The 57,671-nt window shown below is 32.9% G+C and carries 59 protein-coding genes (2 of these 59 cut by a window edge); 49 read left to right on the top strand and 10 right to left on the bottom strand.

What is annotated here, in order from left to right; translation table 11 throughout:
• The 7 genes in view from ERL59_RS01265 to ERL59_RS01295 are tightly spaced (at most 34 nt apart) and all read left to right on the top strand, a layout consistent with a single transcriptional unit that may run on beyond the window.
• A protein-coding gene (locus ERL59_RS01265) for a non-ribosomal peptide synthetase (protein ID WP_160643686.1) crosses the window boundary here: on the top strand, positions 1 to 2,080 show its 3' portion. The gene continues 1,688 nt to the left of window position 1, outside the view; the window shows 2,080 of its 3,768 coding nt (coding positions 1,689–3,768); the start codon falls outside the window, past its left edge; its stop codon occupies positions 2,078 to 2,080.
• A complete protein-coding gene (fabD, locus tag ERL59_RS01270) occupies positions 2,077 to 3,387 on the top strand; it encodes an ACP S-malonyltransferase (RefSeq protein ID WP_160643688.1) in 1,311 nt (436 codons plus the stop codon). The genes ERL59_RS01265 and fabD overlap by 4 nt, the downstream gene beginning before the upstream one ends.
• A complete protein-coding gene (locus ERL59_RS01275; protein WP_160643690.1) occupies positions 3,368 to 7,216 on the top strand; it encodes a type I polyketide synthase in 3,849 nt (1,282 codons plus the stop codon). Before fabD ends, ERL59_RS01275 begins: the two co-directional genes overlap by 20 nt.
• Positions 7,188 to 10,547 carry a beta-ketoacyl synthase N-terminal-like domain-containing protein gene (locus ERL59_RS01280; protein WP_160643692.1) on the top strand — a complete coding sequence of 1,120 codons (3,360 nt, stop codon included), beginning with the start codon at positions 7,188 to 7,190 and terminating at the stop codon, positions 10,545 to 10,547. Before ERL59_RS01275 ends, ERL59_RS01280 begins: the two co-directional genes overlap by 29 nt.
• Positions 10,537 to 10,806: an acyl carrier protein gene (locus tag ERL59_RS01285; RefSeq protein ID WP_160643694.1), complete on the top strand. Its 270-nt coding sequence runs from the start codon at positions 10,537 to 10,539 to the stop codon at positions 10,804 to 10,806. Before ERL59_RS01280 ends, ERL59_RS01285 begins: the two co-directional genes overlap by 11 nt.
• A gap of 34 nt (positions 10,807 to 10,840) precedes the next feature.
• Positions 10,841 to 11,983: a radical SAM/SPASM domain-containing protein gene (locus tag ERL59_RS01290; protein ID WP_160643696.1), complete on the top strand. Its 1,143-nt coding sequence runs from the start codon at positions 10,841 to 10,843 to the stop codon at positions 11,981 to 11,983.
• A 21-nt stretch (positions 11,984 to 12,004) separates the two neighbouring features.
• Positions 12,005 to 13,078, top strand: a complete 1,074-nt coding sequence (locus ERL59_RS01295) for a hypothetical protein (protein WP_160643698.1) — start codon at positions 12,005 to 12,007, stop codon at positions 13,076 to 13,078.
• Positions 13,079 to 13,162: 84 nt separating this feature from the next.
• Here the strand turns inward: ERL59_RS01295 and ERL59_RS01300 are convergent, their stop codons facing one another.
• Positions 13,163 to 13,618: a DinB family protein gene (locus ERL59_RS01300; protein ID WP_160643700.1), complete on the bottom strand. Its 456-nt coding sequence runs from the start codon at positions 13,616 to 13,618 to the stop codon at positions 13,163 to 13,165.
• Positions 13,619 to 13,815: 197 nt separating this feature from the next.
• On the opposite strand from ERL59_RS01300, the gene ERL59_RS01305 reads away from it, so the two are divergent.
• Positions 13,816 to 14,781, top strand: coding sequence for an NAD-dependent epimerase/dehydratase family protein (locus tag ERL59_RS01305; RefSeq protein WP_160643702.1), 966 nt, complete (start codon positions 13,816 to 13,818; stop codon positions 14,779 to 14,781).
• Between the two features lie 277 nt (positions 14,782 to 15,058).
• Here the strand turns inward: ERL59_RS01305 and ERL59_RS01310 are convergent, their stop codons facing one another.
• The gene (locus ERL59_RS01310; protein WP_160643704.1) at positions 15,059 to 15,643 is read right to left on the bottom strand and encodes an NAD(P)H-dependent oxidoreductase; all 585 of its coding nucleotides are present in this window, start codon (positions 15,641 to 15,643) and stop codon (positions 15,059 to 15,061) included.
• A 260-nt stretch (positions 15,644 to 15,903) separates the two neighbouring features.
• Here ERL59_RS01310 and ERL59_RS01315 point away from each other — a divergent pair, with 260 nt between their 5' ends.
• From ERL59_RS01315 to ERL59_RS01435, 25 genes are all read left to right on the top strand, one after another.
• Positions 15,904 to 16,233, top strand: a complete 330-nt coding sequence (locus ERL59_RS01315; protein WP_160643706.1) for a winged helix-turn-helix transcriptional regulator — start codon at positions 15,904 to 15,906, stop codon at positions 16,231 to 16,233.
• 357 nt (positions 16,234 to 16,590) lie between these two features.
• Positions 16,591 to 17,097, top strand: coding sequence for an acetyl-CoA carboxylase biotin carboxyl carrier protein (gene accB, locus ERL59_RS01320; protein WP_160643708.1), 507 nt, complete (start codon positions 16,591 to 16,593; stop codon positions 17,095 to 17,097).
• 52 nt (positions 17,098 to 17,149) lie between these two features.
• On the top strand, positions 17,150 to 18,493 hold the full coding sequence (gene accC, locus ERL59_RS01325; protein ID WP_160643711.1) for an acetyl-CoA carboxylase biotin carboxylase subunit: 1,344 nt from the start codon (positions 17,150 to 17,152) through the stop codon (positions 18,491 to 18,493).
• 131 nt (positions 18,494 to 18,624) lie between these two features.
• A complete protein-coding gene (locus ERL59_RS01330) occupies positions 18,625 to 19,041 on the top strand; it encodes an Asp23/Gls24 family envelope stress response protein (RefSeq protein ID WP_160643713.1) in 417 nt (138 codons plus the stop codon).
• A 121-nt stretch (positions 19,042 to 19,162) separates the two neighbouring features.
• The gene (amaP, locus tag ERL59_RS01335) at positions 19,163 to 19,696 is read left to right on the top strand and encodes an alkaline shock response membrane anchor protein AmaP (RefSeq protein ID WP_201763441.1); all 534 of its coding nucleotides are present in this window, start codon (positions 19,163 to 19,165) and stop codon (positions 19,694 to 19,696) included.
• Between the two features lie 14 nt (positions 19,697 to 19,710).
• Positions 19,711 to 19,938 (top strand): DUF2273 domain-containing protein, encoded by a 228-nt coding sequence (locus tag ERL59_RS01340; protein WP_160643715.1) that lies wholly within the window; start codon positions 19,711 to 19,713, stop codon positions 19,936 to 19,938.
• Between the two features lie 137 nt (positions 19,939 to 20,075).
• Positions 20,076 to 20,540 (top strand): transcription antitermination factor NusB, encoded by a 465-nt coding sequence (gene nusB, locus ERL59_RS01345; RefSeq protein WP_160643717.1) that lies wholly within the window; start codon positions 20,076 to 20,078, stop codon positions 20,538 to 20,540.
• Positions 20,541 to 20,572: 32 nt separating this feature from the next.
• Entirely contained in the window at positions 20,573 to 21,427 is an 855-nt protein-coding gene (gene folD / locus ERL59_RS01350) for a bifunctional methylenetetrahydrofolate dehydrogenase/methenyltetrahydrofolate cyclohydrolase FolD (protein WP_160643719.1), read from the top strand.
• A 21-nt stretch (positions 21,428 to 21,448) separates the two neighbouring features.
• The gene (xseA, locus tag ERL59_RS01355; RefSeq protein WP_160643721.1) at positions 21,449 to 22,798 is read left to right on the top strand and encodes an exodeoxyribonuclease VII large subunit; all 1,350 of its coding nucleotides are present in this window, start codon (positions 21,449 to 21,451) and stop codon (positions 22,796 to 22,798) included.
• Entirely contained in the window at positions 22,798 to 23,046 is a 249-nt protein-coding gene (gene xseB / locus ERL59_RS01360; protein WP_160643723.1) for an exodeoxyribonuclease VII small subunit, read from the top strand. The genes xseA and xseB overlap by 1 nt, the downstream gene beginning before the upstream one ends.
• A gap of 2 nt (positions 23,047 to 23,048) precedes the next feature.
• The gene (locus tag ERL59_RS01365) at positions 23,049 to 23,945 is read left to right on the top strand and encodes a polyprenyl synthetase family protein (RefSeq protein ID WP_160643815.1); all 897 of its coding nucleotides are present in this window, start codon (positions 23,049 to 23,051) and stop codon (positions 23,943 to 23,945) included.
• A gap of 880 nt (positions 23,946 to 24,825) precedes the next feature.
• Entirely contained in the window at positions 24,826 to 25,464 is a 639-nt protein-coding gene (locus ERL59_RS01370; protein ID WP_160643725.1) for a CNNM metal transporter family protein, read from the top strand.
• Entirely contained in the window at positions 25,433 to 27,331 is a 1,899-nt protein-coding gene (dxs, locus tag ERL59_RS01375; RefSeq protein ID WP_160643727.1) for a 1-deoxy-D-xylulose-5-phosphate synthase, read from the top strand. Before ERL59_RS01370 ends, dxs begins: the two co-directional genes overlap by 32 nt.
• A 76-nt stretch (positions 27,332 to 27,407) precedes the next feature.
• On the top strand, positions 27,408 to 28,241 hold the full coding sequence (locus tag ERL59_RS01380) for a TlyA family RNA methyltransferase (protein WP_160643729.1): 834 nt from the start codon (positions 27,408 to 27,410) through the stop codon (positions 28,239 to 28,241).
• Between the two features lie 155 nt (positions 28,242 to 28,396).
• Positions 28,397 to 28,879, top strand: coding sequence for a hypothetical protein (locus tag ERL59_RS01385; protein ID WP_160643731.1), 483 nt, complete (start codon positions 28,397 to 28,399; stop codon positions 28,877 to 28,879).
• Between the two features lie 45 nt (positions 28,880 to 28,924).
• A complete protein-coding gene (ahrC, locus tag ERL59_RS01390) occupies positions 28,925 to 29,374 on the top strand; it encodes a transcriptional regulator AhrC/ArgR (RefSeq protein WP_160643733.1) in 450 nt (149 codons plus the stop codon).
• 172 nt (positions 29,375 to 29,546) lie between these two features.
• On the top strand, positions 29,547 to 31,256 hold the full coding sequence (recN, locus tag ERL59_RS01395) for a DNA repair protein RecN (protein ID WP_160643817.1): 1,710 nt from the start codon (positions 29,547 to 29,549) through the stop codon (positions 31,254 to 31,256).
• Between the two features lie 83 nt (positions 31,257 to 31,339).
• On the top strand, positions 31,340 to 32,662 hold the full coding sequence (gene spoIVB, locus ERL59_RS01400) for a SpoIVB peptidase (RefSeq protein ID WP_201763443.1): 1,323 nt from the start codon (positions 31,340 to 31,342) through the stop codon (positions 32,660 to 32,662).
• Positions 32,663 to 32,861: 199 nt separating this feature from the next.
• Positions 32,862 to 33,668, top strand: a complete 807-nt coding sequence (spo0A, locus tag ERL59_RS01405) for a sporulation transcription factor Spo0A (RefSeq protein WP_328699881.1) — start codon at positions 32,862 to 32,864, stop codon at positions 33,666 to 33,668.
• Positions 33,669 to 33,867: 199 nt separating this feature from the next.
• Positions 33,868 to 34,554 (top strand): CsxC family protein, encoded by a 687-nt coding sequence (locus ERL59_RS01410; RefSeq protein ID WP_160643735.1) that lies wholly within the window; start codon positions 33,868 to 33,870, stop codon positions 34,552 to 34,554.
• 179 nt (positions 34,555 to 34,733) lie between these two features.
• On the top strand, positions 34,734 to 35,111 hold the full coding sequence (locus ERL59_RS01415) for a cupredoxin domain-containing protein (protein ID WP_160643737.1): 378 nt from the start codon (positions 34,734 to 34,736) through the stop codon (positions 35,109 to 35,111).
• Positions 35,112 to 35,300: 189 nt separating this feature from the next.
• Positions 35,301 to 36,449, top strand: coding sequence for a putative cytokinetic ring protein SteA (gene steA / locus ERL59_RS01420; protein ID WP_201763444.1), 1,149 nt, complete (start codon positions 35,301 to 35,303; stop codon positions 36,447 to 36,449).
• A gap of 13 nt (positions 36,450 to 36,462) precedes the next feature.
• Positions 36,463 to 37,035: a copper transporter gene (locus tag ERL59_RS01425; RefSeq protein WP_160643740.1), complete on the top strand. Its 573-nt coding sequence runs from the start codon at positions 36,463 to 36,465 to the stop codon at positions 37,033 to 37,035.
• Positions 36,995 to 37,690, top strand: coding sequence for a glycosyltransferase family 2 protein (locus ERL59_RS01430; protein ID WP_160643742.1), 696 nt, complete (start codon positions 36,995 to 36,997; stop codon positions 37,688 to 37,690). The genes ERL59_RS01425 and ERL59_RS01430 overlap by 41 nt, the downstream gene beginning before the upstream one ends.
• A complete protein-coding gene (locus ERL59_RS01435; protein WP_160643744.1) occupies positions 37,684 to 38,511 on the top strand; it encodes a hypothetical protein in 828 nt (275 codons plus the stop codon). The genes ERL59_RS01430 and ERL59_RS01435 overlap by 7 nt, the downstream gene beginning before the upstream one ends.
• Positions 38,512 to 38,633: 122 nt before the next feature.
• On the opposite strand, the gene ERL59_RS01440 is transcribed toward ERL59_RS01435, so the two are convergent.
• Entirely contained in the window at positions 38,634 to 38,906 is a 273-nt protein-coding gene (locus ERL59_RS01440) for a DUF2627 domain-containing protein (RefSeq protein WP_160643745.1), read from the bottom strand.
• A 198-nt stretch (positions 38,907 to 39,104) separates the two neighbouring features.
• Here ERL59_RS01440 and lpdA point away from each other — a divergent pair, with 198 nt between their 5' ends.
• The 4 genes from lpdA (at position 39,105) to ERL59_RS01460 (ending at position 43,947) form a co-directional block, all read left to right on the top strand.
• Entirely contained in the window at positions 39,105 to 40,532 is a 1,428-nt protein-coding gene (lpdA, locus tag ERL59_RS01445; protein ID WP_160643747.1) for a dihydrolipoyl dehydrogenase, read from the top strand.
• A gap of 86 nt (positions 40,533 to 40,618) precedes the next feature.
• A complete protein-coding gene (locus ERL59_RS01450; protein WP_328699882.1) occupies positions 40,619 to 41,644 on the top strand; it encodes a thiamine pyrophosphate-dependent dehydrogenase E1 component subunit alpha in 1,026 nt (341 codons plus the stop codon).
• Complete coding sequence (locus ERL59_RS01455) at positions 41,641 to 42,624, top strand: alpha-ketoacid dehydrogenase subunit beta (protein WP_160643749.1); 984 nt, start codon at positions 41,641 to 41,643, stop codon at positions 42,622 to 42,624. The genes ERL59_RS01450 and ERL59_RS01455 overlap by 4 nt, the downstream gene beginning before the upstream one ends.
• A gap of 21 nt (positions 42,625 to 42,645) precedes the next feature.
• A complete protein-coding gene (locus ERL59_RS01460) occupies positions 42,646 to 43,947 on the top strand; it encodes a dihydrolipoamide acetyltransferase family protein (RefSeq protein ID WP_160643751.1) in 1,302 nt (433 codons plus the stop codon).
• Positions 43,948 to 44,104: 157 nt separating this feature from the next.
• Here the strand turns inward: ERL59_RS01460 and prli42 are convergent, their stop codons facing one another.
• On the bottom strand, positions 44,105 to 44,206 hold the full coding sequence (gene prli42, locus ERL59_RS01465; protein ID WP_160643753.1) for a stressosome-associated protein Prli42: 102 nt from the start codon (positions 44,204 to 44,206) through the stop codon (positions 44,105 to 44,107).
• A 115-nt stretch (positions 44,207 to 44,321) separates the two neighbouring features.
• Between prli42 and ERL59_RS01470 the strand changes: the two genes are divergently transcribed.
• Entirely contained in the window at positions 44,322 to 45,452 is a 1,131-nt protein-coding gene (locus tag ERL59_RS01470) for a M20/M25/M40 family metallo-hydrolase (RefSeq protein WP_160643756.1), read from the top strand.
• 143 nt (positions 45,453 to 45,595) lie between these two features.
• Complete coding sequence (locus ERL59_RS21505; RefSeq protein WP_407925666.1) at positions 45,596 to 45,673, top strand: DUF2569 family protein; 78 nt, start codon at positions 45,596 to 45,598, stop codon at positions 45,671 to 45,673.
• Positions 45,674 to 45,762: 89 nt separating this feature from the next.
• Here ERL59_RS21505 and ERL59_RS01480 read toward each other — a convergent pair whose 3' ends face one another.
• Positions 45,763 to 46,341: a helix-turn-helix domain-containing protein gene (locus ERL59_RS01480; RefSeq protein ID WP_160643760.1), complete on the bottom strand. Its 579-nt coding sequence runs from the start codon at positions 46,339 to 46,341 to the stop codon at positions 45,763 to 45,765.
• A gap of 177 nt (positions 46,342 to 46,518) precedes the next feature.
• Here ERL59_RS01480 and ERL59_RS01485 point away from each other — a divergent pair, with 177 nt between their 5' ends.
• Together ERL59_RS01485 and ERL59_RS01490 are read left to right on the top strand one after the other, a co-directional pair.
• On the top strand, positions 46,519 to 47,211 hold the full coding sequence (locus tag ERL59_RS01485; RefSeq protein ID WP_160643762.1) for an AzlC family ABC transporter permease: 693 nt from the start codon (positions 46,519 to 46,521) through the stop codon (positions 47,209 to 47,211).
• The gene (locus ERL59_RS01490) at positions 47,204 to 47,512 is read left to right on the top strand and encodes an AzlD domain-containing protein (protein ID WP_160643764.1); all 309 of its coding nucleotides are present in this window, start codon (positions 47,204 to 47,206) and stop codon (positions 47,510 to 47,512) included. Before ERL59_RS01485 ends, ERL59_RS01490 begins: the two co-directional genes overlap by 8 nt.
• A 78-nt stretch (positions 47,513 to 47,590) precedes the next feature.
• Here ERL59_RS01490 and ERL59_RS01495 read toward each other — a convergent pair whose 3' ends face one another.
• Positions 47,591 to 49,042 (bottom strand): hypothetical protein, encoded by a 1,452-nt coding sequence (locus tag ERL59_RS01495; RefSeq protein WP_160643766.1) that lies wholly within the window; start codon positions 49,040 to 49,042, stop codon positions 47,591 to 47,593.
• A 222-nt stretch (positions 49,043 to 49,264) separates the two neighbouring features.
• Positions 49,265 to 49,510 carry a hypothetical protein gene (locus tag ERL59_RS01500; protein ID WP_160643768.1) on the bottom strand — a complete coding sequence of 82 codons (246 nt, stop codon included), beginning with the start codon at positions 49,508 to 49,510 and terminating at the stop codon, positions 49,265 to 49,267.
• 158 nt (positions 49,511 to 49,668) lie between these two features.
• On the opposite strand from ERL59_RS01500, the gene ERL59_RS01505 reads away from it, so the two are divergent.
• Positions 49,669 to 50,817, top strand: a complete 1,149-nt coding sequence (locus ERL59_RS01505; RefSeq protein WP_160643770.1) for a DUF3866 family protein — start codon at positions 49,669 to 49,671, stop codon at positions 50,815 to 50,817.
• Here the strand turns inward: ERL59_RS01505 and mciZ are convergent.
• Positions 50,720 to 50,947 (bottom strand): Z-ring formation inhibitor MciZ, encoded by a 228-nt coding sequence (gene mciZ / locus ERL59_RS21510; RefSeq protein ID WP_160643772.1) that lies wholly within the window; start codon positions 50,945 to 50,947, stop codon positions 50,720 to 50,722. The two genes, ERL59_RS01505 and mciZ, sit on opposite strands and share 98 nt — an antisense overlap.
• A gap of 93 nt (positions 50,948 to 51,040) precedes the next feature.
• Between mciZ and ERL59_RS01515 the strand changes: the two genes are divergently transcribed.
• The 6 genes from ERL59_RS01515 (at position 51,041) to ERL59_RS01540 (ending at position 56,282) form a co-directional block, all read left to right on the top strand.
• Entirely contained in the window at positions 51,041 to 51,616 is a 576-nt protein-coding gene (locus ERL59_RS01515) for an NUDIX hydrolase (protein WP_160643774.1), read from the top strand.
• 1 nt (position 51,617) lies between these two features.
• Positions 51,618 to 52,784, top strand: a complete 1,167-nt coding sequence (locus ERL59_RS01520; protein ID WP_160643776.1) for an endonuclease Q family protein — start codon at positions 51,618 to 51,620, stop codon at positions 52,782 to 52,784.
• A gap of 95 nt (positions 52,785 to 52,879) precedes the next feature.
• Positions 52,880 to 53,503, top strand: a complete 624-nt coding sequence (spoIIM, locus tag ERL59_RS01525; protein ID WP_160643778.1) for a stage II sporulation protein M — start codon at positions 52,880 to 52,882, stop codon at positions 53,501 to 53,503.
• A 113-nt stretch (positions 53,504 to 53,616) separates the two neighbouring features.
• Complete coding sequence (gene fur, locus ERL59_RS01530) at positions 53,617 to 54,060, top strand: ferric iron uptake transcriptional regulator (RefSeq protein ID WP_160643780.1); 444 nt, start codon at positions 53,617 to 53,619, stop codon at positions 54,058 to 54,060.
• Between the two features lie 151 nt (positions 54,061 to 54,211).
• A complete protein-coding gene (gene ald, locus ERL59_RS01535; RefSeq protein WP_160643782.1) occupies positions 54,212 to 55,327 on the top strand; it encodes an alanine dehydrogenase in 1,116 nt (371 codons plus the stop codon).
• Between the two features lie 178 nt (positions 55,328 to 55,505).
• Positions 55,506 to 56,282 carry a methyl-accepting chemotaxis protein gene (locus tag ERL59_RS01540; protein WP_160643784.1) on the top strand — a complete coding sequence of 259 codons (777 nt, stop codon included), beginning with the start codon at positions 55,506 to 55,508 and terminating at the stop codon, positions 56,280 to 56,282.
• Between the two features lie 31 nt (positions 56,283 to 56,313).
• On the opposite strand, the gene ERL59_RS01545 is transcribed toward ERL59_RS01540, so the two are convergent.
• A complete protein-coding gene (locus ERL59_RS01545; RefSeq protein ID WP_160643786.1) occupies positions 56,314 to 56,562 on the bottom strand; it encodes a hypothetical protein in 249 nt (82 codons plus the stop codon).
• Positions 56,563 to 56,670: 108 nt separating this feature from the next.
• Entirely contained in the window at positions 56,671 to 56,913 is a 243-nt protein-coding gene (locus tag ERL59_RS01550; RefSeq protein ID WP_160643788.1) for a hypothetical protein, read from the bottom strand.
• A 289-nt stretch (positions 56,914 to 57,202) separates the two neighbouring features.
• Between ERL59_RS01550 and ERL59_RS01555 the strand changes: the two genes are divergently transcribed.
• A protein-coding gene (locus ERL59_RS01555) for a LacI family DNA-binding transcriptional regulator (protein WP_160643790.1) crosses the window boundary here: on the top strand, positions 57,203 to 57,671 show its 5' end (the start). It continues 536 nt past the right edge of the window; 469 of the gene's 1,005 nt are visible here — the first part of the coding sequence; the start codon lies at positions 57,203 to 57,205; the stop codon falls past the right edge of the window.

Consider the following 57,671-nt stretch of genomic DNA (forward strand, 5'->3'; position numbering starts at 1 on the left):
GGATAGTCAAGCAGAGGTGTGGATTACTCAATCTGGAATGGAGGAAGAAATAAAATTTGATGGTTTAGTTTTTCATGTATATGATGAAGACATTTATAAGGGTAATGCTGCTAATCTACAAAACACTTATCATATGACAAATATTGCTTATATCATATACACTTCTGGTTCAACCGGAAATCCAAAAGGAGTAAAGGTGACACAAACAAATTTATCAAATTATGTGGAAGCTTTTCAGCGTGAATTTAATCTGACTAGAAATGACGTGATACTTCAGCAGTCTTCATTTTCATTTGATCAATTTGTTGAGGAAGTTTTCCCTATTTTATTAAATGGTGGCAGCATAGTAATGGCACGTAAATTAGAAGTTATGGACATGAGAACACTACTACAATTGATTCATGATCACCACATTAGCATTATTTCTTGTTCTCCATTGTTATTAAATGAGTTAAATAAACAACAAGGTTTGGAAAAAGTACATACATTTATTAGCGGTGGAGATATTCTGAAATATGAATTCTTTTCTAATTTAGTAATCAATTCTAAAGTGTACAACACTTATGGACCAACGGAAGCCACAGTTTGTGCAACATATTACCAATGTGGGATGGATAGTTTGAAAAATATACCGATTGGTCGTCCTATTCATAATTACAATGTGTATATTTTAGATGAGTTGAATCATCTAATGCCAATAGGTGTTAATGGTGAAATTTGTATTACGGGGCATGGTATTGCATCCGGTTATGTAAATCATGAACAATTAACTAACGAAAAATTTAGAATGGATCCGTTTCAATCTCACTTACGAATGTATAAAACAGGAGATATGGGAAAATGGCTGCCAGATGGAACTATTCAATATCTTGGTAGAAACGATGAGCAGATCAAAATAAGAGGTTTTAGAATTGAACTTGGAGAAATTGAATTTAACCTTCGTTCACATTATGCAGTGGAGGAAGCGTTCATTCTTGCTGTAGATGATGTCTATGGACAGAAACAAATCGCTGCGTATGTCAAATTAATCGAAGAAGTAGATTCAATTGAATTTAAAAATTTTTTAAGTGAGAAACTGCCTCATTATATGATTCCTTCTTCTTTTTATACAATCGATAAAATTCCAAAAACGAACAATGGTAAATTAGATAAAAAACAATTAATGCAATGTAAAGATCGTTTAAACGAAGAAATTTTGGATGATGAAAGTTTCATAAGTGAATCTGAACAGAAGATCAAACAGCTATGGAAGGAAGTATTGGAAGTTGAGAAGGTTGGCATTCATGATCAATTTTTTGATATAGGTGGGAATTCGATTTTGCTCATGCAAGTGCATTCCCAACTTGAAAAACGTTTTAACTGGGAATTAAACATCGTTGATTTATTTAATCACCCAACCATTGCAAAACTAGCAAAATTTATTGATCATAAACACCAAGAAATAGATGTAGTAGGTATATTAAACTTTCAAAAACTTCCTAGTAATTATTTTCATATGAATAATATGCAAGCTAGTGGGATGAATCGAGTTCATTATCGTATAGAATCTGACTTGGTTAAATCCATGCGCTTGATAGCGAGTGATCATCAAGTAAATCTATTGGATATTTTATTAGCCATGTATCTTTATATGTTCACAGAAGTATCTGTTGAAAAAATAGCTCAAGTGCAATATTTAAAAGAATATGGGGAGGAAGTAATCCCGCTAAAGATAGAATTACATAAACTAGGGGGTTTTAATCAATTATTTCAAGCAGTGAATAAGTTAAGACGTGGTGTTGGTGAAACCTATACTTTGAACGCCATCCATCATTTAACGTTAAAAAAGAAGAAGAATTTCATCTTACCATTTATTCACTTTAATACAGATATATCGATAGATGCGAAATTTTTAGAAATTTTTGAAATCTCATGTTGCGTGGAAGTAGATGAGAAAACAGACACGCTAACCTTAACCTTTACATTTAATGATAGAAAGCTCAAAAAAGATAAGATGAGTTTTTTGATAAAAGCTTACGTGAACCTTTTAAAGCAGCTGGTCAAAAACACGGTTTCATCTAAAAAGGAGCATTCGATATGAAAAATTTAGCACTGATATTTCCTGGACAAGGATCACAATACGTCGGTATGGGTAAAGAATTAGTGGAACATTATGATACTGCTAGAAGTGTATTTGAAGAAGCAAATGATGTATTAAAAATGGATATAAAAAAGCTTTGTGTTGAGGGAGATATGCAAGAGTTAACAAAAACAGAATATACACAACCTGCTTTGTTGACTTTAAGTGTAGCTGCTTATCGTGTGTTTGAGGAAGAAATGGGTATACAGCCTGCTTATGCTGCTGGTCATAGTTTAGGAGAGTTTTCAGCATTAACCTGTGCGGGAGTGATTTCATTTACTGATGCAATTCAGCTTGTTAGAAAAAGAGGGTTATTCATGAAAGAAGCCTCAGAAAAAGGCAGTGGTTTGATGTGTGCTGTAATAGGATTAGATAAAAAGGAAATAGAAGATGTGTGCAATCAAGTTTCCTCAACAGATTATTTTGCAGTTATCTCTAACTATAATGCGCCTGAGCAAATTGTGATTTCGGGTCACCGTCAAGAAGTGCAAAAAGCAGCTGATTTGTTGAAGAAAAAGGGAGCTCGAATATCTGTTTTAAAAGTTAGTGCACCTTTCCACAGCCCATTAATGAAAACAGCCGCAATCAAATTACAATTGGAATTGAATAAATATAACTATGGAACGTTTAAATGGCCTATCCTTTCGAATGTGACAGCACAGCCTTATTCTAATTCTAAAGATGTCATTGGAAATTTAACAACTCAAATGTTTTCACCTGTGAAATGGGATGAGTCGGTATTGTATCTTTCTCAACAAGGCATAAATACAGCCATAGAGGTTGGTCCTAAAAAAATATTAACAAATTTGATGCGTTACAATGACAGTCAATTCATAAGTTATCCATTTGAAAAATTAGTAGATATTCAAAAAGTGAAAGAAGAGTTAGAAGCGGATATAGAGAAGGAGAAAAGTAACACAATAGTAAAAAATGTTGTGACGAAATGTCTCGCAGCTGCTGTTTGTACAAGAAATCGGAATTGGGATCAAACATTATATGAAGAGGGAGTCATAAAACCTTATCAAAAAATCCAACAGATACAGGACGAGCTTGATGAAAGTGGAGAATTACCTAGTTTGAATCAGATGAGTGAAGCTTTACTTTTGTTAAAAACGATCTTTGATACGAAAGGAACATCGATGGAGGAACAACAAGAACGTTTTCATGAAATTTTACAAGATTCAGAAACCGAATCGTTATTAAATGAATTTGTTCAATCTTCCATACTTCGTCTTGGAGGTGAGAATGTTGGATTTCAGCTCAATTAAGTTAGATGAAATGTCCTACGATGAAGAGTTAGATATTCAATCAGAGGAAATGATTGAACAGGATATTGCAATTATTGGATTATCGTTTAAATTGCCTCAAGCAGATACGAAAGAAACGTTCTTGAACAATCTAAGACATGGCGTTGATTCTGTGAGAGAAATTCCTGTTGCAAGAAAAAAAGATACAGATTTATATTTCAAACATCGTAACCAGGATGTAAATAAGGTTCAATATGGGGAAGCAGCCTATTTAGATGAAGTTGATCAATTTGATTATTCATTTTTTAAACTATCACCAAAAGAAGCTAGCCTAATGGATCCCAATCAGAGAATTTTTTTGCAAACCGCATGGAATGCCCTAGAAGATGCTGGTTATACAGAAGAACAATTAAATGGAAGTCGCACGGCCGTTTATTTAGGATATGGTTCTGATTCAGATTATAAAAACATGATCCATCAAATGGAACCAGATGCAGTTTCATTATCTATGCCTGGAAATGTAAAACCGATTATTGCGAGTAGACTTTCCTATATTTTAAATTTAAAAGGTTCCAGCTTAACTGTAGATACGACGTGCTCCTCATCTTTAGTTGCAGTACATCTAGCATGTCAAGCAATTCTAAACGGCGAATGTGATATGGCGGTTACAGGAGGTATTCAATTGCATTTAGTACCTGTTAGAGATTTTGAGGTTGGTGTAGAATCTTCAACATCAAGAACAAGAGCATTTGATGATAGTTCGGATGGTACAGGGACTGGTGAAGGTACAGTGGTTATGGTTTTAAAAAAATTGAATCAAGCCTTGGAAGATAGAGACCATATTTATGCCGTTATTAAATCAAGTGCGATGAATCAGGATGGTAGTTCAGTAGGGATTACGGCACCCAATGCAGAGGCACAAACAAACGTGATTATGGAAGCATGGGAAAAAGGGGGAATTGATCCAGAATCCATTTCTTATATCGAAGCACATGGAACTGGGACAAAACTAGGAGACCCTATTGAAATCCAAGGCATTCAAAGCGCTTTTAGACAATATACAGACAAAAAGCAGTTTTGTGCGATAAGTTCAATAAAGAGCAACATAGGGCACTTAGATAGTACGGCAGGAATCACAGGTTTGTTAAAAGCTGTTTTATCTTTAAAGATGAAGGAGTTGTTTCCAACGTTACATTTTAATCGTCCTAATCGGCAAATCTCCTTTGAATCATCCCCTGTTTACATCCTAGATCGATGGAGTAAATGGGAAGTAGGCAATAATGAGGTACGAAGATGTGGAGTAAGCTCTTTTGGAATTAGTGGAACAAATTGTCATGTTGTATTAGAGGAAGCTCCTGAAATGGGGACTGAAATACAAAGTGATTTAGATGATAAAACAGAAATTTTTGTACTCTCAGCAAAAACAAAATATTCATTGAATCTTTTAATAACCAATTATATACAATTTTTAAAAAACAACAAACAAATTTATATCAGAGACGTGAGTTATACGTTGTGTATGGCTAGAAATCACTATAGTGAACGGATTGCATTAATAGTACGTGATATAGAGGATTTAATAGAGCAGTTGTCAGCATTAGATTTAGGGTTATCAAAGGCACCATTTGATTCTAGTCTTAATAAAAGTGAATTGCATCAATTATTAGAACATACATTAGATTATCAACCCACTAAAAAGGAAGAATTTAGTTTAAGAGAAATTGCAAAAATGTATATCGATGGTAAGGATATCCCATGGAGTAAGTTATTTTATGAAAAAAGAAATAAAATAAGTTTGCCCACATACCCATTTGAATTACAGAGATGTTGGTTTAATTTTCCCAAAGAGGATGAATATCATCATGAAAATGTTTATTATCAAACAATTTGGGAGAAAGCACCACTTATTATTAAAAAAGAGGTAAGCCCAATAAATCGAACTTATTTAGTTTTAAAAGATAAAATGGGGCTTGGAGATCAAATTTGTGAAAAACTGAAGAATAAAGGACATCAAGTCATTGAAGTAGACATAGGAGCACAATTTAATTGTGAAAATGGGTCAAGTTACACGATAAAAGCTACATTGGAAGAAGATTATGTTAAGTTATTGCAACAATTGAAAACTGTGAATATCACACATATCCTCCATATGGTTTCGATTTCAGAAACAAAGAAAAATTCAAACTTGTGCCAATTAGAAACAAAGTTAAACAATGGGGTTTATAGTTTGTTTTATTTAACTAAAGCGCTGGTGAAAAATCAGATGTTTAATCCGATTGAGATCTTAACGATATCCAAATTTGCAAATGATGTTAACAAGGAACAACAGACGGTGATCCCAGAGAATACTGCTCTTTTTGGATTAGGCAAGATCATTGGTTGGGAATATAAAAATGTAAAAGTAAGATGCATTGATATTGATCAACATACAAAGGTTAAATCACTTGTAAATGAGTTGCTTACACATTCAAATGAATATAAAGTAGCGTATCGTAGTCAGGAAAGATATGTTGAACGATTGGATGTTTTAAAACTACCAAAAGAAGTTGAAAAGTCAATAACATTGAAAACAACAGGTGTATATATCATTTCAGGTGGTTTAGGTGGAATTGGTCTCAACATAGCAAAACATTTAGCTATAAAAGAGAATGTAAATATTGCGATGCTCCAACGTTCCAGACTGCCTGAACGTGATTTGTGGGAAGCTATATTAAAAGAAAATACTAATAAAAAGTTATGTGCCAAATTGAGAGGGATACAGGAAATAGAAAGTACAGGTTCCAAAGTAATTTGTTTTGATGTAGATGTATCTAATGAACGAGCGTTAAAAAATACAATTGAAAATCTAAAACAACAATTTAACAACATTAATGGGGTTATTCATGCTGCTGGAATCGGAGAAGGAAACTTATTAGGTGAATTAACAAAACAACAATTTACAAGGGTGATAGAATCTAAAGTTCATGGAACGGTTTTATTAGATCAATTATTAGTAGAAGAACAGTTAGACTTTTTTATCCTTTTTTCCTCTGCTATTACATTAGTTGGTGGTGTTGGTTCAGGTCCTTATAATGTTGCAAACACATATTTAGATGGTTATGCATCTTATAGAAACCTTAATAATCTAGGACATACAATGGTGATTAACTGGCCTTCGTGGCAAAATACAGGACTTGCTGAAGGAGACGATATTGAAGAAGATAAGGAATTATTTAAAGTGTTGTCAGTAAATCAAGGACTTAGCATTTTTGATCGTCTTTTAAATGAAAAAATAAAGCAGGTTTATATTGGAGATTTAAACGTAGGTAGTAAGTTGTACCAACTTGGGGATGTGCTCCCTTTTAAATGTACACCAGAGTTGCTAGAAAAACTAAACATAGAAGACAAAATAAACGTTATTGAAATAGAGAGTAAGTTACAGCCTTGCCACCCATCACTCAAATTAAAAGGGAAAGAAGAAAACCATTACACTGAAATAGAAAAAAAGATCGCTGGAATCTGGGTACAAATATTAGGATATGAGGAACTTGATGTGAACGATAACTTTTTTGAAATTGGAGGGGACTCCATATTGATTACAAAAGTACATGCACTGGTGGAACAATCGTTTCAAATACAAGTTACGGTAGCAGATCTATTTTCTTATCCTACTATAGCAAAGTTGTCCGAATATATGATGAGTTTAAAGGGACAATCATGTGAGGTTTCAGGTGCTGAATTTAGTTTGGACGAAGATATTTTATCGTTGTTTTCTCAAATTGAAACAGGAAAGTTAACGATTGAAGATGCAGTATCCGAATTTCGTACTTTGGAGGTATATAATGGAAAATTTATCTCGAAAAATATTTGAAAAAGTTTCTAAAGGAAGAATGGACAAAGAAACCGCTTTGGAACTGCTGAAGTCTATTAAATTAGAAGGGATGAATGAAAAAGTAAACGACGATATAGCCATTATTGGATGTTCCGTTCAAATGCCTCAAGCTAAAAATTTAGAACAATTCTGGGATTTGATTACACATAAAAAAGAAGTTATTAAAAAATTTCCGAGAGAGAGACAGAAGGACTGTTTAGGTTTTATCAAAGAGTTTACTAGTTTAGAAAAACAGGACATTCAATTTAGCCATGGCGGGTACTTGGATGATGTGGATCAGTTCGATTATTCCTTTTTTAACTTGTCACCCAAAGAAGCAGCCTTAATGGATCCTAATCAAAGGTTGTTCTTAGAGAGTGCATGGCAATGTATTGAAGATGCAGGTTATGGAGGTAAGAGAATTACAGGAAGTAAAACAGGCGTATATCTTGGATATGCGGATTGGCCTGTTTATGGTCAATATATATCTAAAAAGCAACCTTCAAACATAAGCATTGCTAGTGCTGGAAATACTCCATCTTTAATTGCTAGTCGAATTGCATATATGTTGGATTTAAAAGGGCCTGCATTTCTAGTAGATACAGCATGTTCTTCTTCATTAGTAGCTGTTCATTTAGCTTGTATGGCATTGAAAAACAACGAGTGTGATATGGCGATAACTGGCGGAGTAAAGGTGTGTCTCATGCCATTAGATGGAGTTTATGAAATTGGTATTGAATCTTCCAGATATAATACGAGTACTTTTGATGACCGAGCAGACGGTACAGTGTGGGGCGAAGGTACAGTATCCTTGTTGTTGAAACCTTTGCAAAAGGCTGTGAAGGACCGGGATCATATTTATGCTGTCATCAAGGGAAGTGCTTCTAACCAAGATGGTTCCTCTGTAGGTATTACGGCTCCAAATGCTGCTGCACAGGAACAAGTTTTATTGGAAGCTTGGAAGAATGCAGGGATTCACCCTGAAACGATCGGTTATATAGAAGCTCATGGTACTGGAACGAAATTAGGTGATCCAATTGAAATGGATGGGATTCAGAGAGCTTTTAGACATTCCACAAATAAAAAGCAGTTTTGTGCAATTGGCTCAGTGAAAACAAATATTGGGCACTTGGATAGTGCTTCGGGTATAGCAGGATTAGTGAAAGGAATTGCGGCATTAAAATACAAACAATTGCCCCCTACTCTTAATTTTGATAGACCAAACCGAAATATTGCTTTTGAAGTTTCTCCCATTTATGTGAATGATAGATTAACAGAATGGGAGAAAGAAGATTTTCCAAGAAGATGTGGAGTAAGTTCTTTTGGTTTTAGCGGTACAAATTGCCATGTAGTCTTAGAAGAGGCTCCCTTCATAACTAAACAGAATATAACAAAAACACAATTTAATGAAATGAATAAATTTCATTTGCTTGTTTTATCCGCAAAAAGTCAGTCTGCTTTAAAGGAATTAATCTTTAAGTATCTAGATGAGGTAGCTCTTAGTGAAAACGATATTAAAGATATTTGTTATACGTCAAATACAGGTAGAGCACATTATCAATATAGATTGGCATTGATAGCTAGTAACAAAAAGGATTTACTGCAAAAGTTAGATTTCTTATCTAGTATTGAATTACAAGAATTGCAAAATGAAGAGATTTATTTTGGTAGTTTCCGAATTGTTGCTAGTCAAAAGCAACAGACCAATGGAGATCATACTTCTATTTCTGAAAAAAGGAAGCTTGATGAGCAAGCTGTAGAGTTGTTAAATCATGATTTTCAAAATGATGATATAAAAATACTTCGGCACTTATGTTTTTTGTATGTCAAGGGAGCGGACATTGATTGGTCATTATTATACAGGACTCAACAAAGAAGGAAAGTGCCTGTACCACTTTATCCTTTTCAAAAAAAAAGGTGTTGGATAAGTACTAATATACTTGATGATGCCAGTGATGATCAACGAATTTCATTGGATTGTCATGATCACCCTGATGATCAAGTAGAGATAGAAGAGATAAGTATAAAAGATATCGTTTTAATAGGATTGCAAGATGGAACTTATACTTCTTTACAGAAAAAGATAGCGCATGTTTGGGCAAACATTTTAGGAATGAAAGAAATAAATATCAACGATGATTTCTTTGAAATTGGTGGAAATTCCATATTGTCTATCAAAATGGAGGTAGATTTAGAAAAGAAATACGATCTTCAGCTAACTTCAGATGAAATATATGAATATAGAAGTATTAAGGAGATTGCTAGCTATCTTAATGGTGCTGAAATCTCAATAGAACCGATGGAACCTTTTAATGATTTATATTATAGAAGTTGTTTTTATAATTCAATGTTTCCAATTGTAAATCATGTAGGCGGAGATATGATGTTCTTCTTATTAAACGATATGATTATTTACGAGTATGAAAAAGATAAAAGGGTCGAAAAGTTTAGTATTCAATACGCTGAAGCAAAGCCATTGAATCAAATTTTTGATGAGGTAGGGTTACATGTGAAATATAGATTCCACAACAACAATATTGTGGAAGAACTAAAGCAGTGTATTTCTGATGGGAAACCTGCAGTGATATGGGTAGATGCCTTTTATGAATCGATAAGAAAAGATACTTACCAAAAACAGCACTTAGATCACACGATTCTTGTTTACGGATTTAATGAAAAAGAACAACTGTTTCATATTATTGAACATGATCGCAGAGAAAATTTAACCTATCAAAAGTGTAAAATTCCATTTTCTGATATAGAAGAAGGTTGTAAAGCATTTTCTGAACATTTTGCAAAGGAAAATGGAATTACACCTACTCATTATATTTTTGAGCGAAAATCCGATAATGACTATACTCAACAAAACAGTAGCAAAAAGCTTTATCAAACCATATTTTTAAATAATTTATTAACCTATAAAGATAAAATCTATGAAAGTTTAGAAGTCATCAATCTGTTTAGCCACAGTTTTAAACATAAAACTTCTTCAGAAGCACATTTAAGGAGAAATTTGGATGAACTAATAGAGTTTTTAAATGATATTCTCAATGCAAAACAGGTTGAAAAATATAGATTTACAAAGTTATTTCATGAAGGCAGTGAGGTTATATACCGATTGGAGCAAATAATTAGAAAGTGGGATTTTATTCGTAAAGGAGTTGTAAGGTTTATGTATTTACCTGTATATAAATCGGAAAGTTTTACTTTGTGTTACGAGAAGCTCACTGAACTAGCAACGGATGAAAAGCAATTATTTGAATTATTACGTGTTGAATTAGAACAAACCATAATACAAAGACAAATGAGGGGGAAAAAAGATGTCTATTGATATAAAAGAAAAAGTATTAAACATGTTGAAGGAAAATCTTGAAGTAAGTGAAGAGGTAGATATAGATCAATTAGGTTTTGATGATGATTTATCTGTGTTAGGAGTTAATTCTATGACATTTATAAAACTGGTTATTGCTGCGGAGATGGAGTTTGGTATGACATGGGATGATGAAGAATTGGATTTTAGTAATTTTTCAACGATAAACAATATTATTAACTATATTTCAAGTTCAACAGAAAACCAGACTTTAGGATAAAAAATTCTAAAAAGTGAAAGAAGGGAATGGAATTATGTTAACAAAAGCAGGGGATTTAGGTGATAAAAAACTACTAGAACACGTACAGAATTTAACTCCAAAATTGAAACAAATTACGATTTTTGCATCGGATTTATGTAATTATAGATGTTCATTTTGTCATATATGGGGTGAGACAGGTTGGGCATTAAAAGAACCACAAAGGGTAATCAAAGAGCAATTAGATATTGATGTCATTAAAAAATTTATGGATCAAGTGTTGGAAGCAAATCCCAAAATAGGTGTTATAATTACGGGTGGTGAACCTATGTTGTATAAAAGTTTTACAGAATTAGTCGAGTATTTAAGAAGTAAAAAGGTAACGATTTACTTGCTTACTAACGGTTCATTGATCAAGAACAAAATCGATTTAATTTTAAATAATGTGGTGGCTTTAAATATCTCTATTGATGGACCCGAGGAATATCATGATTCTATTAGAGGCAAGGGCAGTTTCCAGCAAATATGTGAAAATATTGAGCTCCTCATTAAAGAGAAAAAGAAAAGGAAAAGAATGTTTCCTTTTATTAATATCAATATGACACTTTCTAAATACAATTATCAAAGTGCCAAACCGTTTTTATCATCGCTTAGAGATCGGTTTAGTAATGAAAAAATCATCCTTCATGATACCATGAATCCATGGGTAAAACCTAGAGATCTTTCTGTAAATTTTTGGCCCCTATTATTTACAACACGTGAGAAAGGTAAGCAGTATGCGATAGAGATGAAGGAATTGCTAGATTGTGACGTTTCCCCTGCATGGGAAGGATTTGTCGAGGAACCTATTGGTATTGATACAATACGTTTAAAAAATGACCTAGAAGAGATTTGGGAGACTGAAGGAGTAGACAGTTCAAATTTTGTAGATGTAGAAGAGTATTTTAATAATATAGAGAATGTTTTTGGTAGATCTAAGTGTCTCGCTCCATGGCATGAGCTCATCATTCGCAGAACAGGGGATGTATATCCTTGTGTTGATTTTCCAGACTATAAACTTGGAAATATTCACGAATCATCATTTGAAGAAATCTGGACTGGGGACAAGGTTACGAAATTTAGAGAGGTATTAAAAACCCAAAATTTAAATGTATGCAATCGTTGTACTCGTTTATTTGCTGATAAAGAGTCCTATTGATTACATGATGAGGTGAGAGGAATGAATCGTTATATGAAAAAAAGTTTGGAAGTTAAATATCCTGTAATCACTGCTTATCCTAGGCATGCTTACAATTTAGCTATTATTGGTACAATGGAAAATTCTTCTCCTTGGATATTTTCTAATTATTTGCAGCTAAGATGCCATACAAAATCTTTGCATGATAAATTTATATATGCAGATTGGTTTGAATTTGATTCGTATAACCCAATGTTAGATGACAATCCATTATTATATTATCAAATTATTTATAGAGATCTTATACTAAAATATAGAGAAAATATTGTTGATTTTACGATAGAGTGGATAAACGAAGGGTATTATTTTTGTACACATTTAAATGAACTCCACGTTCCAAATACGAGAGCTTATCAATTTAGAGATTTTCCACATAGCAATCTAATTTTTGGTTACGACAAAGATCAGTCTAATTTTGATATTGCTTACTTTGATAAGGATGGCAAGCTTGCTTTTGGTAAGATCGGTTTTGAGGATTATTCAAATGCGTTTCATACGCTTGAAGTCTCGCAAGATTATTTAAAATATAACTATTTAGTGAAACCAAGAGATATATTTGAATTTAAGTATGACATTAAAATGAATTTGCAATCATTCAAAGATTATATTAATGGATCGAGGCCAGTAGATTTACATTATGATAGATATCGAATGTTTGGAATGGATGTGAAGGAATTTGATTTTGGGATGGATGTGTATGCAAATTTAATTACCTATACAACCTATTTAGAGACATCGGATATTGTTTATGATATACGTCCCTTTCATATTTTATTTGAGCATAAAAGTTGTTTGAAAAATCATTTATTGTATATGAAAAAATTGAATTTATTAGAGAATTACGAATTATTGGAAAACATGATGGGTGAAGTTGAAGATAAAACGAAGAAATTAAGGAATCTTTTTTTAAAAATTGCTTTTTTTCATTTGCAAACGGAAATTACAGATCTAAAAGGAATTGAAAAGATTAGAGAGAGACTCATTAATTTAAAAGATGTAGAGGTTGCATTTTTTGAAAGTTTAATAGAGCAGTTATCAAAGAGTGTGAGAGTTTAATTACGAGCACTGTAAAGTGCTCTTTTTTTGACATAACGGATAGCCCTGTGACACCTCTAAATTTCACGAGTTTCTCTCTTATTATTAACTATTTAGAAAGTTGTCAATTTGTTTCATATGGTGTCTATCATGTACTACTGTTCCGTTAAAATAACTAATTAAATCAAGCTCTGTATCATTTATTTTAAAATTTGAATATAGCTCTTTTTCAGTTTTTTGTTCAAGTATAGAAACAATTTTTTGTCTGAAGTCTATTAAGTTATCAATAATTTCATCAAAAGGATTGGAGTGTGAATACTCTGAGGCTTTACTATTCATCTCATTTACATTTATATTGCTTTTCAAGCTAACATTTGGAACCATGAAAGGCATTCTTTCCTCTAGTATATAACGATCCCAGAACATTAAGTGGCTTATGATTTCTGCTATTGACCATTTGTCTTTGGCAGTGGGTTGATAGATTGTTTCTTTTTCGAGTCTGTTTAAATTTAATACCCAATCATTTAACTGTAGTAATTCATTTACTAGATCTTTTTTCATTTTTAATTGTTCCCCCCTTAACTAACAATATTACGTTCATTTAGTACTTCAATTTTTATAGACGGAACAGATATGGCTATTTTAGATGACTTATTTAAATAGTAAAACCTTACAAAGGATAGAGTTTTCAAAGTATTAGATATTGGTTCATTTATATTATAATAAAAGTGTATTCAAAAAGGTAGGGAGTGATGTCATTGAATAGAGTACTAGTTATGGGAGGTACAGAGTTTGTAGGTAAATCCTTGGTAAAAGGTTTGATTTCAAAAGGTTATATAGTAGATTTCTTAACTAGGGGTAATAAAAAGGTGAATTTCAGAGGTTTCCATAAACATATTATTTGTGATCGAAAAAATCAGAACACATTAAAAGGTACTTTAGAAAATTATATATATGATTATATATTTGATGTATCTGCCTATACACGCGAAGATGTACATTTTTTATTACAATCTATAAACAAGTCAAAGTTAAAAAGATACGTTTTTATTAGTTCAGCTGCAGTATATTCACCATCTAACGAATATCTATATGAGAATAGTGAGCGAGGGAATAATCCTCACTGGGGAATCTATGGAGAAGATAAAAAGAAAGCAGAAGACTATCTATTTGAGAAGCATCAAAAAGATGAACTACCTATTGTCATTTTTAGACCTTCGTATATTTATGGTAAAGGAAATAATTTATACCGAGAATCATACTTTTTTCACAGATTGATGAGTGAACAGCCATTGCCTGTTCCTAATACAGATCAATCTAAGGTGCAATTTATTCATATTAATGACATAGTAGATATTACCATTCAGTCAATTACAAATGATAAAACAATCGGGGAAGCATTCAATTTAACTCACCCTAGACAATTAAACTGGATGGAGTTAGGATCTATAATTCAAAACATAATTTCAAAGGGAAGAGTGATGAGTATTAATCGGGAAGTTATAGACTTGTTGAATGTAAAAGATAGAGATTTCTTCCCATTTAGAGATGTCCCTCTGCTGTTAAATACCGCTAAATTAAAAGAGGATTTATTACTACCTCGTATTGATATAGAAGAAGGATTAAAATTAAGTTACGAATGGTTTTTAAAGCAAGATTTAAAGCCGAGGTTTCATGAGTTTGAACAGTTAGAAAGGGTTACGAGATATTGTTTAGAAAGATAAAGGATAGTCTCTATTAAATTGTCATCAATTTTAAAAAAACTCACTATAATTTTTAAAAAACTTTATAGAGAGGGAGGAAAAGTGGTCTTATATAAAGAAAATAAACTTCCATGAAGTAAATAGAGGTATCTAATGGTCTTATTAAGACTACTAAATACCTCAAAAAAATGTTAAGACTCCTTAATGTTAAGCTTACCTACTACACAGACTTTTTTTAAGAATCCCATAGGGTGTGATTAGGTATAGGATGTGACTATCGGAAGTTGGCAAAGGTAAATTAAAACTTTTCGTTAATCAATTTTTCCACTTCAACAAGCATTTCTTTTCTAGTTGCATCATCTACAGTTGGAACTGCACCGAAAAATTGGTGATGTAGTGGTTCTATTCCAACGAAATCTAAAATTCCTGTATCAGTAGTTTGTTTCAAAGAATTAGTCATACCTACTTGATCATAAAATTCAGTTGGAGCACCTGTTGTATTAATAATTAATCCTTTTTTCCCTGTTAAATGTTTCACGTATCCACCTTGTTCATCAACTGAATAAGCAAATCCGTAAGCGAATACTCTGTCGATGTAACCTTTTAATATTGCTGGCAAACCAGTCCACCAAATTGGATATATGAAAGTAATAACATCAGCATTTTTTATGTGTTCTTGTTCAGCTTGAATATCACTCGGCATATTTCCTGATTGGAATGTTTCAAAGTCACTCCCACTTAGAACAGGTTCAAACCCTAAAGCGTAAAGATCCCTAACTTCCACTTCATGTCCTTTATTTTTTAATGTATTTACTATTGTTTCCTTTATAGCATTGTTAAAACTTCGAGGATTTGGATGAGCATAAACAATTAAATGTTTCATGATAAAATCTTCTCTCCTTCATTTTTAATTTTGAATTTAATGCTTCCAATTAAAGTAACTTATGGTTTAAAATAATAATATACTTAATTACTAATAGCAAGTATGTACTTTAATGTTATATACTATCATTAAAGTTAGTATGAGGTGAATTTTTGGTGTGATATCTGAGTATGGTAGTATTAATTAAGGTAATTTTTTATTGAAATCATTTAAACTATTGAATTCTAAAGATTATATTTACTAGTTATATGAGGTGACCGATGGGTAATTTTAAGATCAATGATAAAACTTTTGGGTGTCCTGTGGACTTAACTCTAAATACAATTATGGGAAAGTGGAAAGCAGTTATACTATACAATCTTATGAGTGGCAAAAAAAGATTTGGAGAGCTTCAAAAGTTAATGCCGGATGTCACAGATCGAGTATTAACAAAACAATTAAGAGAATTAGAAATGGATGGAATCATAACACGTAAAGTGTATCCTGTTGTACCTCCTAAGGTAGAATATAGTTTAACTGAAAGAGGAAAATCGATTAAACCTATATTAGATGCTATGTCAGAGTGGGGATCAAAATTCAAAGTAAATTAAATATAACCAGAAATCAATTCATAGATGTTCTAATTATTGGTTTGTGCTATAATACTATCATTGTTATACATGTACATCCTTTTAAGAGGCAGTTCAAAAAGTACACTTTTGATCACAAAGTGGAACTAAGTAGTAATTTTGACATCGAACTTTGTGTCACATTTTGAAGTCTGATACTCATGTAACCATTCACTATACTTGCTACACCCCAAAAAGTGAAGTATTACTTTGAAGTGTAGTCCAAATACTTTTCGGGGACCCCGAAAAACATTGGCTTCTGCATGTTCACACAAATTTCTCGCTGTTGAAAACTGAACTTTTTGAAAACGTACTTTTAGAATTTTAAGGAGTGAAAAAATGTTTAAATTAAATGAAATTAAAGAATTAGTTAGACTTGTAGATAAATCTACACTTCAAGAACTTGAAATTGAAAATGAAGGTGCTCGATTGTTAATACGCAAACCAGCAACAAACACAGAAGTTATCCCACAAATCGTACATCAAACCCCTGTAGTATCTCAACCAGTTATCCAAGAAGTCCCTCAAAACATACAAACATCAGCTGTTGAAGAGCAGACTGTTGAAGTAAATCAATCAAATCAAATTGAAGAACAAGATGCAAATTTACATAAAATCACTTCTCCAATGGTAGGAACATTTTACATTGCTCCCTCCCCAGGTGCAGATCCTTTTATAAAAAAAGGTGATAAAGTGACAAACGATACCGTAGTATGTATTGTTGAAGCAATGAAACTTATGAATGAGATAGAAGCTGAAATTAAAGGTGAAATCGTAGAAGTATTAGTAGAAGATGGTCATTTGGTTGAATTTGGTCAGCCGTTATTTTTAGTAAAATCAGAATAATGGCATTGTTATTATTTATTTCTATGAAGACATCGTTTGGGAGGATATAGTAATGAAGTTTCAAAAGGTTCTAATAGCTAACCGTGGTGAAATAGCCGTTCGGATTATTCGTGCATGTCATGAGATGGGGATTCAAACCGTTGCAATATATTCTGAAGCCGATAAAGATTCTTTACATGTTCGGTTGTCCGATGAGGCTTATTGTATTGGTCCCACTTTATCAAAGGACAGTTATTTGAATTTAACAAATATTATGAGTATTGCAACTTTAACTGGAGCAGATGCAATTCATCCAGGGTATGGTTTTTTAGCAGAAAACGCTGATTTTGCTGAAATTTGTGAATCATGTAATATCACTTTTATTGGTCCGTCACCCGAAGCTATCACAAAGATGGGGGATAAAGCAGTAGCAAAAGAAACAATGAAAAATGCGTCTGTTCCAGTTATTCCTGGAACAGACGGGCTCATTGAAGATATTGATGATGCTGTTATGATCAGTAGAGATATAGGATATCCTGTACTTATAAAAGCAACTGCAGGTGGTGGTGGTAAGGGTATCCGAATTGCCGAAGATGAAGAGATGCTTATTCATCAGATTAAAGCAGCCCAACTAGAAGCTGAAAAAGCCTTTGGTAATGCAGGTGTATATTTAGAGAAATTTTTAACAGGTATGAAACATGTAGAAATTCAAGTCATTGCAGATAAACATGGGAACGTAGTTCATCTTGGCGAAAGGGATTGTTCTATACAACGAAGAAGGCAAAAATTGATAGAAGAAGCACCTTGTCCTGTTTTGACACCTGAAATTCGTAAAGAAATGGGAGAAGCTGCTGTGCGTGCTGCAAAAGCAGTTCAGTATTCAGGAGCAGGTACACTCGAGTTTTTACTAGGACCAGATGGGAAATTTTATTTCATGGAAATGAATACAAGAATTCAAGTGGAACATCCTGTTACTGAGATGGTCACAAGTATTGATTTGATTAAAGAAATGATCTCTGTAGCAGAGGGAAAACATTTATCTTTTACTCAAGAAGATGTAGAAATTCAAGGGTGGTCTATTGAATGTCGTATTAATGCAGAAAACCCTGATAAAAACTTTATGCCTTCGGCAGGGCAAATCCAATTCTATTTACCTCCAGGTGGTTTAGGTGTAAGAGTAGATAGTGCAGCATATCCTGGATATATTATATCTCCACACTATGATTCAATGATTGCAAAATTGATTGTTTGGGGAAAAACTAGGGAAGAAGCAATTGAAAGAATGAAGAGAGCACTATCGGAATTTACGATAGAAGGTATTCATACTACAATTCCATTCCATTTAAAACTACTTTCCAATGATAAATTTCTTCAAGGGGATTTCGATATTAAGTTTTTAGAGGAAAACGAAGTATAGAATATACTTAAGCTCCCAGTTTGTCATAATATTTGTATGGTGTTATATTATAGTAGTAAGTGTAAAGTCTTGGGAGAAAATATAATTTTAATTTGAAAATTTACGCGTGAAAATAAGAGGAGGTAATGTTGATGAATACAGTCGCTCTTGATTATGAGAAGACTGAAATGGGTCATATTCAAATTGCACCTGAAGTTGTTGAAGTCATTGCTGGTTTGGCAACGGTTGAGATTGAAGGTGTGGCAGGAATGAGCGGTGGTTTCGCAGGTGGAATCGCAGAGCTTCTTGGAAGGAAAAATCTATCAAAGGGTGTAAAGGTTGAGGTTGGTGAGAAAGAAGCAGCGGTTGATGTATCTATTATTGTTGAATATGGATACAGAATACCAGATGTTTCTCATGAAATTCAACAAAATGTAAAGAATGGTATAGAATCTATGACTGGTCTTCAGGTTGTAGAAGTAAATGTACATATTCATGATGTGCATATTACTCAGGAAGAAAAAGTTAAAAATGAGATTGAAGAAATGAAACCACAACGCGTAAAATAATTTCAATGATTATAAATGACAATAGACCCCCTCACATTAGCAGGGGGTTTAATTTTAAAGAGAATACATAGTAGTTCATGTCCAAAAAGTTCAGTTAAATGAGAAAGGAGTATGATCTATCTTGAAAATCTTAGATCGATTATTATTGTTTCTATATAGTATTTTTGTTACTATAGTTTCTTTATCTGTTGTAATACAAATGATCCAAACAGGTGATATTAATATTCCTTATTTAAATGATACGGAAGAAATTATATTATATGCATCAGTTGCTGTTGTAGTACTTATTAGTATTCGTTTTTTATATATTACTTTACGTTCCAATCGTTCTACAAAACCTAGCATAGATCAACGAAACGATTATGGAGATATAAAAATTTCAATGGAGACGATTGAGCAGATTGCATTAAAGGCTGCTGCTAGAGTTAAAGGAACAAAGGATACAAAAGCAAAAATTAACGCAAGCCAATCCGGAATTGAAGTGAAAATAAAAACTTATGTTGATGGTGAAACTCCTATTCCAAAGCTAACTGAAGAAATCCAACAAAATGTGAATGATTACATTGAAGATGTAACAGGAATCCCTGTTTCTAATGTCTCTGTTTTAGTAGTTAATATCTTTCAATCTAATACTTTTAAAAGTAGAGTAGAGTAAAGGGGGAGCTCCCGATGTGGAAAGATTTATGGGAACGGCACCCAGGAAAATTGATTGGGCCAATGATTGGAGTTTTTTTTGGTATCATATATTTATTTGTAGGTTTTTGGGATACATTCATTTTTTCACTTATTGTTTTTATTGGATTTTATATCGGTAGAAAAGTGGATTCAAAAGAAAAATGGGAATTTTTTATAAATATAAAATTACGATTATCAAAATTTTTAGATCGTTATCGATAAATGCAGCCCTTAGATTTAAATCCCTATAAGTAATTATGGGGCTTTTTGTTTGTTGTTTGAATAAAAAACGTATACTATAGTATAGAGATCTACAAATACATACATCAATAGTTTGAGCTTTCGAATGGAGGAACAAAATGAAAAGAAGACAGGCAAGGGAAATCATTATACAATGTTTGTACCAAATGGAACTTAATGAGGTGACATCAACTTCTGCAATAGATTCCATCATCACAGAACAGGATGATGTGGAAAATGAGGGTATTTCTAATATAAAACATGAAGACTTAAAATTCATCAAAGAGTTAATAGATGGTACATTTCTTAAAAAAGCAAAGATTGATTCCCTCATTAATGATTATTTAAAGGGTTGGAAAATAGAACGACTTTCTAGAGTAGACATACAAATTCTTCGATTGGCTATTTATGAAATGTTTTATTTAAATGATACTCCACCAAAAGTGATTGTAAATGAAGCGATTGAATTATCAAAGTATTTCGGAACCGAAGATTCGGGTAAATTTATAAATGGTGTATTAGGTAAAATGATCAAAGAACATGAAGTGATAAAAGCAAAAATACACTCTATAAATGAAGATTAAAATATAAAAAGTATATAAAAGGGAGTAAAATCATGACTGCAAAATTGATTAGTGGAACAGATTTATCCAAAACCATTCGTAAAGAATTGAAAAGTGAAGTTGAGTTGTTGAAATCAAAAAATATACAACCTGGATTAGCTGTAGTTTTAGTTGGAGATGATCCTGCTTCTGAAGTTTATGTGGGTCGAAAAGCAAAAGCATGTGATGAATTAGGCATTTATTCTGAAGTCCATAAGTTACCTGAAAAAACCACAGAGAAAGAGTTATTATTGCTTATTCGCAAATTAAATGTACATACAGATATTCATGGCATATTAGTTCAGCTGCCTCTACCAAAACAAATTTCAGAAAAAGCAGTGATTGATGCTATTGCTGTAGAAAAAGATGTGGATGGTTTTCATCCTATCAACGTAGGGAATTTAATGATAGGTGATGAAAGTTTATTACCTTGTACTCCAGCAGGTGTAATAGAAATGATAAAAAGAGAAGGTATTGAAATTGCAGGTAAACATGCAGTAGTCATAGGAAGGAGTAATATAGTAGGAAAACCAGTTTCTATGTTACTTCTTAGGGAAAATGCAACTGTGAGTATATGTCATTCAAAAACAGGGGACATTGCATCTATAGCTAAGCAAGCAGATATTTTGGTTGTAGCAACGGGTATACCAAAAATGATTGGTACTGATTGTATTAAACAAGGTGCTATAGTGATCGATGTTGGCATTAATCGAATGGACAATGGAAAACTTTGTGGTGATGTTGATTTTGATAAGGTGAAGGACGTTGCAGGATACATTACACCTGTTCCAGGTGGTGTAGGACCTATGACAATTACCATGTTAATTAAAAATACATTAGAAGCAGCATCTAACTTATCAAAAAAGTAATATATAAAAGATGGTGTGATTATGAAAGATAATCAAGTGGTATACTCAGTAAAAGAATTAACAAGAGTTATTAAAAACAGATTAGAGTTTGAACCAGCATTGCAAAACATTTGGGTGCGTGGAGAGATTTCTAACTATATACATCATTCAAGTGGTCACATGTACTTTACTTTAAAGGATAAAAACAGCAGAGTAAAATGTGTTATGTTCGCCTCTCATAATCAAAGAATTCCTTTTATTCCACGAAATGGAACGAAAGTATTAGCTAAGGGTAATATATCTTTGTATGAGAGAGATGGACAGTATCAATTGTATGTAAATCAAATGCAACCTGATGGAATAGGTAGCTTATATCTTGCTTTTGAGCAATTAAAACAAAAGTTAGAAAAGGAAGGTTTGTTCTTAACTGATAAGAAAAAAACACTCCCTCGTTATGTAAACACAGTAGGTATAGTAACGTCTGCTACTGGTGCTGCAGTAAGAGATATTGTAACCACAATTCAACGTAGAAATCCTATGGTATCTATTCTTCTATATCCTGTTTTTGTACAAGGTAAACATGCAGTTTCTTCCATTAAAAAAGGGATTGAAGTTTTAAATACGTATGAAGAAGTAGAAGTTATTATTGTAGGTCGAGGTGGAGGGTCCCTTGAAGAGCTGTGGGCTTTTAATGAAGAAGTTGTAGCAAGAACCATTTCTGAATCACAAATTCCTATCATTTCTGCAGTAGGACATGAAACCGATTATACAATCTCTGATTTTGTAGCAGATGTACGTGCTGCTACGCCTACAGCTGCTGCTGAACTTGCAGTTCCTCATCATATAGAAATTAAAAAAAATTTAGAACATTTAAAACAAAGGTTACATAAAGGGATATATTATCATCTTCAAAAAAAGGCAGAAAAGTTAGAACAACTGAAACGTTCTCCATATTTACGCTCTCCAAAAAGACAATTAGTACAACCAACAGAACGTTTAGATCGTTTAAAAGATCAATTGATTTTTAATATGGCTAATCAAATGCGATACACAAGGGAAAAGTTTTATAAATTTGAATCAGGGCTTTCCACATTGAATTTAAAAAATAAAATTGATTACTCTAATCGACGATTGAATAATATTCAACATCGTTTGAATCATGAAATTAAGAATTATATAAGAAATCAAAAACTAATGCTTTCTTCAAATATCCGTCAATTAGATGCTTTAAGTCCCTTAAAGGTTATGCATAGGGGTTATAGCCTAGTATATAATGAGGATGGAATAATCGTTAAATCTATTAAACAAATTCAAACAAAACAAATGATTAAAGTGAATTTATCGGATGGAAGATTAGATTGTCAGGTTAAAATGGTGGAGGAGGAGACATAATGGATAATAAGAAAATAACTTTTGAGGAAGCAATGGAAAATCTTGAAAAAGTTGTAAGCGAGTTAGAGAGTGAAGATGTCCCATTGGAAAAAGCGATTGATTTATTTCAAGAGGGAGTAAAACTCTCTGGTTATTGTAGTCAAAAGTTAGACCAAGTGGAGCAAAAAATTGAAATGTTAATTAGTGAGGATGGACAGAAAAAAGCGTTTCATCCTTTGAATGATGATAATCAAGGTGATATGGATTGAAATTGAATACAATTACAGATTTCATTAGTTATTATGGACAAGAAGTTGAAAAAGAATTAAAACATATTTTCCCAAAAGATTGGGTCATTCCTGAACGTTTAGAAGAGGCGATGAGTTATTCTTTGTTTGCTGGGGGTAAAAGAATGCGTCCGATATTAACCATTGCGGCTCTAGAATCACTAAATGGACCTATATCCTCAATTCTACCTGCTGCTGCTGCCATTGAAATGATTCATACTTATTCGCTTATTCATGATGATTTACCTGCCATGGACGATGATGATTATAGACGTGGGAAATTAACGAATCATAAAGTTTATGGGGAAGCTATAGCAATATTAGCAGGAGACGCTTTGTTAACTCATGCTTTTTATGTTATTTCCAATTCACTAAGGATGAAAGAGGTACCTGCTGAACAAATTTTAAATCTTGTTGAAGAATTATCAGCATACGCAGGACCAAAAGGTATGGTGGGTGGTCAAGTAGATGATATGGATGGAGAACAGGGAATTACAAATATCCACCAATTAGAAAAAATTCACATTCATAAAACAGGTGATTTAATCGTATTTTCACTGCGTGCAGGAGGTCATATTGCTGGAGCCAATGCTGAACAGCTTAAAGCTTTAGCTAGTTTTGGTTATAAAATCGGCCTAGCTTTTCAGATTCAAGATGATATTTTAGATATTATTGGAGATGAACAAAAATTAGGTAAACCTGTTTTAAGTGATGAGAATTCCAAAAAAGTAACTTACCCATATTTAATTGGATTAGATGCGTGCATTGAAAAAGTGAAACAATTAACTGAAGAAGCTAAACAAGATATCACAAAAGCCAATTTCCCCAATCCAAGTCGATTACTTGAGATAGCAGATTTTCTAATGCACCGAGAACATTAATAATAAGTATTTTCATTCATTATTAATCAAAAATGAAAATATAATTAGCATTGAAATGGTAAATTTGGAATGACATTTCATTGAGCTATACTTTTTACATATGTTATAATATAAATTGTAAATAACTGAGTGGTGCAGTATTCTAGTCAGCCAGGCATTTCTGAAGGCGGGCCTAAAAATTCGCCAAAGGGCACATCAATGAAGTTTCTGGTGTTGGCTTCAGAAGCCCAGTCTGGGGTTGATGCTGGAAGTTAAGGTTGTTGGGCGATCCACAATGGCATGTGGGCGTTGACCCGGCTTCCGCGGAGGCCCAAGTTCGTGGTTAGGCGACACCGTGCGAATAGCTACGGCTTGGGGTATGAACCTGTACTTGCGAGTCTAATTTGTTCTTATAGTCTTATTTTGATTATAAATACAGAATGACTTGTATGCAGCGTAGCCTGCCTTGAGTGAACTAGTGGAATTGTAGATGGTAGGGATTTATTTTTCTGGCCAAAAAAATAAATGCTGGATGCTATATGAAATCTACTTTGCAAAAGAGGCTAAGAAATGAATTATGGTTGTTGAGGAAAACTCCTAGACTGTTCAGTTGTAAGAGACTTCTTGAGGATTATAGTGTGGACTAAGTGGTAATCTAGTCAGATGTTCGGTGACGACATCAATGTAAGCATAAAGGGAAACCGCCTTTTACGGCAACGAAAAGGTGTTTTACATGGGAAAACCAACTGGACCTAAGCCGCAGCGTTTACTCTCGAAGTTACCACTCTTTTTAATTAATTTTATTTATTTTAAGAGAAACTATATATAAAGAAGAATTCGATTATATCTTCGAAAGGTCACCAATAGGTGATTTTCTTTCTTTAGGGAGCTTTAATAATTAATGAAAAAATTTTCATATAGAAGTTCAATTAGATGGAGTATAGCAATTTCCATCGTAACATTTATATTTGCTTGCATTTTTTCAATTGCTGCGACTGCGATATTAGAAGGAGTTTCATGGGCATTAGGGATACTCACTGTTTTTATTATTATTCTCATTGGTATATTTTTTGATATGATTGGATTAGCCTCGGCTGCTGCAATCGAAACACCGTTTCATGCTATGGCATCAGAAAAAGTAAAGGGCGCTAAACAAGGAATTAGAATTGTAAGAAATGCAGATCGGTTTTCAAGTTTTTGTAACGATGTGATTGGTGATATGTCAGGAGTTATCAGTGGAGTAGCCAGTGCTCTGGTTATTATAAAACTTATAGGCAATGCAGATGCAAATCCACTTTTACATACAATGGTAACCGTAGTTTTTGCTGGAGTTGTTTCAGCTTTAACAGTCGGTGGAAAAGCAATGGGAAAATCAATTGCAATTCATTTTTCAACACAACTTATTCTTTATGTAGGAAAAATATTTTATTTCCTAGAGCATCAGTTAGGCATTATTATTTTTAATGGGAAAAAGAATAAGTCGAATCACGGAAAGAGAGGAAAACAACGTGGAACTCGATCAAATAAATCATCCCAGTGATATAAAAAATTTCTCTATAAAAGAATTAGAGGAATTAGCCCAGCAAATTAGGGGATTTTTAATTCAAAAACTTTCTGTTACAGGCGGTCATCTTGCACCAAATTTAGGTGTTGTGGAATTGACGCTTGTATTACACTACTTGTTTGAAAGTCCTAAAGATAAACTTATCTTTGATGTAGGCCACCAATCTTATGTGCATAAAATTTTAACTGGTAGGAAAGATGAGTTTGATACACTTAGACAATATAAAGGCCTATGTGGGTATATTAAACGTTCTGAAAGTGAGCATGATGTTTGGGAAGCAGGACATAGCAGTACTTCATTATCTGCAGCGATGGGTATGGCCTTAGCACGTGATTTGAAGGGTGAAAATAATCATGTGATTGCTTTAATTGGTGATGGTGCAATGACTGGAGGAATGGCTCTTGAGGCTTTAAATCACATAGGACATGAGAAGAAAAAGATGATCGTTGTTTTGAATGATAACGAGATGTCCATTGCTCCTAATGTAGGAGCCATTCATAATTACTTAAGTAAAATTCGAGCAGATAAACATTATTTGAAAGCGAAAGAAGAAGCTCAGCAATTGCTTAAAAAAATCCCAAAAGTAGGCGGAACATTAGCTAAGTCTGTGGAACGTCTCAAGGACAGCATGAAATATTTGATTGTTTCAGGTGTCTTATTTGAGGAATTAGGTTTTAATTATATAGGACCTATAGATGGCCATAATATTGAATTGCTCTTGCAAGCTTTTAAACAAGCAGATAAAATTGATGGTCCTGTCCTTGTCCATGTTGTGACTGTTAAAGGAAAGGGGTATTCCCCTGCGGAAATTGATTCCCATAAATGGCATGGTGTAGGTCCATATAAATTAGAATCTGATCAGGATGAAAAACAAAAAAAATCAAAAGCCGTACCTAGTTATTCAAACGTATTCTCTAATTCATTAATTGATTTAGCTAAAGAAGATGAAAGAATTATAGGAATAACAGCTGCAATGCCTAGCGGAACCGCATTAAATAAATTTGCCCATCACTTTCCTGAACGAATGATTGATGTAGGTATTGCAGAACAGCATGCAACAACCATGTGTGCAGGTTTAGCCGATTTAGGTATGAAACCTGTATTTGCAGTATACTCTACATTTTTACAAAGAGCTTATGATCAGCTTGTTCATGATGTATGCAGGCAAAATTTAAATGTTGTTTTTGCCATTGATCGTGCTGGTTTAGTTGGTGATGATGGAGAAACACACCAGGGTGTTTATGACTTAGCTTATTTGAATCATATTCCTAATATAGTGATTATGGTGCCAAAGGATGAGAATGAACTACAACACATGGTGAAAACTGCAATAGATTATAATGAAGGACCTATTGCTTTTCGTTACCCACGTGGAGCTGGTATTGGTGTTGATATGGATAGACAGAAAAAAACCTTATCCATTGGTTCATGGGAAGTAGTTAGAGAAGGGAATCAAGTTGCTGTTTTAGCTGTTGGTCCTATGGTAAAATTAGCTCAAGAAGCAGCCGAAGAATTAGCAAAAGAAAATATCCAATTAGAAGTCATCAATGCCCGATTTGTAAAGCCATTAGATCATTCAATGCTTCAAGATTTGGCTAATGAAAAAAAAGCACTGATTACTTTGGAGGAAGCTTCTATCAAGGGTGGTCTTGGAAGTGCTATTCTTGAGTTTTATGCAGAAGAAGAAATTTATTATATGAGAATAAAACAAATGGGTTATCCAGATTATTTTGTTGAACACGGTAGTGTGAAATATCAACGTGAAGAAATTGGATTAACTGTAGAAAAGATCATTGAAAATGTAAAACATCTTTGTAATCAAAAAAGTGAAGTAAACACATAGGTTGATCTTATAATCGAAAATCCAGAGAAACATTTAAATGAGTTTTTATATTCTACTTTAAGAATCTAGGTGTGGTATGCAAGCAGATAAAGAACGAATCGATATATTATTAACTGAATTAGGACATTTCGATAGTAGAGAAAAGGCTAAAGCAGCAATAATGGCAGGTCTTGTTTTCGTAAATGATGAACGAGTTGAAAAAGCAGGTACTAAGATAACAAGGAATACTTCTCAAATTAGAATAAAAGGAAGTGTACACCCCTATGTTAGCAGAGGGGGATTAAAACTTGAAAAAGCAATACATGCTTTTAATCTCAATTTAAAAGATAGTGTAGCTCTAGATATTGGGGCATCAACAGGAGGATTTACTGATTGTGCTTTAAAAAACGGGGCATCTTACGTATATGCGATTGATGTAGGTTATAATCAGCTAGATTGGTCTTTGCGAAAATCTCCTCAGGTAAAAGTAATGGAACGTACTAATTTTCGTTATGTTAAAAAAGAGGACTTACTTGGTCCAACACCTACCTTTGCTTCTATTGATGTTAGTTTTATTTCATTACGATTGATTTTACCGACATTAAAGGAAATATTAGATGATAAGGGAACAATCGTTGCACTTGTGAAACCTCAGTTTGAAGCCGGTCGTGATAAAGTCGGCAAATCCGGGGTTATTAGAGACCCTCAAATTCATCGAGAGGTATTACAAACTGTTTTGGAAATGGCTTTACAATTAGGTTTGTATTTACAAGGACTAACCTATTCACCCATTAAAGGTGGAGAAGGAAACATAGAGTTTTTAGCATGTTGGAATACTTCAAATGAGTCAAAAAAAACCACCATACAATCTGATAATTACTCAAAACTAATTGATGAAGTTCTTCATGAAGCTAAACAATTATCCAAATAAAAATCACCATTAGGTGGTTTTTATTTCATAATAACAATTTTATAAATTTTTCAAAATGATGCACTTTGTTCAAATCATATGTAAAGGCTTACCTGTAGTGATTTACCTTTTAGTTCATTTTAGAATGAATTTCTTTTTTGTATGGCAGGAAATTGATGTCTTATCTCGAATATTATTTTCGAGGTGATATGATGCCGTATGAAAAAGATTTATTGGTATTATTGCTCATTGTTGTTAGTGTATTCGTTTGGTTCTTTTTTCTGATTAGAAGATGGCTGAGAACAACCATGAGATCTAATATCCCTCTTCATGAGGCTAGTGAGCCAAAAGGAAAGGCAATTTCCATCTTAGAAAAACATGGTTATGATGTCATTGCCGGAAAACTTATCGTACCTATTCAAATTCATATCGATGGATCAAATCTTTCAAGTCGATATTATATTGATTATATTGCTACAAAAGATAATGAAGATTATATTGTATTACTAGCAAAACATAGACAAGATGTCAATTGGAAAGCTGGGAGCTCAGTTAGAGATCATTTTTTTAATTATGCGATCTTGTATGATAAGATTAAGGGTATTATCTACGTAGACTTATCAAACAATACGATTAAAAAGATTGTTTTTCAGTTGTAACCAAAATCAAGAGACACAAATTTACTTAATTTTTAGGAGGAAGTTATGAAAGGACAAAGGTTGATAAAAATTAGAGAATTAATAACAAATCATGATATTGAAACACAGGAGGAATTAGTATCCTCTTTAAAAGAAGCAGGATTTAACGTAACTCAAGCCACAGTTTCAAGAGATATTAAAGAGCTTCATCTCATTAAAGTCCCTTTAAACGATGGTAGATATAAATATGCAATCCCTGTGGAGAAAAAATTTAATCCCATTCATAAATTAAAAAGATCATTAGTTGATAATTTTCTTCATATTGATGCTGCAGATAATTTATTAGTCATGAAATGTCTACCAGGAACTGCGAATGCAATAGGTTCTTTATTAGACAATTTAGAATGGAACGAGATACTTGGCTGCATTTGTGGAGATGACACGATTCTTATTATTTGTAGAACAAAAGAGCAAAGTATAGAGGTTAAGGACAAACTTATTGCTATGTTACCTTAAACATTAAAACTTAAATTCCATAACTTAATTATTTCTCATCTGTTCTTTTAAAGGGAACATATGTATGGTACAATGTTATTCAAACAAACGTTCGTATTAAGTAAACAGAACAAGATGGGAGGTTTAAGCTTATCAAAACAGAACTGTTTCGTTTTGACTAAGTTAAATGATTATGCTTATTGAATGCTCTATTCGTAACTTGGCTGTAATAGAAGAAGCAAATATCCAATTTCAAAATGGATTCCATGTTTTTACAGGAGAAACGGGTGCTGGAAAATCAATGATCATTGATGCATTAAGTTTGATCATTGGCGGTAGAGGATCTTCTGAGTTTGTTAGACATGGCTCACAAAAAACAGAGATTGAATGTTTATTCCAATTGGAGAAAAATCATCCAGTAATAAATGTACTCACAAAATTTGGTATTGAGATTGATGAAACTGAGAACTTAATCATTCGTAGAGAAATTACAGTTCAAGGGAAAAGTTCATCCAGAGTAAATGGTATTTTAGTTAATTTATCTATGCTTCGTCAAATAGGGGAATGCTTAATTAATATTCATGGACAGCATGAACACCAATCACTTTTGAATGTTGACCAACATTTATTGTGGTTGGATTTATTTGGTGATGGAACAATTAAGAATTTAAAAATGAATTACCAATCCATTTATAAGAGATATACTATGATTCAGGCTGAATTGCGACAACTGCAAGAATCAGATAAACAACTGCTACAAATGAAAGATCTATATTCTTTTCAAATTGAGGAAATTGAAAAAGCTCAATTAAAAATAGGTGAAGATGAATTTTTAAATAAAGAAAAGCACAAGCTAGCTAATGCAGAGAAAATGTATGATGGAATTAATAAGGCTTATCAACTGTTATATGGCACAGAACAAACATTAGATTCAATAGGAAAAGCTGTTTCAAATGTTGAACAGATATCTCACTATAATCAGAAAGTGTTGCAGCCTTTATTAGAGCAAATACAGTCTGCATATTTTCAAATAGAAGATGCATCCTTTGGTTTGAGGGAATATCGGGAGAAAATAGACTTTAATCCTTCTCGCCTTGATGAAATTGAACAAAGACTTGCTTTGATAGCATCATTAAAAAGGAAATATGGAGAAACTTTAGAAGAAATTTTGAATTACTTGGAAAAAATTAAAATTGAACTTGAGCAAATGGAAAATAAAGATGTTAAAACTCAGATGTTAGAAGAGGAAAAAGAAATTGTCTTACACAAGTTAAAGAAAGCAGCTAAACAATTATCTGACAAAAGAAGAATAGTATCCAAACTATTGTCAAAAAAAATTGAATCAGAATTACGTGATTTACAAATGGAAAAAACTAGGTTTGATGTACATATTTCTAATGATCCGAATCATTTTACTAAAGAAGGTTGGGATCATATTGAATTTATGATTTCTCCAAATCCAGGAGAACCTTTAAGACCATTACATAAAATAGCTTCTGGTGGAGAAATGTCACGAATCATGCTTGCTCTAAAAACCATTTTCTCAAAAATGGATAGAATACCAGTATTAATATTTGATGAAGTAGATACAGGTGTTAGTGGACGGGCTGCTCAAGCAATAGCAGAAAAAATGTCGATGTTGTCAACAGAATGTCAAGTGTTTTCCATTACCCATTTACCACAAGTTGCATGTATGGCAGATGCTCATTATCTAATTCGTAAATCCATTGAAAATGATAGAACCTTTACCCATGTAAGTTATTTAAATGAAGGAAATCGAATGAATGAAATGGCAAGAATGCTTGGTGGTGTTGAAGTGACAAAAACAACGGAACATCATGCCAAAGAAATGCTTGTCATGGCCGATAAGAAAAAGGAACAGAGGAATCATTTACAATTATAAAAGAACTGTGCGGAGGATAACTTATAGGTACGCAATTGACGACCCTACTCGTCAAGCGAAGGAGGATAAGGGAGCGTGATTTTTTGTTCGTAAAAAGATTGATTGGACTTCTGCTCGTTTTCTTCATTTGTATCTTTGGATTATCTTCTCCATTTCAAAGTTATGCATCATTTCCGACTGAATTAAGGCTTTTTTCAGGTCAAGGAAAACAGTTGGATTATACAATGCCTGTTCATGCTCAGCTTACTGTTAAGAACCCCAATGTTTTAAAAGTTAATGGGCAATCTAAGCCATCTTTTCAGTTGGATTTAAATGAACCCATTTCTATACAGTCAAATGAGATTGGGCAAACTGAAATGCAGTTGAAATTATTTGGAAAGATACCTTTTAAAAAAGTTAGTGTAAATATTATGCCTGATCTAAAGGTAATTCCAGGTGGACAAACAATTGGTGTAAAGTTGAAATCTGATGGTGTTTTAGTTGTAGGACACCACCTCGTATCAGCCTCAGAGGAAAATAAAATTTCTCCAGGGGAAAAAGCAAAAGTAAAATTAGGGGATTTAATTACTGAAATCAATCAACAAAAAATTACTAAAGTTAGTAAAGTATCTGATTTTGTGAATGATGCAGGAAAAAAAGGAAAAGCAATAAACTTAACTTTATTAAGAAATGGAAAAGAACTTAATGTAAAGTTAAAACCTGTTTTTGATGTAGAGGATCATAAATATCGATTAGGATTATACATTAGAGACTCAGCTGCTGGTGTAGGTACACTCACATTTTATTCTTCTGATTTAAAAAAATATGGGGCTTTAGGACATACGATTACAGATATGGATACAAATACGCCAATCGTAGTAGGTGAGGGTGAGATAGTTCACTCAAAAGTCACGTCCATTTCTAAAAGTAAAAACGGGTTACCAGGTGAAAAAAGAGCGATATTACCAAGTCAAGGTAAAATATTAGGAGATATTACTAAAAACACTCCATTTGGTATTTTTGGAAATATGGGTGAGTTTCCTGATCATGGTAAAATTAATAAAGCATTGCCTGTAGCATTTGCTGAAGAAATTAAAAAAGGACCTGCTCAAATTTTAACGGTTGTAGATGGTCAAAAAGTTGAAGCATTTGATATTGAAATCAAACATATTGCTGAACAAAATGCACCCGCTACAAAAGGAATGATTATTAAAGTTACCGATTCACGTTTAATCGAAAAAACAGGCGGGATTGTACAAGGAATGAGTGGCAGCCCAATTATTCAAGATGGTAAAATTGTAGGTGCTGTTACACATGTTTTTGTAAATGATCCAACCTCTGGATATGGATGCTTTATTGAATGGATGTTAAAAGATGCAGATATTATGGAAAATATAAATAAAAATAACGAAGAAACTGCCGCTTAATACAAATGAATTGAATTTCAAAATTAAATAATAAACATGTAGTATTTTCCAAAAAAAGCGCCCTTTAAGGGCGCTATTTTATATATGAGACTTTTTGTTGTGTAATTTCAACAAAAAAATTTTTTTCGACAGAAGGAATTTGATTTGAGATGTCGAAATGATAGCTATGGCAAATATTTCTTTTGAGGAGGATCTTTTCGTGCAACAAAAAATTCAAGTGTTATTAGCAGATGACAACAGAGAATTTACAAATTTACTTTCAGAGTATATTTCTGAACAGGAAGATATGGAAGTGATGGGGGTAGCGTTTCATGGTGAAGAAGTTATCGACTTGATTGAACAAGGGAAAACACCGGATGTTCTTATCGTTGATATCATAATGCCTCATTTAGACGGATTAGGGGTATTAGAGAAGCTTAGAGAATTAAATTTATCACCTCAACCCAAAATCATAATGCTAACTGCTTTCGGGCAAGAGAACATAACACAAAAAGCAGTTCAACTTGGTGCCTCTTACTACATATTAAAGCCATTTGATTTTGATGTTTTATCTAATCGAATAAGACAATTAGTCAATCATTCATCTGTTGTTTCATCTCGAAGTTCACAATCACCTTCTTCAAAACAAAATATTGTTCCTATAGCAAAAACGAAAAATCTGGATGCCAATATTACATCTATTATTCATGAAATTGGTGTGCCAGCTCACATTAAAGGGTATCAATATTTACGTGAAGCAATCACAATGGTGTATAAAAACATAGAAATATTAGGTTCAATTACTAAAACATTATATCCCGCTATAGCTGAAAAATATAAAACAACACCAAGCCGTGTAGAACGAGCTATAAGACACGCAATTGAAGTAGCATGGACAAGAGGTAACATAGACTCTATAAGCCTTCTGTTCGGTTACACAGTGAATATCAGCAAATCTAAACCTACGAATAGTGAATTTATTGCAATGGTCGCTGATAAATTGAGAATTGAACATAAAGTTTCTTGAAAACAGTAAAGGAAAAAAATTACCGTTATTTATTAGTTTAAATTAATAAATAACGGTTTTTTATGTGCATGTATATAAACTTTATACACATTTTTAAATAGCCCAATTTTTTATTTCTATGACAAACAACCAATCAATTTTGAATGTTCAGAATACAATATCTTAGTATCACTATTCAATTATGGAAGGAGAAGAAGCTATGGGTGCTAAAGTAACTCCGATATTTTGTGATTGTACTTCCCAAAATCAATCTTTATGCCCTGATAAAATAATGATGGATGTTGTTGTAGGAGAATTGAGCTTGCAGGTTGATTTAGAAGCAGATATAGAGCTGGATACTCCAGCAATTGATATAAAGGATATCGATAAAAAAGTTGTTCTTGAACAATGTGAATTTATCTCTGTAGATAACAGTTCGTCAAAATGTGATTGTGGTGTAGTGAATGGGAAAGTTTTTTTAGGCGGCTATGTTAGAAAAAACATTAGATATTCTGCTGTAGACTATGCACATGATGATGGAATTTGTGGCGGGATTAAGCACTGTACAGTAAATGTTCCATTTAATTGTGTAGTTCCAGTTGAGGATTCAAAGGTTAGTGTTTCTCATACTGAAAAAGGCACTATGGATTTTCATGGTCGTAAATTACAAGAATTTAACCAGTTAATTTCTGAATCTTATAATGAACCTGTTGAATGTTGTATAAATAATGTTACTTTTAAAGAAAGGGATTTGTTTAGAAATCAAGTTCCTTTAACTTATGGTCCTAAAACTGAAAAATCCTTTTGTGTTATTAGGGAGAAAATGGTTATTATAATGGATTTAACTTTAATACAAAAACGAAAAGTAGATTCATGTCTAATTATTTCTTCTAATACAGGCTGTTAGTTTATAAAGGAAAATAATGATGGAAAAATAAATCGTCCGTTAAAAATAATGAGATGGTTTATTTTTTGTTCAAAGAAAATTCATATTTATGTCACAGTGTTGACATATAGGGGTTTTGTTTAAGATAATACAGTATGTAAAATAATAATTATAGATCATAAATTTAGGGGGCAAATGAAATGCACAAGTGGATCATGGTTTCACTGTTTGTCATTGCTAGTGTTTTAGGGATCGTTGTTACATTCGATGCAATCGGACAACATGAAGCTGTTGAAGAAGTTGAAGATGAAAATGCATTAGTTTTTAAAGCAGTGAACTGGAATTTTGACCAAGAAGAATACATCATTGAAAAAGGTCAAACATTAAAGCTATCAATGCGTAACTTACCAGGTGAAGGTAAACATCATGTGAAAATTGAGGATTTAGGTATAGAGTTATTACCAGGTGAAGAGCCTGTTGAGGTTACTTTTGATGAGGCGCGTTCATATACAGTAATTTGTAGTTTACCTTGTGGTGATGGACATGAAACAATGGCTTCCACAATTATAGTACAGTAAAAAATACAATGTTATATTTACTTAAAAACCGTGATATATGTATTGCGGTTTTTTTGTGCACATATAAATTTCCAGATGTATCAGTCTTTGCAATTTAGTAACAATTTATATCTATTATTAGATGAATAAATTATATCTCAGTATTAAATAATAAAACATGGAACAGAGTTAAATGAGGAGTGTTTAATAGTGAAATTATGGAACCAACTTAACAAGAAGGACATCCTCTCTTTACAAGGTACTGTTCAAGTGGATAAAATTACAAAACACCTGCTCATGACGATTAAACCTAAACAAATTGCAGTCATTAATCATCAAAATATTGATGAAATAGCAGCTAGAGATATCGTTCGTTGTAAAGTAAAAGCGATTATTAATGCAGATGAAACGATGACGGGTAGTTATCCAACAAAAGGACCTCTTATCTTATTAAATGCTGGTATACCTATATTAGAAATAGGTAAAGATTGTTTTGATAAATTTTCAGATAATCAATTCATTACAATTCATTCATCCCATATTGTTGTAAATGGAAATCACATTCCTTTTGATTTGTTTACTGAAGAGAAATATAAACAATTAATAAAAATTAGTTATGAAAATTTACCTTATAATTTAAATCATTTTATTGATAATACACTGCAATATGCCCAAAAAGAGAAGGATTTTGTAGTTCAACCTCTAATCATTCCAAAATTAAAAACGACATTAAGAAATAGACCTGTAGTTATTGTAGTAAGAGGAAAAGACTATAGAAATGATCTTATTGCAATAAAAGATTATGTAGAGGATATGAAACCAGTATTGATTGGTGTTGATGGTGGTGCAGATGCTTTGTTGGAAAATGGATACCACCCACATCTTGTCATAGGTGATATGGACAGTATCTCAGACCATGCTCTTTTATCTGGATCAGAAATTATCGTTCATGCTTATCCTAATGGAAGTGCTCCTGGACTGGAAAGAATACAATCTCTAGGCCTAGAAGCAAAAAAAATCTCAGCTGCTGGAACTAGTGAAGATATAGCCATGTTGTTAGCTTATGAAAAAAAGGCTGAAATGATTATTACATTAGGTGCGCATTCACACATGATTGATTTTTTAGAAAAAGGTAGAAAAGGAATGTCCAGTACTTTGCTTGTTAGAATGAAAATTGGTGATAAATTAATTGATGCAAAGGGTGTAAGCAAGTTATATAAACGAAAAGTTAAATTGAGAAGTATGTGGCCTCTTCCATTAGCAGCTCTATTTCCTATCGTTATCATGGCATATGTTCATCCTGGAGTCAGGGACATTGTTCATATGTTCTGGATTTATATTAAACTATCCGTTTTCTAGGTGGTGGATTAAATTGGTTTCCAGTCGATTTTATATTATTACGATTATCTCCATATTCCTTGCGTTAGGAATTGGAATATTTATTGGTAGTACATTGGGTCAGCAATGGATCCATCAAACAGAAGAAAGTATTGCTGAAAGATTTATGGAGAAGTATGAATCCCAGTTGTCTATTAATCAAGAATTACAAAAACAAGTTGGGTCGTTACAACTATTGAATCAAAAAACAACAGTGCCTATCTTTCAACATAAAAAAATGATGTGGATGAGCTCTGAGGATGTCAGTAAAGACATGTTGGCTTTTGCAATTCAATCAGCAGGCGGAGAATGGCTTGAAGCACCTATGAAGGAAGTACCAGATCTTATTATCGTTTCTGAAGAACAATTTGAATTAATGACAAATCAAATGAAAGACTGGAATTCAATAAATGAACAATCAAACCCTATCATCATTCAAGTTAGTTCTAATGTATTACCTTTTGATGAACCTCAAGAAATAGTTAATTTCATGATGTATATTAAAAGAATAATGGAGGAAGAGTCACATGCAACCTTCGGTGTCTATAATTATCCCAGCTTGGAATGAAGATGAAAAGATAATTGAAACATTACATTCATTACATGTTTTAAGGAATAGAGAAGGTAAAGAAAAATGGAATGAAATCATCGTTGTAGATGACGGCAGTGAAGATGAAACATATGAAAAGGCTAAAGAATGGTCAGATATTATTATAAGGCATTCTCAAAATATGGGTAAAGGAGCTTCTTTAGAGTCGGGTTGGAAAAAAGCTAAAAATGAAATTATTGTGTTTTTAGATGCTGATTTAGGTCCAACAGCTAATTTAACTTCTAAGTTAGTAGCCCCTATTCTTGAGGATGATATGGATATGGCAATTGCACGTTTTCCAAAGGTAAATAAAAAAGCAGGTTTTGGATTTGTAAAAAAGTTAGCTGTAAACGGGATATATTGGTTAAGTGGTTATAAAACAACAGCACCTTTATCTGGTCAAAGAGCGATGCGTAAGAGTTTATTAGAGTCTATATCTTTGTCTGATGGTTTTGGAATAGAGGTAGGCTTAACGATAGATGCGGTCAAGAAAGGATTTCAATTATGTGAGATTGATATCGCCTTTAAACACCGAGAAACAGGTAGAGATTGGGCAGGTTTTAAACATAGAGGTAAACAATTTATTTCAGTCTCAAGAACCTTGTATCACAAATGGCGTGATCCAGTATGTTAACACTAGTGTTTTTTTCTATTTTATCCATTAGTATGGGAATTCTTTTATTACAAGTTGTCATAAAATATTTAGTAAGAAATCAAATCGTTGCAACAAATTACCTTGAACAAGAAATTCCAATTGGTTTAGGTATGTATTTGTGGTTATATCTCATCTTTTATTACTTCTCAATTCAATGGTTCATTTTCCCAAATGAAATAATGCAAGTTTTAATTTCTAATTACATTGTCATACTAACTATTTTATTTATTGTTGGATGGTTAGATGATCGAGTAGGTGATTCAGAAGTAAAGGGTTTAAGAGGACATTTAATGAAACTTGTAAAGGAGAGGCGGTTAACAACAGGTCTACTCAAAGCTGTATCTACAGGGGGGTTAGCTGTTTGGGTTTTAATTCTTTTAGAACATCACCCTTTGTTAGAAATAATCCAGTTTTTTATTCTAACTTTAATGACCAACGGAGTTAATTTGTTGGATTTAAGACCCGGAAGAGCGATAAAATTTTTTTTGTTATTATCGAGTGTACTATTTTTGTTTACCAGCATTTTAAATTTCTTTCTTTATTTGTTCCCTATTGTTATTGCTGTTTTATTATTATTGCCGAAAGATATTCAGGGAAAAGTAATGCTTGGTGATTCAGGATCTAATTTATTAGGATTTGTGTTAGGATTTTGTTTTATTATCATGACGCCATGGTGGATTCAAATTTCTGTCTTGATTTTATTAGTTTACATGCACTGGATTTCAGAAAAAAGTTCAATAACTCAATGGATTCAATCAAAACCGTTTATTCATTGGATTGATCAGTGGGGGAGAGTCTAATTTTGCCCCAAAAAGTGAAGAACATCTTCGAGGGAGTTTCCCAGTTCATGGATTGAACTGGTTTCTGAATGACCTCGATATGGGAGTTTCTATTTAAATGAAAACTTCTTAACCTGTGTTCTTTAGTCTTTATTTGGTTTGAATCTAGGTGCTACATAATTTCTCTTCTGATCTCTGAAAAAAATCCATCCACCTATAAAACCAACCCCTATTAAGAAACTAACAATTCCTATCACTAGTCTTCCCCATTGGATTTGATTTTCCACTTCTGTATTTCCCACTGTCACCATGTAATCAAATATTGAGTTTTTTATCTCTAAAAATCCATACGTCGCTAAAAGCCCTGGAATTACTAACAGTAATATAGCTATAAAACGAGATATCATTAATTTCATTTTTATGCCTCTTTCAAATTGACATCATATCAGTAAATAGTTATTTTGTTTCGAAACAAATCATATCATATATTAAGTAACATTGCATGTAAATCTGTCATAGATATAAAATACTAAAATATTTAACTATATTTCTTATGTTGAAAAAGTTACAATAGAGTCGATTGAATTTTTTAAAACATAGGAGGTATATTGATTGTGAGCACATTAAATTATGATGTTGTTGTACTTGGCGGTGGTACAGGTGGGTATGTAGCTGCTATTAAAGCTGCGCAATTGGGTAAAACCGTTGCTATAGTAGAACGCGAAAAATTAGGAGGAACATGTTTGCATAAAGGGTGTATTCCAAGCAAATCATTTCTCCGAAGTGCTGAAGTATATGCAACTATGAACAATAGTGAAGAATATGGAGTTACCGCATCTTCCATTCAGCTGCATTTTGAAAAAGTCCAAAACAGAAAGAACAAAATAGTAGATCAACTACATAAAGGCATAGAGTTTCTAATGAAAAAAAATAAAATAGATGTATTTTATGGAAATGGACGAGTGATAGGACCCTCTATATTTTCACCTAGAAGTGGTGCGATTGCCATTGAATCAGAGATTGAAGAGAATAATAAAACGCTTGTACCTAAAAATTTAATTATTGCAACAGGCTCAAGACCAAGAGTTTTACCAAACTTAGAGGTTGATGGAAAGTTCATACTAACAAGTGATGAAGCTTTAGAGTTGGATGAGTTACCAAAATCAATCATTATTGTTGGTGGTGGTGTGATTGGTGTTGAGTGGGCTTCGCTATTTAGTGATTTTGGAGTAGAAGTAACGATTGTTGAAACTGAAAAAAACCTCATTCCAACAGAAGATATACAGATTTCTAAAGAATTAGAACGCATATTTAAAAAAAGAAAAATAAAGATTTTAAAAAATGCAATGTTGCTTACTGATAGTATTGAAACGGAAGATGGAATGGTTACAATGAAAGTCAAACAAAAGGATTCTGAATTAGATTTAAAAGCTGAGAAAATGCTGCTATCTGTTGGTAGACAAGCAAATGTAGAAAATTTGGGGCTTGAAAATACGGATATTAAAGTAGAAAACGGGTTTATTAAAGTCAATACATACTTACAAACAAATGAGTCTCATATTTATGCAATTGGAGATGTGATCGGGGGATTGCAGCTTGCACATGTAGCAAGTCACGAAGGGATTTTAGCTGTAGAACATGCAGCAGGTCATGAGGTACATCCAATGTTATTCCAAAACATTCCACGTTGTGTATATACTCGTCCTGAAATTGCAAGTGTAGGATGGACAGAGCAACAAGCCAAAGAAAAAGGGTTTGATGTGAAAACAGCTTCCATTTCATTTAAAGCCATTGGCAAAGCATTAGTATACGGAAGTAATGATGGATTCGTAAAAGTCATTGCAGATAGAGAATCCAACGATATTTTAGGTGTGCATATGATTGGTCCTCACGTAACAGATTATATATCTGAAGCAGGTTTGGCATTAGTATTAGATGCTACACCTTGGGAAGTAGGACAAACTATACATGCTCATCCTACTTTATCTGAAGCTTTGGGAGAAGCTATGCTTGGAGTGGATGGGAATGCAATTGGCATCTAAATATAAAACTGATATAATGATACTAGAGTTAAGTATTAAGACCTGATATTAAGTTCTCATTATAATTTAAGGAGGAGGTTTTCTCCATGATGAATTCAGTAGGTCAATTAAACAAACATGAAAAGCTTGGCTTAACAGATCAACACTTTATAGAGATGTATTCCTTAATGGTATTAGCAAGGAAATATGATGAGCGAGCTTTGTTATTGCAGAGAGCAGGGAAAATTAATTTTCACGTCTCAGGTATAGGACATGAAATAACTCAAGTTGCAGCAGCCTTTGCCCTAGAAAAACAAAAGGATTATTTTCTTCCTTATTACCGTGATTATGGATTTGTGTTAGCTGCTGGAATGACACTGAAAGAACTGTTTCTATCTTTATTTGCTAAAGCAGAAGATCCGAATAGTGGCGGTAGACAGATGCCAGGTCATTTTGGTCATAAAAAGCATCATATTGTTACAGGTTCAAGTCCTGTAACAACACAAGTTCCACATGCAGTAGGATTTGCGCTAGCAGCAAAAATGAAAAAGAAGGACTTTGTTTCCTATGTTTCGTTTGGTGAGGGTTCCAGTAATCAGGGAGATTTCCATGAGGGTTGTAATTTTGCAGGTGTTAATAAATTACCTGTCATTTTTATGTGTGAAAATAATCAGTATGCAATTTCTATTCCGTTTGAAAAACAAGTGGCTTGTGAAAGTATAGCTGATCGAGCTCTTGGATATGGTTTTCCAGGCATAAAAGTTGACGGAAATGATCCCCTTGAAGTGTATAAAGTTGTGAAAGAAGCTCGTGAAAGAGCTATCAAAGGTGAGGGACCAACGCTTATCGAAGCAGTTACTTATCGATTATCGCCACACTCTACTTCAGACAATGATATGATTTATCGTACAAAGGAAGAAGTAGAAGCACATAGAAAAGCAGATGGATTACCAAAGTTTAAACAATATTTAATAGATTGTGGGTTGTGGAGCGAAGAACAAGATCAACAGTTGTTGGAAAAAATAAATGAAGAAATAAAAGAAGCGACAAAGTATGCTGAACAAGCTCCTTATCCAAAACCTGAAGAAGCAATAACGCATGTATATGCAGATGAGGGAGGCGGACTGAAGTGACTGAATTAAGTTACCTTGATGCCATTCGGACAGCGATGTCAGAGGAAATGCGCAGAGATGACAACGTATTTGTGTTAGGTGAAGATGTTGGGGTTAAAGGTGGAGTTTTTACAGCAACTAAAGGGCTTTTAGAAGAGTTTGGCGAAAGCAGAGCATTGGATACTCCTCTTGCTGAATCAGCGATTGCGGGTGTTGCCATAGGAGCTGCAATGTATGGCATGCGTCCAATTGCAGAGATGCAATATTCTGATTTTATGCTGCCGGCAACGAATCAAATTATTAATGAAGCGGCTAAAATTAGATATCGATCAAATAATGATTGGGATTGTCCATTGGTGATCAGAGCCCCTATTGGTGGAGGTATTTTTGGAGCTTTATATCATTCTCAATGTCCTGAATCAGTATTTTTTGGAACACCTGGTTTAAAAATTGTTGTTCCTTCTACTCCATATGATGCAAAAGGATTATTAAAGTCAGCAATACGTGATCCTGATCCAGTGATTTATTTTGAACATAAAAAGTGTTATCAGTCTATCGTTTCACAAGTTCCAGATGACGATTTTGTAGTTCCGATTGGGAAAGCTGATATAAAAAAAGAAGGTACTGATGTTACCGTTATAACTTATGGATATACTGTGCATTTTGCACTAGAGGCAGCTGAGCAACTCGAGCAAGAAGGGATTAGTGCGCACATATTAGACTTGAGAACACTTCAACCTTTAGATGTTGAAGCTATATTAGAAGCTACTTCAAAAACAGGTAAAGTTCTTATTATACATGAGGACAATAAAACGGGTGGAGTTGGTGCAGAAGTTTCTGCTATTATTTCTGAAGAATTATTATATGAACTTGATGCGCCTATAAAGAGATTATGTAGTTATGATGTTCCGGCTATGCCTTTCAGCCCAACCTTAGAGAAGTATTATATGCTAAGTACAGAGAAAGTAAAAGACGCCATAAAAGAATTAGCATTATTTTAAAAGAAATGAGGTAGTAATCCCATGATTCAAGAAATCACAATGCCACAGCTTGCAGAGAGCGTGGTTTCTGCAACGATCGTTAAATGGTTAAAAAAACCGGGTGATTTTATTGAAGAATTTGAGCCTTTATGTGAAATAATGACAGAAAAAGTGACTGCTGAATTGCCTAGTACAGTGGAAGGTGTTTTACAGGAGATTTTCATAGATGAAGGTGCAACTGTTGATGTAGGTACAGTCATTTGTAATATTAAAGTAAAACAAGATGAAAGCGTATCTAATGTTCAAGAAGTGGCTTCACAGACTCAACAGGAAGCAAATCAAGTAATAAATAATGTTACGTCTGATTCTGATCAAAACATGAGAAATCGATATTCACCTGCGGTTCAAAGAATCGCAGCAGAGAACGATGTAGATCTAAACCTAGTCCATGGAACAGGGCTTGGGGGAAGAATTACTAGAAAAGATGTATTACATTATATCGAAAATAAATCTGATGAACCTGTGGTGTCCATCTCTTCTCAGGCTGCGGTCATTCCTGAAATCAAAGAAGCAGAAGCTGTTGGAACAACACTTCATTCATCAGCTCCTCCAAAACCAATGGTTGAAAACAATCAGAAAGAATCGGAAAAAGAATATTTTATTGATGTAACTCCTGTTAGAAGTGCCATTGCTTCAAATATGAGACAAAGTGTATCTGAAATCCCTCATGCTTGGACGATGGTTGAGGTCGATGTTACAAATTTAGTAAATTTAAGAAATAAAGTGAAACAGGAATTTCTTCAAAAAGAAGGGGTTAACTTAACTTACTTAGCTTTTATTATTAAAGCAGTAGTGAATGCAATAAAAGATTATCCTATTTTAAATTCTTCTTGGGCAGTGAACAAAATTGTTGTTAAAAAAGATATTAATATTTCATTGGCTGTTGGTACAGAGGATTCAGTTTATGTTCCAGTCATTAAACATGCAGATCATAAAACGATTGCTGGAATAGCTAAAGATATTGATTCTTTAACAAAAAAAACAAAAGCAGGTAAGTTAACATTAGATGATATGCAAGGCGGCACTTTTACTTTAAATAATACAGGAGCTTTTGGCTCCATTTTATCGAATCCGATTATTAGTTATCCACAAGCAGCTAACTTATCTTTTGAGTCAATTGTAAAGAAACCAGTAGTCATCGATGATATGATTGCTGTTCGTTCAATGGTTAATATGTGTCTGTCTCTAGATCATCGAATTCTTGATGGTGTTATTTGTGGCAGGTTCTTGCAAAGAGTGAAAGAAAATATTGAATCTTTTGGGCTTGAGACAAAACTATATTAAATATTAGAATATAAAAGGGTATCTCAACTTAAAGAAATAAGCAGATACCCTTTTTTGATGACATTTTTAAAAATATAAATCAATTGATTTTTTACCAATATTTCTTAATATTGACAGTTAATGAAGCGATTATCTATAGTTTTGTTTATATAGATTGTTAAATACCTAATATAGAAACACCAGTTACAACTACAGATAATAACATAGACGCTATCATTACATAAATAACTATTTTAAACCATAATTTATTTTTGCCCATACATTTACATCTCCTTTTGGTCATACTAAAATAGTACTATACTGACTGGCCATCATAAATGAGCCAAGCTATATAATTATATTGTAACTTATAATACATATCGGAGGGAAGAGTTTTGATACAAGAAAAACGTTTAGTGGATGAGTTTATAGAGTTAGTGCAGGTAGATAGTGAAACAACATTTGAAAAAGAAATATCCATTGTTTTAAAGGAAAAATTCGCTCAATTGGGACTTTCTGTGTTTGAGGATGATGCAGAGGAAAAAACTGAACATGGGGCTGGGAACTTAGTTGCAACCTTAGAAGCAACTGAAGGAAAGGAAGATGTGTCTCCAATTTATTTTACATGTCATATGGATACTGTAGCTCCGGGTAAGGGAATTAAACCTCAGATTGATGATGATGGTTACATTCGTTCAGATGGTACAACGATTTTAGGTAGCGACGATAAAACCGGTATTGCAGTGATGTTTGAATTGATTCGTGTTCTAAAAGAGGATAAAATACCACATGGTAAAATTCAATTTGTAATTACTGTTGGTGAAGAAGCAGGACTTGTAGGAGCATGTGCGTTTGATCCAAAACATTTGGAAGCAAGTTTTGGTTATGCTTTAGATTCTGATGGTAAAGTGGGTGAAATATGTGTGGCTGCTCCTTTCCAAACTCATGTAGATGTTGTGATTAAGGGGAAAACTGCTCATGCTGGGGTCAGTCCTGAAAAAGGAATTAGTGCCATTCAAGTTGCGAGTAAAGCTATTTCAAGAATGAAGTTAGGTAGAATTGATCCTGAAACATCAGCAAATATTGGAAGCTTTGATGGCCGTGGACCTAGAAATGTAGTAAGTGATAAGGTAGTCATTGTTGCAGAAGCCAGAAGTCTTGTGAAAGAAAAAATGGTTAACCAAGTGAACGAAATGAGAGATGCTTTTTACTCTGTTGCAGAGGAATTTGGTGCTCAAGTTGAATTTGAAACAGAAGAACTCCCAGGATTTTTCTTTGATGAAACAGCACCTTTAGTTAAATTAGCTATGAAATCAGCGGAGAAAATTGGCCGTGAATCTAAAATAACACATTCAGGTGGGGCAAGCGACGCAAACATCTTTAATGGAATGGATGTACCAACAGTCAACTTATCTGTAGGTTATGAGAATATTCATACAACAGCTGAACAAATGCCAATTGAAGAATTGGTGAAAAGTGCTGAACTAGTTCTACAAATTGTGAAAGACGTTACTGATGGAGAATAAATACTTTTCAACTAGAATCGTGAGATTATAAAAAATAAAGAGAAAAATTATTTCCCCTGTATGTATTGTTAATACACAAGCTTATGCCTTGAAAGTTAAACAATATGTATAGGGGTATTTTAAGCTTTAATAAGAGGTTTAGAATGATGCTTTTAACTTGTTTGATATGGATACCATATTTTATTAAATCTAAAAGAGTTAAGAATACTTTTGTGAGGTAATTACAATTTTTTTACATTACAATGAAAGTAGTGACAAGTATGGATACCTTGTTGCTACTTTTATTGTTTATAAGCTATTAAATCTTGTATTACGTTATGTTTTGATAACTAATTGTAAAATGAAGTTCAGCTAACTCTGAGCTTGGATTTATATATTTATGTTCATTATCTGCTTTAAAACAAATTGAGTCATGCTGCTGTAAAACATAGGTGTTTCCCCTTACTTCAACTTTCAATGATCCAGACATAACTGTTACATATTCAACTACACCTAAAGGATGTGCTTCAGATTCATATTCACTAAAGGGTTGTAAGTAACCTCTAAACATCTCAAAAGATTGAGAATTATTATTAAACATATGTTCAACTATAAATACTTTGTCCGAGCTGTTGAATTGAACACCTTCTTTTTTACGGGAAATTAAAACATCTGATTCAACTGAGAACAAACTTGTTAAGGGAACAGATAAGCCGCTTGCTATTTTCCATAACACAGACAATGTAGGATTTGCTTCACCTCTTTCTATTTTACCTAATGTTAATTTACTAACCCCTATGTGATTGGCCAGTCCCTCAATGCTAAGTCCTTTCATAGATCTTAAATTTCTTAACTTTGTACCCACTCGTTTTCCAACTTGGTCTTCATCCCAAAGATTATCAGAATTCATATTTACCTCCATTTTCTAATACATTTAAGCCCATTCTATTTTTTAATTATATTAAAATAAATTTTAATAAATTTTTATATACAATTCAACTTAAAAGTGTTATTATAAATCAAATAAGTATATTATAATTAATTAAAAGTATATTATATTATATCTTTGTGGGAGGTGGGATCTAAGATGAACGATCATTCATTTACAAAAGGAGCTATTGCTGCTTTACCTTTAGTCATAGGGTTTTTACCAGTTGGAATTGCCTTTGGTATTATCGCACGAGAGATGGGTATTTCATTATTTTATTCGGTACTCATGTCTAGTGTTGTTTACGGAGGAGCAAGCCAGTTTATGATGTTGAATATGTTTGCCAAAGGGTTAGGTTTTTTTGAAATTATATTTGCTACGTTTGTCATTAATTTTCGATTTTTTGTCATGAGTTTATCAATGAATCAGCTACTTAAAAAAGTACCTAAAAGATGGAAAACTTTGTTATCCTTAGGTACCACTGATGAAACATTTGCAGTTGCTTCTATAAATAATACAAAACCTAATGTGTATTATTTGGGTGGATTATTTCTTACTTCCTACGTATCTTGGATCTTAGGGACATTAACAGGAGCGTTGCTTTCAACAATTATACCATCAAATATTAGTGAAAGTATGTCTATTGCTCTCTATGCATTGTTTATAGGTTTGCTCATACCAGCAGTGACAACATCATGGAAATTGGGATTGCTCGCAGTTATGAGTATGATGCTAAATGGGCTTTTTAGTGGATGGTTATTAATCAACAGTGGTTGGTCTATGTTATTTTCCACTTTATTAGGTAGTTTGATCGGTGTTTTCGTTTTTAAAGGGGGAAAACAACATGATTGACTCTATACTATTAATTATTCTAGGAATGTCTCTTGTGACAATGATTCCACGTTTTTTGCCTGTATGGATTGTTGAGCGTTTCATAATGCCTGCTTGGGTAAAGTTATGGTTGAGTTATATTCCTTACGCTGCATTAGGAGCACTTATTTTTCCTGGGATTTTAACTATTGAGGGAGGGGAGCCTTGGATTGGTTTAAGTGGAGGGATTTTAGCAGCTTGCCTTGTTTTACTACGACTAAATATATTATTCGTAATATTCGGTTCTGTTATTACTGTGATTCTATTTAAAACATTTTTATAGTGGATCATTTGATTGAAAAATATCAACAATATCTCATGCAAAAGGAAAAAGGAGGGGTAAACCCTCCCTCCAGGTAAATTAGTCTCTGTCTTTTCCTTTATCCTTATTTTTTTCTTTATCTTTCCCATGTCCGTTCCCGTTATTTCCTTTATCTTCTTTAATTTCACTTTTGATTTCATCTTTTGTTTTACCTTCATAATCAATACCATTTTGCACTGCTTTTTTGATCCAGCCTTCACTTAATTGACTATTTTCAGATTTCAACTCATCAATCGCTTCAAAAATTTCTTCTTTAGATAGATCTTCAATATCAATACCTAGATTCATAGCTTTTTTCTGCCATCCATATAAGTGGTCATCCTTTTCAGGAGATGGTTCTTCTTCATCAACTTCTTCTTCAATTTTTTCTTCAAAATACTTTTTGATTTCTTTACGGATTTCTTCGTTAGTTTTACCTTCAGTATCAATTCCTAAAAATTCAGCAAAACTAATTAATCTTTCTTCTGAAAATTCGAAATCATAATCATCTTGTACTTCTTTGATGGCTTCGCGAATTTCTTCTAAAGACATACCTTCAATGTCAATACCAAGCATCTCTACAATGGTTTGTAGTTGATCAGAAATTTCTGTCATATGATTAATTCTAATGGCTTCAAGAAGTTCCTCTTTAGATTGACCCTCAGTATCAATGCCAAGATTCTCTGCAATGACAATTAATTCTTCTAACGTTAATTGCAGTTGTGATTGTTTATAATATTTAATTTTTTCTCTAATTTCTTCAATAGATAAATCATTAAATTCTAAATCTAATTCTATTGCCAATTCAGTAAATAATGAGTCTCGAGCCTCTTTAATGGCTTTACGAATCTCTTCAGCTGTTTGATCCTCGATTTCTATTCCAAATCGTTCTGCGAAGGCCTCTAACTCTTCTCTAGAAAATTCAGACAGATGTTCTTTTTGATAAGCTTTAATTGCTTCGCGAATTTCCTCAGCTGTTTGATCTTCAGTATTTATACCCAACCGTTCTGCAATGGCTTCTAACTCCTCCAAAGATAAATCGTCAAACTGTTCTTTGATGACTTCTCTAATTTCCTCACGAATTTCCTCCATTGTTTTATCCTCGATATCAATGTCTAGTTTTTCTGCGATATTTTCTAACTCCTCCATAGATAATAGGTTATGTCTTTCTTTAATAACCACTTTAATTTCCTCGCGTAATTGTTCGCTAGATTTATCGTCCGTATCTATACCCAATCCTTCAGCGATGACAATTAATTCTTCAAATGATAAGTTTTTGAATTTCTCTTTTACAGCATTTTGAATCTCTTCACGTAATTCTTCTTTCGATTTATCCTCAATATCTATACCAAAACGTTCTGCGATTTCTTCTAAATGATCTTTATCTATCATTTGATAGATATTAGATCGTTCTGTACTTGACTCATGTGCATTAGCAATTCCAATGACTCCTGCGCTCCCACCTCCAATTAATAAAGCTGATAAAGCAACTGTACTGATCACTTTTTTCATATTGTTCACTCCTAGGATGTATGTATTTTTATTATAAATTTATTATAAAAAAGGAACATAAACGATAGGTTAAGTTAACCTTAAAATAACATTAAAAAACATTGATTTTTAGCCAATAACAAGAAATCTTGCATCTCTTGAGGTGTAACTATATTTAACAAAGGAAACTTTTAGTTGATATTTCCATTAATTTCAATATTATTTGATATTTAATCATTATTTTTACACCGTACAAATCTGATTCAACTCTTCTTTAATTTTATTTACTGACTTTCCATTCGTATTGATACCTAATTGTACAGCAAACTTTTTAATTAATTTTTTTTGTTGGTTTTCAAAGGAGGTATTTTGATATTCTCTCTCATCAGTTTCAACAATAGATTTATTGTCTTTCATAACGTTAGCATCAGTTGTAATTTTAGCTCCATTTAATATGGAAGATAGGGCTACAGCTGCAAATAGCTTCATAATGAATCATCTCCTTTCTGTTAATAGTTTTATCATAATCCATTTAAGTTAAAAAAGTCTTAATGAAATGTTATAAGCACATAAAATCGTACTTTAAATGTTTTTATAAGCATAATATCAATTGAGTAAGTGTCGTTTGAGGAAGGATGTAAATAGAGATGATATATTGGAGAATTGGTATGGTAACAACAATCGATAAAGAAAGAAAAAACGTACAATTCATCCAAGTGGAAGAAGAAAAAGGTGAAATTATTAAAGCAATTCATTATACAGACGTTCAACCATCAGTACAAATTGGATACAAAGTATTATTAAACACAACGGCTGTTGATTTACAACTAGGTTCAGGTGGATTTCATTTTGTATATATGATTTTGAACAGTAATAAACATTTAAATAAGGGCCAAAGTTACAATACAAATAATAGTAGTAAAAAAAATATAGGTCATATAATGAAGTTGAGATATACTCCCCAGCAAAGAGCAGTTCTTGCTTGTGAAGAGACAGATAGTCCAACCCATTCAATGTTTTTGGAGAATAAAAATTTAGAAGGTACCCCAGTGCTCATCGGGGAACTGCATAGCATGCTTCCCATATTATGCTCTTGGATGCAGTATAAACAAAATCATGAAAAAGTTTCAAAAAAATTAAAAATAGGTTATGTAATGAGTGAAGGGGGAGCTTTACCCATTTCGTTTAGCGAACATGTAGCTCAATTAAAACGCTTAAATTGGATTGACGGAACTATTACATATGGACATTCTTATGGTGGGGATATTGAAGCTGTGAATAAATTTACAGCTTTGATTGCGGCAAAACATATTTTACAAGCGGATATCATTATTGTTCTAATGGGACCGGGAATTGTTGGTACTGGTACAAAATTAGGACATACTGGGATTGAAGCTGGGGAAATTGCAAATGCTGTCTCTATTCTTGAAGGTATTCCTATTATGACCCCACGTATTAGTTTTCAGAGGAAACGTGATAGACACAAAGGAATAAGCCATCATGTATTAACTACCTTATCTGATATAGTATTACAAAACGCAAGAGTACCGATACCCTTCAATTTGCCAAAGGAATATAAAGATCACATTCAACAACAGTTGGATGACTATCATCTATATAAAAAACATACTATATCATTTTATACAGAATTACATGTTAAAGAAGTTCAAAAAAGTGTTGAATTATACCCTTTTGAAATTAAATCGATGGGAATGGAATTACACGATGATCCTTATTTTTTTCTAGGGGTTTGCTGTGCTGCTCAGGAAGCTTTGAATGTTGTGAACCGGGAGTGATAGAATTTAGATAATCAACTAATGTCATATGTTTATATTTAGATTGTTTTAGTAAAGAATTAAGATGAGAGCGAATTTCCCACGACTTTCCTACGAATCTAATTTGATTTTTTAAAATATAAGATTTCATTGTTCAACATTCCTTTCACATGATAAGATATTTACGTCAATATTATATGACCATAGTGGACAAGTTATGTATAAATGTGGGAGGTATTATGTGATGAGACACAAACCATCTAAAGAAGAATTTAATAAAAAGTTTGAAGAAGTTACTTTGGATACTGAACAAATTTTTAAAGGAAAAATCATATCGCTGCAGGTGGACAAAGTAAAACTCCCAAATGGAAATATATCAACAAGGGAAATTGTTAGACACCCAGGAGCTGTTGCAGTATTAGCAATATATAATGATAAAATGATTGTTGTAGAGCAATATCGTAAACCTCTAGAAAAAAATCAGATTGAAATTCCTGCTGGTAAATTAGATCCAGGTGAAGAACCAAAAGAAGCGGCTATTAGAGAACTGAAAGAAGAAACAGGATTTGATTGTGGTTCGATAAAACAAATCAACTCTTTTTTTACATCACCTGGATTTGCCGATGAGAAAATTGTTCTATTTTTTGCTGAGGATTTAATAAGAGGAGAAATGGAACTTGATGAAGATGAGTTTTTATCATGTGAAAGTATTACTTTAGAGCAGGCATTAGAATATATAAAAGAAGAGAAAATCAGCGATGCTAAAACAATCACAGCTGTTTATGCTTGGCAAATTTATAAATTAACAGGAAAGATATAGAATGCAGACATATTATGCAGATTTACATATACATATAGGAAGAACGAATAAAGGTAAGGCAGTTAAAATAACAGCAAGTAATGATTTAACCTTTTATAATATAATGGAAGAAGCTTCAATGAGAAAAGGGATGGATATTATAGGCATCATTGATTGTCAGTCCCCAGCCGTTCAAGAAGATATCCATTATTATTTAAATGAAGGTACGATGATAGAAGTCAGTGGTGGCGGTATTCAATTTAGAAATACAACGATGATGCTTGGAAGTGAAATAGAGATTTATGATGAGGGGTTTGGTCCTGCTCATGTATTAGCATATTTACCAAATTTACATAACATGATGGATTTTTCAAGATGGATGAGTAAACATATGAAAAATGTAAATTTGAGCACTCAAAGACTTTATGTACCAGCTAAAATACTACAAGAAGAAGTGATTGGTAGAGGAGGATTATTCATACCAGCGCATATTTTTACACCTCATAAAAGTGCATATGGCAGTTGTTCCTCTAAACTTGCACATGTATTCAATTTAGAATTCATTTCGGCAGTTGAGTTAGGATTAAGTGCAGATGCAGAAATGGCAGGTTTAATATCTGAGTTAAATGAAATTCCATTTTTAACAAACTCTGATGCACATTCCTTAGGAAAAATTGCAAGAGAATATAATCAGTTAAAATTAAAAAGTCCCAATTTTTTAGAATTAAAAAAAGCACTACTTCAAATGGATGGTCGTAAAGTAACAGCAAATTTTGGATTGAATCCAAAGCTGGGAAAATATAATCGCACTTATTGTTCTAATTGTTCCTCTATTCTTGAAGAAAACAAATCTGTTGTTGTAAGGTGTACTTATTGTGGAAGTGAGAAAGTAGTGCGAGGGGTATATGATCGTGTTGTGCAAATTGCTGATCAGAAAAGTTCAAAACTAGACAATAGACCTCCTTATTACTATCAAATTCCTTTGGAGTTTATTCCTGGGCTGGGACCTAGAAAATTAAATCAATTATTATTTCGTTTTGGAACTGAAATGAATGTACTCCATCAAGCGACTAGAGATCAAATTAGAGAAGTAGTTGGAGAGAAACTATCCAATTTAATTATGTTAGCAAAACAAGGAAAAAGTGTAATTCAAACTGGAGGTGGAGGAACTTATGGAAAGATAAGATAATGATCTAAAATTACAATCTACCTCTATCAATTTGTCATAGTTTACTTCTTAGATTCATAGAATGTAACAATAGGACAATAGGAGGAAAGAATTGTATGAATATGCAATATTATCTGAAAGAGCACCTCTCTCTCTATATTTTTGTTTCCGTGTTATTTATTATGGGTATTATTTTTGGAGCTTTGATGGTAAATGCATTATCTTTTGAACAAAAAGAGGACATGTCAAGCTATCTTGGGAGTTTTTTTAAAATGATCAATCAGGAAACGGATTTAAGCAGTAAACAGCTCTTACGGGAAACCTTTAGCTTACATTTAAAATGGATGTTATTAATTTGGGTACTAGGTTTATCAGTAATCGGATTACCTTTTATTTTAATTCTAGATTTTTTAAAAGGTGTACTGATCGGCTTTACTACGGGATATTTTGTAGGTGAACTTTCTTGGGACGGGATTGTATTTGCACTTGTATCTATTGCGCCACAAAATTTAATTATTATTCCTGCTATTATTATTGCTAGTGTTTCAGGAATTTCCTTTTCTATTTATTTAATTAAAAATCGCTTCTTGCAAAAAAGAGGGAATATATCAAAACCGTTCATGTCATATTCATTTTTAATATTATCCTTAATCGGTATTTTATTTGTTACTTCCCTTTATGAAACATACCTAACTCCCTCAATTATGAAGTGGATTACCCCGATGTTATTGTCTGTTTGACTTTACTCATGACCTCCCACTATAATGATACTAGGACTGATAGGATTAGTAAATTTATTATGCTTATTTTAAGTTTTTCATGCAGATGATTGAGTATTTTGGGGGGAAGGAATATGGAGGCGCGGATTGAAAAAATCAAACAGCAGTTACAAGCTCAAGGTTATAAGTTAACACCTCAACGTGAAGCAACTGTTCGCGTTTTATTGGAAAATGAAGAGGATCATTTAAGCGCTGAAGATGTATATATGCTCGTAAAGGATAAGGCCCCCGAAATTGGTCTTGCCACTGTTTATCGCACTTTGGAGCTTCTCAATGAATTACATGTAGTTGAGAAAATGAATTTTGGTGATGGCGTTGCACGATATGATTTAAGAAATAATGATAAAAATCACCACCATCATCATCTTATTTGTGTTCAATGCGGAGCAGTGGATGAAATAATGGAAGATTGGTTAGGTCCTTTAGAGGAAAGACTTGCAAAAGAGTATAACTTTAAAGTCATTGATCATCGCCTGGATTTTCAAGGCATTTGTCATCGCTGTAATGAGAAACAATAACATATTACATACAACTCGCTCTCAATACTTGTACAGAATCAGTAGTGAGGGTATTTTTGTCTTTTTTGGAAATCCTATCTCATAGTTATTATTTATTTAAATTGTTACAAAATATATCATAGTTAGTATAACTTAAGGAGAGTGTTTTGAAGTGATCATCGGAGTACCGAAAGAAGTAAAAGTGAATGAAAATCGTATTTCTCTTACACCCGCAGGTGCGGGAATGCTAACAAAATCAGGTCATCAAGTTATTTTAGAAAAAGGAGCTGGAGAAAATAGCGGTTTCTTAGATGAAGATTATATTCAAGAAGGGGTAAATATTTTATCTACTGCTCGTGAGGTATGGTCTAAAGCAGAAATGATTATCAAAGTAAAAGAACCTCTTCCATCAGAATATGAATTATTTCAAGAAAATCAAATTGTTTTTACATATTTGCATCTTGCAGCTGCTGGAGATTTAACAGATCATTTATTACAAAAAAATGTAACTTCAATCGCTTATGAAACGATTCAATTACCTACAGGTGAATTACCTTTATTAACTCCAATGAGTGAAGTAGCTGGGAGAATGTCTGTTCAGGTAGGAGCGCAATTCTTAGAAAATTACTATGGCGGACGAGGTGTGCTTTTAGGCGGTGTACCGGGAGTTCCACCAGGTGATGTGTGTATTATTGGTGGAGGTGTAGTGGGTACGAATGCTGCCAAAATGGCATTAGGTATGGGGGCAAGTGTAGTCATCGTGGAAAAAAGTGCACAACGTATGAGACAGTTAGATGATTTATTTAATGGAAGAGTTCGTACTTTAATGTCCAATCCTTACAATATTTTAAGTGCAGTTCAAAAAGCAGATTTATTAATCGGAGCTGTATTAATACCAGGAGCACGTGCACCTAAATTAGTAACAGAAGATATGGTAAAACAAATGAAAAATGGTGCTGTTGTTGTTGATGTTGCAGTAGATCAAGGTGGAACAATTGAAACTATCGATCGAGTGACTTCTCATAGTGATCCGACCTATGAAAAATATGGGGTTATTCATTATGCTGTTGCCAATATGCCTGGTGCTGTTCCAAGAACATCAACTCTGGCTTTAACCAATGTAACAATGCCATATGTAATGGAACTCGCAAACAAAGGCTTTGATCAAGCGATTAAAGAAAACCAACCATTAAAATTAGGTGTGAATACTTATAAGGGAAAACTAACATATAAAGCAGTTGCTGATGCTGTTAGTCATCCTTTCACTACACTAGATGATATTCTTTAAAAGCAAATTCTAATATTAAAACTTTAAATACAAGTTATCTCATAGAACATCCCACTTCTTAATTGAAGTGGGTATTTTATATTTTTTAGTAAGATGGTTATAACAGTAGATTTTAAGTTTAAATATGTTTAACATTATATTATTGATTATCTCACTAAGTAGAAAAGGGGATTTAAGAATGAACGAAGCTCTAAAAAGAAATTTAGATGATATTGAATCTGCACAGGAAACTATGAAGGAACAGAGGGATCTAGTTCAAGATTTAGTAGATCATTCTAATAACGTAGCTGTTCATGCATCCGATGTAATGGAAAAGGTAGGGAACATTAAATTATTGTCTTCTCATGCAGTTAATTTATCTCGAGAGGGAGAACTACAAATTGAGCAAACGGTAGCTCAAATGGAACAAATTAATCAACGGACAGAAGATATTGTCAAAAGAATGAATACATTAACAGAACTTTCAACAGATATACTACAAGTGGTTGATGTACTGCAGCAAATTGCTTCTCAAACAAAGTTATTATCACTAAATGCAGCAATAGAAGCTGCGCGTGCAGGAGATCATGGAAGGGGTTTTGGTGTGGTTGCTTCTGAAGTTAGAAAACTAGCAGAAAGTAGTGAGAAATCTTCCAAAGAAGTTGAGAGTATAATCAGTCAGATTTCAAATGAAATTAATGATTTGGTAAAAGAAACAAACAATAGTGAGAAAGATACAGAGAAGGGTAAAACAGATGTTGAAAATGCAAAACAAAAATTCTTAATGATTCAATCTGCTGTTGATACGTTAAGTAAAGATAATGAGGAAGTATTTTCAAAAGCTACAACAATGAACGAAATTAGTGGAACTATTAGTGAATTAAGCAAACCTATTGCTGATAATCGTGAACGGATATCACAGGGTGTAGAAGCAGCTCTAAACATTACTGAAATATATGAAGTGAATAATAATTAATTCTTTATGCCTATGTTACATGTTTTAACCTTTAGTTTAGTTTCCCTATGGTTTCATTATTGGTTATTCCTGCCACTATATATTTAAAATAAAAAGAACCAACATTTTCTTTTTGAATGCGTTGGTTCTTGTGCTTATTACGATATAAGTAATCTTTTTTTGTTTTCGTTTTTCTTGTGCGCATATTGATTAATGCAAATGGACTTCTGTTTTCAGCTGGATTTCTTCTTCCTTCTCGTTCCAATCTCTCTCTGAACTTTTTAGCTTTTGATTTAGCCAATTCAATCACTCCTTATATTTAGTTACAAAATTCATTATATCACCTTTTGTTGTTTCAATGGTAATCACTGAGATTTCCAAATGAATATTAAACCAAGTCCAATATTTATTACAAACGTCTTTTAAAATCACGGATATAGGAATCTGTTTCAATGGACTTAACTGAAAGCATTTCTAGTATGCGATCCTGACGTTCTTGTCCTTCTTTAATTTCTTTTACATCATTTTTAATTTCTTTTAATTCTAAATCCATTTTATTTTCATGAGCATTTAATCTAGCATTTGTATCTCCAACCATTTTTATCAAGGTACCTAGCATTTCTTCCATACGATTAAGTTGATTTTTATCCATCTTACCAATTCCTTATTAATTGTGAATTAGGCCTTATTATATCTATTCTATTATAGCATATGAAAAGAACAAATCACAAACATTAGTTCGTATTTAGTGCTCTATGCAAAAAATGTGTCACATATAATACTATCAGCATATAGATTTGTAATAAAAACCTTGAATTCTAATGTATCTTTATTTATAATAGACTTGTTCCAAATATGTAATCGATTACATGTTATTAATATATAATTATAGGTGTAGGTTAAGAAATAAAAAGTTCAATTATTTATAGGAGTTAGAAAATATGACAAAAATGTCCGATGTCGCTAAACTTGCTCAGGTATCTACAGCTACAGTTTCCAGAGTATTGCAAAAACCAGAAACAGTTAAAGAAGAGACGAAACAAAAAGTACTAGAAGTAATTAAAAAACTAGATTATCAACCGAATATATTAGCAAGAAATTTTAGACGTCTGGAAACAAAAACAATTTTAGTTGTCATGCCAAGTATTTTAAACAATGTGTTTTCACAAATTATTGTTGGTATTGATTACGAAGCAACAAAAAGTGGTTATCAAGTGATACTAGGAAATACGATGCAAGATGAACAAAGGGCGCTTGGTTTAATTAACCATCTAAAACAAAAACAAGTAGATGGCATGATTTTATTAACAGCAAGATTAGACATGAATGAGCTAGTAAAAATTTCTAAAGAGTATTCAGTGGTGTTAGTTTCTGATTTTTTAGAAAATAAGAACGTTCTACCAACTATTG

This window comes from Chengkuizengella marina (assembly GCF_009910845.1).
Classification (GTDB): domain Bacteria; phylum Bacillota; class Bacilli; order Paenibacillales; family KCTC-33759; genus Chengkuizengella; species Chengkuizengella marina.

Coding starts and splice junctions, on each gene's coding strand:
- fabD (WP_160643688.1), top strand. CDS start 2,077: ATGAAAAATTTAGCACTGATATTTCCTGGACAAGGATCACAATACGTC.
- ERL59_RS01280 (WP_160643692.1), top strand. CDS start 7,188: ATGGAAAATTTATCTCGAAAAATATTTGAAAAAGTTTCTAAAGGAAGA.
- ERL59_RS01285 (WP_160643694.1), top strand. CDS start 10,537: ATGTCTATTGATATAAAAGAAAAAGTATTAAACATGTTGAAGGAAAAT.
- ERL59_RS01290 (WP_160643696.1), top strand. CDS start 10,841: ATGTTAACAAAAGCAGGGGATTTAGGTGATAAAAAACTACTAGAACAC.
- ERL59_RS01295 (WP_160643698.1), top strand. CDS start 12,005: ATGAATCGTTATATGAAAAAAAGTTTGGAAGTTAAATATCCTGTAATC.
- ERL59_RS01300 (WP_160643700.1), bottom strand. CDS start 13,618: ATGAAAAAAGATCTAGTAAATGAATTACTACAGTTAAATGATTGGGTA.
- ERL59_RS01310 (WP_160643704.1), bottom strand. CDS start 15,643: ATGAAACATTTAATTGTTTATGCTCATCCAAATCCTCGAAGTTTTAAC.
- ERL59_RS01315 (WP_160643706.1), top strand. CDS start 15,904: ATGGGTAATTTTAAGATCAATGATAAAACTTTTGGGTGTCCTGTGGAC.
- accB (WP_160643708.1), top strand. CDS start 16,591: ATGTTTAAATTAAATGAAATTAAAGAATTAGTTAGACTTGTAGATAAA.
- accC (WP_160643711.1), top strand. CDS start 17,150: ATGAAGTTTCAAAAGGTTCTAATAGCTAACCGTGGTGAAATAGCCGTT.
- ERL59_RS01330 (WP_160643713.1), top strand. CDS start 18,625: ATGAATACAGTCGCTCTTGATTATGAGAAGACTGAAATGGGTCATATT.
- ERL59_RS01340 (WP_160643715.1), top strand. CDS start 19,711: ATGTGGAAAGATTTATGGGAACGGCACCCAGGAAAATTGATTGGGCCA.
- nusB (WP_160643717.1), top strand. CDS start 20,076: ATGAAAAGAAGACAGGCAAGGGAAATCATTATACAATGTTTGTACCAA.
- folD (WP_160643719.1), top strand. CDS start 20,573: ATGACTGCAAAATTGATTAGTGGAACAGATTTATCCAAAACCATTCGT.
- xseA (WP_160643721.1), top strand. CDS start 21,449: ATGAAAGATAATCAAGTGGTATACTCAGTAAAAGAATTAACAAGAGTT.
- xseB (WP_160643723.1), top strand. CDS start 22,798: ATGGATAATAAGAAAATAACTTTTGAGGAAGCAATGGAAAATCTTGAA.
- ERL59_RS01370 (WP_160643725.1), top strand. CDS start 24,826: ATGAAAAAATTTTCATATAGAAGTTCAATTAGATGGAGTATAGCAATT.
- ERL59_RS01380 (WP_160643729.1), top strand. CDS start 27,408: ATGCAAGCAGATAAAGAACGAATCGATATATTATTAACTGAATTAGGA.
- ERL59_RS01385 (WP_160643731.1), top strand. CDS start 28,397: ATGTCTTATCTCGAATATTATTTTCGAGGTGATATGATGCCGTATGAA.
- ahrC (WP_160643733.1), top strand. CDS start 28,925: ATGAAAGGACAAAGGTTGATAAAAATTAGAGAATTAATAACAAATCAT.
- recN (WP_160643817.1), top strand. CDS start 29,547: ATGCTTATTGAATGCTCTATTCGTAACTTGGCTGTAATAGAAGAAGCA.
- ERL59_RS01410 (WP_160643735.1), top strand. CDS start 33,868: ATGGGTGCTAAAGTAACTCCGATATTTTGTGATTGTACTTCCCAAAAT.
- ERL59_RS01415 (WP_160643737.1), top strand. CDS start 34,734: ATGCACAAGTGGATCATGGTTTCACTGTTTGTCATTGCTAGTGTTTTA.
- ERL59_RS01430 (WP_160643742.1), top strand. CDS start 36,995: ATGCAACCTTCGGTGTCTATAATTATCCCAGCTTGGAATGAAGATGAA.
- ERL59_RS01435 (WP_160643744.1), top strand. CDS start 37,684: ATGTTAACACTAGTGTTTTTTTCTATTTTATCCATTAGTATGGGAATT.
- ERL59_RS01440 (WP_160643745.1), bottom strand. CDS start 38,906: ATGAAATTAATGATATCTCGTTTTATAGCTATATTACTGTTAGTAATT.
- ERL59_RS01450 (WP_328699882.1), top strand. CDS start 40,619: ATGATGAATTCAGTAGGTCAATTAAACAAACATGAAAAGCTTGGCTTA.
- ERL59_RS01460 (WP_160643751.1), top strand. CDS start 42,646: ATGATTCAAGAAATCACAATGCCACAGCTTGCAGAGAGCGTGGTTTCT.
- prli42 (WP_160643753.1), bottom strand. CDS start 44,206: ATGGGCAAAAATAAATTATGGTTTAAAATAGTTATTTATGTAATGATA.
- ERL59_RS21505 (WP_407925666.1), top strand. CDS start 45,596: ATGATGCTTTTAACTTGTTTGATATGGATACCATATTTTATTAAATCT.
- ERL59_RS01480 (WP_160643760.1), bottom strand. CDS start 46,341: ATGAATTCTGATAATCTTTGGGATGAAGACCAAGTTGGAAAACGAGTG.
- ERL59_RS01485 (WP_160643762.1), top strand. CDS start 46,519: ATGAACGATCATTCATTTACAAAAGGAGCTATTGCTGCTTTACCTTTA.
- ERL59_RS01490 (WP_160643764.1), top strand. CDS start 47,204: ATGATTGACTCTATACTATTAATTATTCTAGGAATGTCTCTTGTGACA.
- ERL59_RS01495 (WP_160643766.1), bottom strand. CDS start 49,042: ATGAAAAAAGTGATCAGTACAGTTGCTTTATCAGCTTTATTAATTGGA.
- ERL59_RS01500 (WP_160643768.1), bottom strand. CDS start 49,510: ATGAAGCTATTTGCAGCTGTAGCCCTATCTTCCATATTAAATGGAGCT.
- ERL59_RS01505 (WP_160643770.1), top strand. CDS start 49,669: ATGATATATTGGAGAATTGGTATGGTAACAACAATCGATAAAGAAAGA.
- mciZ (WP_160643772.1), bottom strand. CDS start 50,947: ATGAAATCTTATATTTTAAAAAATCAAATTAGATTCGTAGGAAAGTCG.
- ERL59_RS01515 (WP_160643774.1), top strand. CDS start 51,041: ATGAGACACAAACCATCTAAAGAAGAATTTAATAAAAAGTTTGAAGAA.
- ERL59_RS01520 (WP_160643776.1), top strand. CDS start 51,618: ATGCAGACATATTATGCAGATTTACATATACATATAGGAAGAACGAAT.
- spoIIM (WP_160643778.1), top strand. CDS start 52,880: ATGAATATGCAATATTATCTGAAAGAGCACCTCTCTCTCTATATTTTT.
- fur (WP_160643780.1), top strand. CDS start 53,617: ATGGAGGCGCGGATTGAAAAAATCAAACAGCAGTTACAAGCTCAAGGT.
- ERL59_RS01540 (WP_160643784.1), top strand. CDS start 55,506: ATGAACGAAGCTCTAAAAAGAAATTTAGATGATATTGAATCTGCACAG.
- ERL59_RS01550 (WP_160643788.1), bottom strand. CDS start 56,913: ATGGATAAAAATCAACTTAATCGTATGGAAGAAATGCTAGGTACCTTG.